The following is a 47,101-nucleotide window of genomic DNA, read 5'->3' as shown; positions in this document are numbered from 1 at the left end:
GCACGCCGCCAGCGTTCGTCCTGAGCCAGGATCAAACTCTCCAATAAAGATGTTACGCAGTAACATCGACCTCACCGGATTTGGGTTCCACTCAACTGAGTGAATCAAATTCAGTGAGTATATTGCAAAAGCGATTAAGCTCATTTGAATCTGACGAGATTTAATATCTCGATTTCGCTCCGCCATTTATTCTGTCAGAGACACGAACCAAATGGCTTTGCGGATCGGTTTTACGATGTAAAACCTACTCACTCGTTGTTCAGTTTTCAAAGATCAAACTTCGTAGCCTGTCGTTTTGTGACAGCTATAAGATCATAACATGTCAGCCAGTGAATTGCAAGAAGTTTTTTTGAGAAAATTAATCGAATCATTCTGCATTTCATTTTCGCCAACCGCTGTTTCAATGTCAGCCGTAATAATATATCACAGTAAGTTTATCTTAATCAAGCTTTTTTATAAATTAATTTATTGAAAATTGTGGAGCCCCGAATCTCTTCTATAATTCCACTGGCCTTAAACACCTTCCAGGCCGTCAGGCCAGTGCAGTTCTACTCCATGCTCTTGCAGCAGTTTTTGATATCGGTATAGATGCTCGGAGGACCCTTTGATCTCATACGGGTATTGATTGCTGCGTATTGCATAGGCCGCCAATAAAGCTGCCGACTCCCCGATATTCCATTCCGTCGGGTGAAGCCTGTAGCATCCGTTGGCAATTTGCGTCATACCGATATTTTTGCAGGCAGGGAGCAGATTTTTAATTCTAACCGGGATCAGTGAACCGAGCGGAATCTCATAAGGATAAGTTGGGATATAAAAAGAACGCTGCGTTACCGTCGTCGGGTGAAGATCCAGATGGTAGCTGCCTACACCAACACTGTCCTTATATCTTTTGATGCCTGCATTCCCACGCAGCTCCTTGCTAACATCATGCTCCGTAATAGTGTACAGTGCTTTGATCCGACGTGACTCGCGGATGTAAGGCGTTTTAGCCAAACCATGCTTCGTGCCAAGCGCCTCGCCCCACAATCTGATTCCAGGATAACCTGTACCGCCATCCATTCGTGGCGCCTCGGTTTGAAGCCAATAAATAAGCGCCAAAGTCAGGGATCGCGCACTCCGCAAATGGTGGGCCTTTTCTTCCGGAGACACTCCTATAACGGGACCCAGATAATAATCATTTTGCGGCCAGTTTAATAAAGTGATCTCTCCTTCATAAAGCGGTCTGCTCAGCTGTGAAGGGTCCACAATCCGCCGATAATCCCACAACGACACGATGCCATGAGCATTCGGAAACATGGTGAACTTTTTCATTTTGGTCATATCATTCGCATCAGAAGCATGCCAGCTCAAGATAGGAAATGGTGAAAAGTCGGGCTTATAGCTTTTCCAAAAAGAATAGTCATCCGGTCGGTCGATCACAAAATTACCGCCCTCGACATATTCCACTGCAGCAACATGAGTAATGGACTGCATATCAAGCGGATTGGCTTCCTTCATAGCATGCGGCTCTCCCGTATCGGCAGCAGACTCGGCTCCGGTTACAAATTCTGCTCCGGCCAGCGGCAGCAGATCCCCGCAATCCGTGGCATCAAGGTAGTAAGCCCCCCGGAGGAGGATGTCATCCCCTTTCCGGTTGCGAACAATTACAGAAGTAACCATATCTCCGCAAATTTCTGCTCTATGTATCTTGGTATGATAGAGAACCTTTAACCTGCCCGAATGTATATAAGGAGACAGCATCTCTTCAAGCACTTGCAAGGCTATTATCGGCTCATGGCAAAGACGGCTGACCCAACCGTTGCCCGGGTTGAGCACCGGATTTTGGCGCGCTTCCTCGGTTAAGGGATAATTTACACGGTAATAATCACGCACCCGGTTTCGAAATTCCCGGTAAGAAGCTGTGCAGCCAAAGCTTTCAATCCAGCGGTGCTCATCAGGCGGAACCGCCTGAGATGTGAGCTGTCCGCCGATCCAGTCCGTCTCCTCCGTCATGACCACCTTCATACCTGCTTTGGCTGCTGCAAGAGCAGCTGCGGTTCCACCGAGACTGCCTCCGACGATAACCATATCCGCTTCATACAACCGTTGTTCCATAGCCCCTAACAACTCCTTAAGGATGATAGCTAACCGCCAGCCCAACTTCAAAGGTACGGTTCCAGGGCATAAAACAGTCCGTAATCTCCACTCTGCCACCCTCTCCGTTAATCCGTTCCTCAATTGCCTGACTCAATTTGGTCCGGATCAGAGCTGCGGCTTGACCGCGCTGCCCATCCAGCATGAATTTACTCAGCCCCATCGACTCAACCACTCCGTTGTTCATCTCCGTGCGAACGAGTGAGCAGTAGCAGACATCCTCCGCATAACGCAGCGCCAGGAAGTTCAAATGGCCGGCAGTACGCCCGTAATGAAGAAACAGCATGGATTGCGCGAGGACAGTCCCCAGCGTGTTCGAGCTGGTATTCCAGCCGGCATAACCTGCCAGGGAGAACAGCATGTTTTTCTGGCGCAGCAGCCGAATCAGCTTCAGGTCCCCTCCGTTCGCATATCCGACATCCGCAACAGCCACCGGCTTACCCTCGTGGAAGAGCATGTATCCCCCAAATTCGGCAAGCTCGGCAATATTTCTGAGGACATCATATCCAGCCATGGGTTGCCTCTGCACAGCCGCCTCAGACATGGTGTCCCCCGGCATGTTCACAAGCAGCACCATATCCGCTTCGGCAGCAGACGGCACAATCAGCCCGCCCGAAGCCAACACCTGATACTTCAGGGACTCATAAAAATAACGATCCTCATACAATGGGGTAACAAAAGCTCCCTGCAGCGATGACAGCCGCGGATAGATCAGGGGTATCCGGCCTGTATCCGTATTTACCATTCTGGCAAACAGCGTACATCCCACTTCATCCGCACCCGGATACATATATGCGCGAAGCTCCAGCCCCAGCTCAGCAATCCGCCCCCTGATCTCCTCTTGATCCCTGGCGGTATATCCGTAAGGAGCCGAGTCATCCTGCGGTATAATTAAAAATTCGATGCCCCCTTCTGCGACGAGCTCCAGAGCCGCCCGGTTTATCGCCGCATTGATTGCCCGTCGTCCCAGATAATCGTCCAGCACGTCAGGAGGAAGCCTACGATCAATATCCTCCAGCTCGGCCAGTTCATCATCTGCTGCAAGTCCGAGCTCCTTGCGGTGGCTGATGAAGCCTTTGCGGAAAATTTCCCGGCCCCAGTCTTCATAATAATCCGGCTCTTCTTCGGCCGATGAATACTGCGGACACCGCATTATGAGCTGGAAAGCATAAATCCTGAGCCCAGGATGATCCGCCTTCAAGCCGCGCAGCCTGGTCAGGCGTTCAAGCACTTGCTCTTCATTCATCCCATGCAGCCGGGAAGGAACAATGCCTCCGTACAGCAGCGTATCCAGGGCCAGCACAGCTCCGTGCGCACCTTCTGCGGCCTGCTCCAGCCAGGCCCACAAACGATCGGTGTCGCCTGGTGTTTTCTTGCGGCCCATCATATCCAGCGGAGGACGCTCGGGCATATAATCCGTACCCTTAGCCAGCAAATAAGGAAACTCATAATTGCAGGGCCGCTCATCCAGCGGCATGAATAGAATGCGCTTACCGTTCTCCACCTTTACGCTTCCCACTCCTGATCCACCCTCCTCTCTGCGATTTAACATGCGCCCTTAACATTTAACCCTTAACCGCTCCTGCCAAACCTTCCATATAATACTTCTGGGTAAAAAGAAACACGAGAATAATCGGCAGCACCGAAATGATCGTACCGGCAGCAATCCAGCCGAAATTATAGGCAAATTGGCCGTTCAGATAGGTCAGGGCAGCCGCGAGCGGGTACAGCTCAGGATCATCCAAAATCACGATCGGCCATATAAAGCTGTTCCAGTAGCCCATCACCTCCAGCAGCACAATGACGGCGATGGCCGGTTTGACAAGCGGCAGCACAAGCTGCCACCAGATGCGGAATTCGGAAGCCCCGTCCATTTTCCCCGAATCTCTTACATCCACAGGAATATTCAAAAAGGTTTGCCGCATCAGAAAAATATTAAAGACAGACACAGCAGACGGAAGAACCACGCCCAAATAAGAATTGCCGAGATGTAATGCCTGAATGGTCAGATAATGGACAATGATGGCCGTCGAGGCCGGAATAATCATGGTGGCAATAAGCAGGCCAAAAACAAGATTCCTGCCCCGGAAGCGGAATACTGCCAACGGATAGCCCGTCATGCAGGCCAAAATGATATTTAAGGCGACCCCAAGGACAGTAATGACGACAGTGTTATATACATACTGCGGAAAATTCATGAACTGCCATACCTGCGCGTAATTAGCGAAATCGATAAAGGTCGGAAAAATGGCCGGTGGAGTGGAAAACACGTTGCGTCCCGGCATCAGCGATACACTCAACAGCCATAGAAAAGGCCCGGTCATGAACAAGGCGAGCAGGATCAGAAGGGCATACATGAGGAGCATATAAAAGGTTTTTCTGACCTGACGCCTCTTCTTATCAACAGTTCTGGAATAAGACGGCTCACGGGGACGAAATTTCGGGTTCGTAGTATCCATCAGTAGGGATTGACACCACCCTTCCTGTTCAGCCGGAACACAATGACGCTCAAAATGCCAAGAATCACACTGACGATCAGGCCGAGCGCCGAAGCATAGCCGAACTCGAACTGCTGCATTCCTTTTTGAAAAATATACAGGCTCGACGTTAAGGTGGAGGTGCCAGGCCCTCCATTTCCATTGGTCAGGATATACACCTCATCAAATACCCGCAAAGCAGACATTAACGAGATCAAGGTGCAGAACAGAATGTAAGGTCTGAGCAGCGGAATCGTAATCGCCAGGATCAGCCGCCATCTGCTGGCTCCGTCCACCCTGGCCGCTTCATACAAATCAGCCGGGATATTCTGCAAGCCCGCCAGATAGAGCATCATATAATAGCCAAGGCCCTTCCACATCGTGATGAACATCATGACATACAGCGCCGTGGAGCTGTTGGACAGCCAGTAAACTTGCTCGCTGATGATTCCCGCACGAATGAGCAAATAATTCACAACCCCATTGTTGCCGAGCAGCCAGCTCCAGATCAGCGCCACAGCCACCATCGATGTCACCACAGGGATATAATAAGCTGTCCTGAAAACTTTGATGCCGGGAATACGAGTATTGTTCACAAGCACAGCCATGAGGATGGAGAACACCTGAATAAACGGAACGATCAGGACATACACGAGCGAGTTCCACAACGAGATCAAGAAATTACGGTCTGCAAAAGCTTTGCGGAAATTATCCAGCCCGACATATTCCGTCTGCGAAATAACCGAATAATTCGTCAGTGACAGCGGAATCCCGTAAATAATCGGCCAAAATACAAACACAGCCAAAAGGATCAGACCTGGCGCCATAAACGCCCAGGCCGCAAAGGACTCGGTGCGCAGCCATTTATGCATAACGGTTCACCTCCCGCTTGGCGGATATCATAGACTCCTACTGCTGCAAAATCCCGTTCACTTCCTGCGCGACCTGACCCAGCGTCTTCTGTGCATCCTGACCGTTCAGCAAAATATTTTGCAGGCTACGCGCGATGGCCGAGTTCACGTCCTGCGCATTCGGCACACCCACCATGTAGTCCGTGGCCTTAGCAAGACTCTGTGCCGATACAACCTTCGCCTGGGCTTCAAGTGAACCGTCAGTCTCGCTGAAGAACGGATCCTGTGTGGATGCCTTGGTAGACGGAAGTGTATTGGCTGCCTTGGAGAAGGACGTCTGATTCTCAGCATTGGTCACAAATGCCGCAAATTCCACCGCCTCTTTCGGATGCTTCGACTTTACAGGCACCACCAGATCCATCGAATTGGAAAGACGCAGGTCACCCTGGCCTGTTGGAAGCGGGACTGCAATCGTATTTTTGTATACATCAGGAGCCGCTGTTTTGATGAAATTGATGAATGTCGGCCCGCCCAGCTGGAATGCGGTCTGCTCCCCGGAATAATACTGAATCTGTTTGGTGAAATTAGCATCCTCCTTAATAATTACCCCTTCATCCATCAGCTTCTTCATATTATTGATCATGGTCACCGCTTCAGGCGTATTAAAGGCAGCTGCCGTTTTATCCTCTGTCAGAATCGAAATCCCCTCGATCGGGAACAGCTTGGATACGAGCTGCTGGGCGTAGCCGGCCTTGCCCGTCTTGGCTTTCACCTGGCGCCCCCATTCCGCCAGCTCTTCCCGGGTCGTCGGAGGATTGGAGGGGTCCAGGCCAGCTTCCTTGGCGATTTTGGTATTGATAAACAGCACTTCGGTACCTGTGTACCACGGAAGAGCATACGCTTGGCCATCGATGACCGTGGAATTGAATATGCCTTCAAAATAAGCACCCTTCTGCTCATCGTTCAAATATTCGTTCATATCGACAACAGCCCCTTTGGAGCCCATTTGGCTGGCGAACTCTGTGTTAAGATTAACCACATCAGGGCTGCTGCCGCTGGCAATGCTGGTCAACAGCTTGTCGGTTATGGCATCATAAGGGTAATCCTTCCATTCAATTTTGACATTCGGATGACTCTTCTGATACTCAGCGATTAGAGCATTGAAGTAATCGTTAAAGGTCGGTTGGAGCGCAATCGTCCAAAACTCTAGCGTAATGTCTTCATTCCCCGCATCTTCCGGCGGCCCGGATTGTCCTCCTCCACCGCAGCCGACGGCCATAATGGACAGCAGCAGGATACAGCAAAACGTTAACAGCAGGCCTCGGTGTTTCTTTGGCACAGCGCAACCCCCTCAACTTGAATTTTGGATCACAAATTGTACAGGTAATAAAATGGTTAAAAAACCTCTTATGCCCAAAATTATAACATCATATTTTACAAAAAGAATCATTTTCTTTGATTTAGTAAAAAAAGTGCCCCGCGAGAGACACCTATAATAAGCACAGTATACTTTATAAAGCTCGCTTCATTTGGCTTTAGCCGTCGCTTTTCCCGCCTGACGGCGAGAGTACCATTGAATCCGAATTTCAGGGCACCAGCCACAACAAAGTAAATAAACAATACCCGAAAAAGCTGGTAGCCAGACACAAACAGCAGATCAGCCCCCACTTCATGCGCCATAATGCCCATCTGGTCCATACCTCCGGGTGCCATGCTAAGAAAAGCTGTAGCCGGGCTGACATGGTGAACGGCTTCCAGCCATACACAGGGCTGAACAACAAAAACGGCACGCAAAACGTAATCATAATGAGTCGCGTAACCTGCATAAAAGCAACAATCGTTACATCGATGCCCTTAACCTCGTCCGCCAGCACCACCATTTGCGTCAGCCCGCCAGGAATGCTGCCTGTCATCAAGGTCGGAAAATCAACATCTGTCAGCTTGTAGAACAAGTAGGCGACCAGCACGCAAAATAAGAGCAGCACAACCGTCATCAGCAGCATGGACGGCAGCTGATAGGCCGTCTGTACAAGCGTATCCACCGTCAGAGTCAGTCCGATAGCATACCCGATGATTCCGATTCCTGTATCCCTTACCGCAGGAGACCACCACAAGGGCAGCTTGAACACCTTAGCTCCGATCAGCGCCGCCGTCATCGGCCCAAGCAGCCAGGGTATCGGGGTATGCAGGATGGTAAACAGGGAGCCTCCAAGCAGTGAGACCGCACATGTCAGAAAAAAACGCCCCCATTGGGTCAGCCGGATTTCCTGCAGCCTCAATTTCGCATTCCTTCCGGCATTCCGTCCCAGTTCCGATTCATCCCCATATGATGCTCCTCCTTATTATGCGGCAGAATGTCCACTGCCCGTTTCTTCTCTCCGGCTTGTAGAGTTCGTTCTTAAATTATACATCACATATACAAGACGACGGCGTACCAGGCGGATTTTTCTTATGGTTGTCCCACGGCAAAGCAATCAAAAAGAGGCTACCCGCTTGGGCAACCTCTTTTGTGTTCAGGCATTTTCCGGGTACGCCCCCTTAATAATAGGGAGCCATAAAGAGATACACCAGCACCCCGGTGAAGCTGACGTACAGCCAGATCGGCATTGTCCAGCGCGCAATTTTGCGATGCTTCTGCACCTGCATGGTCCATCCCCACACGACGGAGAACAGTGCAAGCGGTACAATAACCGCAGCCAGCACACTATGCGTAATCAGGATGAAAAAGTAAATCGGGCGTACAATCCCTTCTCCACCAAACTTCGCGGTTTCCGGCGAAATGTAGTGAAAGGTCAGGTAAGTGACCAAAAACAGCAGTGTGGAGGCGAATGCCGCCAAAACGAGCGCTTTATGCACCTTTACATTTTTTCTAAGTATCGCAAACAAAGCTCCCAGCAGAAAAACAAAGGTAAAGCTGTTGAATATCGCATTCATTCTCGGCAGCAGGCTCAAATCGAAATGAACCTCCCCCTGATATCCGATCGGCGAGAAGAACAGCAGCAGAATAATAATATTCGCCACGATGGAAACCGTAACAATCAGCCCGGCAAAATTGCGCCTGCTGGTTGGGACATACTGCTCGTCCTTGGTCGCTTTGCTCATGTGGGTTTCTCCTTCTTCATTTATATTTGGCAAACCAGTTGGACCTGTTGTCCTATGATTCAATTATATTGAATACAATGATCCTCTGTGAAGTGACAACACTATGAACAATTTCACATCCCTCCGCTTTCTCTTATCAACCTTTGTAGCTACTGGGTTCTGAGGAATTCGAATCCAGCCGATCGTGGCAAGACATGTGATACTCCCTTTTCAGGAGCTTTGCACGATTATCCCGTTGGATCAGGTCAAGAAAAACAGAAAACCGGGAACCGAAAATATACTTTAGGCACGTTAAAGTAAATAACGGATCAAATGAGGCACAAAAATGCCTGCTGTTACGCTATTCAAGACCATCAAATGGGTCTATTATTTTTTGGATTGTACCTTATGGAGAAGCAGATCGGATCGGTCGAGGTCATGAGACGTTCTTCGGAGAAAGCAGAGCGTTAAGGTGATGTGAAACCGACCGAGAGAGAAGGAAGGAGCGGAGCAAGGCACCGAAAAGATAAAAAGGTCCTGGTCCTCGTTGCCGTTTGAACCTGAATTTTTCCGATGTCCCCGTTCATGCTGACCCACACCGTTCAAGCCACGCACCTCATGCTCACCTTTCCTCGTTCAAGCACTGCGATCAGGCTGCAGCCGCAGCCGCAAGAGGCTGAACCGTTTGGCGTGCGATCAGCCGACGGTAGGTAATCGCCGGAATCGCCACACCGATGTACAATAACTTCTGCCACATCGTTCCTTCCGCTCCGGACAGGCGCAGTCGGCGGCGGCCAGTGTACTCGTTGAGGTACGCCTGCAGATGCAATCCATAATCCACGAACACAAGTTCTTTGTTCCATTATACCAAACATACGTTCCCGTTCCAAAGCCAAACATCCCATTTGAGCTGCCTCTTTTTTCTTATCTTTTTTCTCTCGTTTCTCTTTATTCCTTCCCCTGGGCCCCCACCCTCAACCCCCGCATTCTGATCAAAAGGGATAATCGTGCAAAGCTGTATGGAAAGGCATTAGGCATCAGGCAACGAACACCACACACCACGCCCTATAGACACCCATCTCACTCTGGCTACTAGACTCTGAGAGGGGCGAATCCCCTTCTTGCAAGAAAGCTAGAAAAAAGCAGTCTGCTTTGATTCAGCGTCAATCCCAGCAGCAGATCTCCGTTTTACCCCGTTATATCAGGGCCTGTTTGCCGATTTCTTGCTACGAAAGTTGAGTTAAAGAAAATTACACTGCAGCGCAAATATTTTTCGTAATAATGTAAAATTATGGAGTTATACTCTTCATTTCTCTCCTGATTTTGTCGAAAAACATCATATGATCTGCAAAATCACCACATTTTTGCAAACAAAAAGGGGAGAAATGCCTAATGAATTGGTATAAGAATTTAAAGACTGCTACAAAAATTATTACAACCTTTTTATTGGTTTGTTTGATTCTAGGTGCTTACGGAGTGTATTCCGTCAGCAGCCTTAACAACATGAACAGCAATATGACGGAGATGTATAATAACAATTTGATTTCAGTACGAAATCTTTCAGCCGCCGACGGTTCGTTTCAGAGTATTCGCGTTATTGTCCGTGATATCAGCACCGCTCCGACCCAGACCGAAAAGCAGGAGTTATCTGCCAATCTCGACAAAACGCTTCAGACATTCAATGATAGAGTTGACGCCTACCGTTCGGTTTCGTTTACTCCGGAAGAAAAGGAGTTGCTTGCTCAACTCGATCAGCTTATGGCAGAATACATAAAGTATCTCGAGCAGGCCAAATTACTTGCTACGAACGGAGATACAGCTAGATTCAACGAATTTAAGGACGGAACTCTGAAAGTTTCAGGCGATCAGGTGATCAGTGCCCTGCAAAAGCTTATCGAAATTAATGTGAGCTACGCACAAGATACTAAAAACCAATCAGACCAGGCCTACCAATCCGCCTTGGTGCTTAGCATCATACTGATTGCAGGATCCATTTTGCTCAGCATTCTGCTCGGTTATCTGGTATCCCGTTCGATTTCCCGGCCGCTGGGCCACATGGTAAGTCTGCTGGAGAGGGTATCCCAAGGGGATCTGACAAGCAAGTCGCCTTTTCAGACCAAAGACGAAGTGGGACTGCTCTCCCAGTCCCTGAACCGGATGATTGAAAGCTATAACGTGCTGATTGGCAGCATAACCAACTCTGCGCAAAATGTCGGGGCTTCCTCCCAGCAAATTGCCGCCAGCAGCGAAGAAATCGCCAGCAGCAGTTCGAACCAGGCCGAATCGGCAGCCTCCATCACAGAACTGTTCAAGGAATTCAGCCAGGCCATCAACTCTGTGGCCAAAAGTGCGGAAGAAGCCGCCGAACTGTCGAATTCCACTGTCGCCACCGCGCAGCAAGGAGAACATGCTGTGCATAAATCTATGGCAGGTATGCAAGAGGTTAACAAAACCATGCATGATCTCGAGGAAAACTCCGTTAAAATCGGGGATATCATTGAAGTGATCGACGATATTGCCGCACAAACGAATCTGCTCGCCTTAAATGCCGCCATTGAAGCAGCAAGGGCCGGTGACCAGGGCAAAGGCTTTGCCGTTGTTGCAAACGAGGTACGCAAGCTGGCAGAGCGCAGCAGCCTCGCCACCAAAGAAATTAGCGACATCATTAAAACGATGCAGCAGAATACGAAAAAAAGCGCCGGCCTTGTTAACGAGACCGTTTCACAGTCCAATCATACAGAAGATGTTTTCCGACATATTATGGAGATGGTCAATCAATCTTCCCTGAAGGTCAATGAAATTGCCGCCGCTTGTGAAGAGCAGGCCGCGCAGGCTTCCGAGGTGATGTTCTCGGTCGAAACGATTGCGTCGGCAAGCGAGCAAGTGGCCGCTGCTTCACAGGAAACAGCCGCAACAAGCCAAACCCTGGCGCAACTGGCTGAAAACCTCAACGAATCGGTTGCCGTTTTCCAGACCTCGAAGGGGTAAATTTGACGCATAGTTATTCCTCTCATTCGCAAAAAGGCGCCTCAAGGGGCGCCTGTATCAATCAAGTATATTTTTCATAAGACCTTGGAAAGAAAGCTCTTCGTACGCTCGTGGGAGGGTTGTTCGAAAATCTGTTTGGGAGGGCCTTCCTCGACGACAACCCCGCCTTCCATAAACAGTACCCTGTCGCCCACTTCACGCGCGAACCCCATTTCATGCGTCACAATGACCATCGTCATCCCTTCTGCGGCCAGCTCCTTCATGACTCCCAGCACTTCACCTACCATCTCGGGATCAAGCGCCGAAGTCGGTTCGTCAAACAGCATCACCTTCGGTTCCATAGCTAAAGCCCGGGCAATCGCCACACGCTGCGACTGTCCCCCGGACAGGGAAGCCGGATAAGCATCCGCTTTTTCCGCCAGACCAACCTTGGCAAGCAGCTCCATGCCTTTGGCACGTGCCTTGTCGGCCGTCCATCCACGTACCCGGATCGGGGCAATCATAATATTGTCGATAACCTTCATATGCGGGAACAGGTTGAAGGACTGGAAGACCATGCCCATTTCCGCACGAATTTCCGTGATTTTCGTAGTCTTGTCCATCAGCGATTTGCCTTCAAACAGGATGTCCCCCTGATTGGGCTCTTCCAAAAGGTTCAGACAGCGCAAAAAGGTTGACTTGCCGGAACCGGACGGGCCGATCACGACCACCACCTCGCTGCGGCTGATCTCCGTGCTGATATCCTTCAGAACGACATGAGCGCCGTAGGCTTTTCCCAAGCCTCGGATCTGAATGACCGATTCCATATTATTTCATTCTCCTTTCCCAATACTGCAGCAGCTTGCTGAGCGAATATGTCAAAATCAGATAGATAAATGATGCCGTCAAATATGGCTCCCATACCCGCAAATACTGCCCTCTCATGTTGTTGCTGTAATACATCAGCTCTGGAGCAGCAATAAAAGCTACGAGGGATGAATCTTTGATAAGTACAATAAATTCATTGCCGAATGCCGGGATCATGCGTTTGATGGCCTGAGGAAGCACGATATGCCTCATCGCCTGAAGGCGTGTCATGCCGAGCGATAATGCCGCTTCGGTCTGTCCTTTTTCGATGGACTGGATGCCTGCTCTGTAGATTTCCGCCGTATAAGCTGCGGAGTTCAGCGTGAGTGCCAGAATAGCGGCAATAATAGGATCAGTGCGGCCGATTAAAAACGGGATTAACCCGAAGTGAACCATCAAAACCTGCACCAGCAACGGCGTGCCCCGGAAAAAGTTGATATATCCGGCCGCCGGATATCGAATCCAGGCATGCCTGGACATTCTGCCAAACCCGACTGCAAGCCCGAGAATCGCCCCCAGCAGAATTGCAGCCAGAGAAATGCCAATGGTCACGAGCGTTCCTTTTAACAGCAGGGGCAAGTAATATGCAATAATATCAAACCTGAAATCCATCACGGTCTTCCTTTCCCTAATCCAAAAGTGTTCAACTTCCGCCTTGATGTAAAGAAAGCATGCGACGGGTTCTCCATGCGCATGCTTTCTTTACAGGGCTCACCCGCCTTATGGAGACGGGTGAACTCACAGGCATTACTGCTTCGTCATCTCGGCTTTCAGATTTGTCAGGTCCGGTTCTTCGCCAAACCACTTTTTATAAATTTCCGCGTATGTTCCGTTATCAACGATGGCTTGAATCGCAGGATCAAGCTTCGCCTTGAGCTCGCTGTTCTTCGGATATGCAATACCGTAGTACTCGGAATCGAAATTTTCAGGATCCGTAATACCTGTCAGCTTGCTGTCCGGGTTGTTTTTGATATATTCGCGCACTATGGCAATATCGGCAACGACGGCATCAACGCCCCCGTTCGCCATTTCCTGCAGCGCCAGCGCGTTGCTGTCAAACTTCTTCAGGCTCGCACTGTTCTGTCCCATAATCTCGGACATCAGAATGTCGGCGGTGGTTCCGTTCTGAACGGCAACCGTTTTGTCCTTCAGGTCAAGCGCACTTTTGATGTCACTGCCCTCTTTAACCAAAATCATATTGGTGGATTCAAAATAAGGCAGGGAGAAATCATAAGTTTCCTTGCGTTCATCCGTAATGGATACGGAGGAAATGCCAGCCTGATATTCAGTCCCTTGCTTCACGCTCTCCAGCATGGTGTCCCAGCCGATATTGTTAACTTCATACTCCATCCCGGCTTCCTTCATCACCGCATCGACAAAGTCAATGTCAAAACCGGTTACTTTGTCCAAATCCATGAATTCCATAGGCGCATAGGAAGCGTCTGTCGCAAATTTCACCACACCGTTTGCCGCAGGCGCTTCAGAGCTCCCGGATGCTTCCGGAGCGGGATCTTTGGCAGGCGGAGCCCCGCAAGCGGCAAGCAGCACGATGACCAACGTCAGCAATGCTGACAAGTAGACCTTTTTCAATGTTAAAACCCCCATTTTTATTCACTTTAGATACTTGAAATTCTACCAAGAAGTTGCTTGAAGCTCAATAAATAAATTCAGATATGTTATAATTCTTCACACACTGTATGACAACTTCACGTAATTTGCGTTTCCACGTTACTATACTAAAAAAAATTATTAAATACCAGTGGTAAATTTATATTTTTAATATAATTTGTATAGATATGCACAATAAGAGCCATTTCATTGTCATGTCGTGTGACACATTTAGAGCGAATCAGAGATTTTTTTACAAAATAAGGGATGTATTATGAATGCAACATAGTAAAAAGCCGCATCCTATAACGTGTTTTCAGATCCTGTTCGTAAAGGACATAAGTTAAGGAGATACTCATGGAGCTGCAGCCGATTGTTCCCTTCGAACCGGTCCGGACAGAGCATATTCCTGACGGCCCGGAATGGATTGCCCAGGTGAAATGGGATGGAGTAAGAATGCTGGCCTACTGCAGCCAGGAACAGGTGCGCCTTGTCAACCGGAGGCTGAATGACAGAACACTGCAATACCCGGAGCTGCTGCAGCCTGCCATATATTGCGCCGCCTCCTCCTTCATTCTGGATGGGGAGCTGGTCGCTTTTGACGGAGGGAAGCCTTCTTTTCATGAGATTATGAAAAGGGATAGCCTGCGCAAACCACAGTCCATCAGGCAGGCGGTCAGCAGCATACCTGTCGTTTATATGGTGTTTGATGTGCTGATGGCCGAGGATCGCTGGGTAACCGCGCTTCCTCTTGCACAGCGTCAGGATTTGCTGCAGGACATCATCAAGCCGGAGCAGCGGCTGGTGCAGATCGTGCAGAGCTTTCCGGATGGAAACGCGCTGTTCAGGGCGGTAGCGGGGCAGGGGCTTGAAGGCGTTGTACTGAAACGGACGGACAGCACCTATCTCATTGACGGCAAAGACAAACGATGGCAGAAGCGGAAAATCAGCCGCGATTTATACGCCGTGATCGGCGGGGTAACTTTCCGGGACAAGGTAGTCAACTCTCTGTTGCTGGGGCTGTATACGCCGGAAGGCCAGCTGATGTATATCGGCCATGCCGGCACAGGGCAGTTGACCGTCGCAGACTGGGGCAGCCTGACCGAAAGAGTCAAGCCGCTGGCGCTTGGCACGCTTCCTTTTAACGCCAAGCCTCCCTTACTGAGGGAAACGACCTGGATCAGGCCACAGCTGGTGGTTAAAGTGGCTTTCCTGGAATGGACACCGGGCGGAACTATGCGTCACCCGAGCATCGAAAGCATTGTAGAGCACATCTCGCCTGAGGAATGCACAACAGAGCAATTGAAATAGCCGGACCTGATGCCCTGTTCCTGCAGGAAGTTTGCTTCTTCGTTGACAAATTTGCGACAGTGGGTTATGGTAGAAGCACAATTTTTATCATGCTGTGCGGGTGAAGCACCCCGCAGGACAGGCCATTGCGCCTTTCTTGCGGGGTGCTTTTTTTGCGTTCAGCCTGTTGCGCAGCGCAATTTAAACAAAGGAGAGGAAAATCATTGGTGAACAGAGGGAGCTTGAAAGACTGGAACAGGATGCTGATATTGCTGCTGGTTGCAGCATTATGGTGGGGAAGCGCCGTCCCCGCTCAGGCCGGCGGCTGGGAAGCTGCACTGGACGGGCTCGATGCCGTCTATGATGATGTTACGGAGCTTGAGACGCTGATTCAGCTGGAGAGCAAACAGATCCAGACCCTGCGGCAGAAGAATAATGAACGTCTGAAGGCGCTGAACAAGAATATTCAGGCTATCGATGCGGCATTGCTGTCCAGGCTGACTGCAGAAGTCAAGCAGATCGAGCAGAAGCATGCAGCTCTGCTGAGCCGATACTCTTCCCTCACCAAGCAGGCAGCTGCGGCAAGAAAGCAGAAGAACACCAAGACTGCCGCCCTTCTTGATTTGCAGCGCAACAAGCTCAAGCCTTCCTACACCCAGGCCAAGGCGGAGATCAAAGCGAAGAAGGAAGCGCTGAGCACGGCCAAAAAGCAGGCTGCCGCCAAGAAGAAAGCAGTCAAGGATGCCCTCAGTCCCGTTACAGCGCTGAAAAAGCAAATTACCGCAGAAAATAAAACGATAGCCGCTGCCCGCAAAAGCAAAACCGCCGCCAACAAGAAGTACCGCAGTGCTATTAAAGCAGGCGATGCGGTTACAGCTCTGGCCCAAATGATGGTCGTGTATGACCAGTTGGCCCGCATTCATGCCTCCCTGCAGAAAACTAACAGCTGGGAGAACAAGATCACGCAGGGACTGCAGTCCGCAGAGGCGAAGCTCCCGTAAAACAGCATCGATTTCAAATGAAACGAAAATATATGGAACATCCGGCGGGCATCCTCTAAAATAGCAGTACATATGTCCGAGACTGCTGCGAAGAAAGGAACAAACCGTGTGAACAAAACAGACCGCATGCTGGCTATCTTGCTTGAGCTGCAGCGCAGAAGCGTAGTACGAGCCGGAGACTTGGCGGACATGTTTGAAACAAGCATCCGCACGATTTACCGAGATATTCAGGCCCTGAGCGAAGCAGGAGTGCCGATAGCCGGGGCTCCCGGTACGGGATATTCGTTGATGGAGGGATACTTTCTGCCTCCCGTGAGCTTTACCATGGAGGAGGCGGTAACCCTGCTGATCGGAACACACTTTGTCGAACAAAAGTTTGAAGTCTCGTATGTCAGGAGTGCGCAGTCATCCCGGGCCAAGATCGAAGCTATTCTGCCTGAAGATATCCGTAAGGATGCAGCCCGGGTGCAAATGTCCACAAAACTGGTCAATCCAAGCAACTTGTCAGTTAACGAATTTGAACTGAAATGGATTGAACTGCTCAGACAGGCTGTTATGGAGCAAAAAAAGGTAAGGTTCCTGTATAACAAAAAAGTCCCCTATGCTGACGGCACCCGCCAAAGCAGCCGGACGGCCTCACCTTATGGTCTCGTGCTTATCAATGGTTCATGGACATTACTTGCCCATTGCGATTTGCGACAGGAACTGCGGCATTTCCGTTTATCCCGCATAAGCGAGCTTACCGTTCTGGAGGAATCATTTGTACGCCCGGAGCACTTCAATCTTCAGGAATATCGGCCGCCGGATGACCGAAATGTTCATGTCCGTATTTTTGTCCAGTCCCGTATAGCAGACAGAGTAAGAGAAACAGGCAGTTTTTATTTAGAGGAGTTTCTTGAGCAAAGGGATGGCTACATTGCCCATTTACGTGTCAGGCAACCCGAGGAAATCCTGCAGTGGGTGCTCGGCTGGGGGGCAGATGTCGTTGTTCTGGAGCCCGAATCGCTCAGGCAGCGTGTCCGTGAAGAAGCCAAACGAATGTTGGATATCTACTGACATTGCTGTCAGCAGCGCTATGTATACTAGAAATCTCAAAAAAGCCCTCGTCCGACAGGACAAGGGCTTGCTCTTTAATACCTTTTCTGCTGAAACCCACTTACTCGCTTACTTGGCGTTAAACGTATCGGTCAGCACCGGTACGATCTGCGATTTGCGGGAAACCACGCCTTCGAGTACCGCTTTGTTGGCGTCAAGCTTCACATTGTAGGCTGTTTCCACTGCCTGCGCCTGGCTGCCCAGGGCAATGCCTACGGAGTTGCTGTTAACGATGTCTGTAACCACAAACAGGAACAGGTCCAGGTTTTTATCAGCAATGGTCTTGTTCAAAGCGGCTTCCAGCTCGGACTGGCGGGACAGCACGTCATTGACATCAACCGCGTTAACCTGCGCGATCTCCACCTTGCGGCCGTTCATATCAAATTCCTTGGCATCCAGACTAATCAGCTGCTCAATCGTATGCTTGCTCAGGTCGGCACCCGCTTTCAGCATATCGAAGCCGTAGCTATCCGCATCTACACCGGCAATTTCAGCCAGCTCGCGTGCTGCGGCAACGTCCTGTTCCGTGCAGGTCGGAGACTTGAACAGCAGGGAATCCGAAATAATGGCAGACAGCATCAGCCCCGCGATATCCTTCGGAACCGCAACACCGTTCTCTTTATAAAGCTTGTTCAAAATAGTAGCAGTGCAGCCGACAGGCTCAGCGCGGAAATACAGCGGATGGGCTGTCTCAAAATTCGCGATACGGTGGTGATCGATCACCTCGGTAACACGGACTTTATCGATATCATTGGCGCTCTGCTGGCGCTCGTTATGGTCAACCAAAATTACTTCCTGCGCTTCTTCAGCCACGTTCTCCACAAGGCGAGGAGCGCTTACTTTGAAGTAGTCCAGAGCGTATTGCGTCTCTCCGTTCACTTCCCCCAACCGCACAGCCTCAACGTCGGCTCCCAGCTGTGTCTTTAATGCAGCATAAGCGATCGCTGAAGTAATCGTATCTGTGTCCGGATTTTTGTGCCCGAAAATGAGTGTTTTTGCCATACCAATCGACTCCTTATTTAAGAGAGTATATTTCAAAGTCAACAATTCCAATGCAGATTATATCATTAATGCTTGCAGCTTTGCCATCCGAAAGCGCATTTTCCTCAAAATATTTCTCTCATCTTCATACCAGGGAGTTCACCGCAAATCTCTATTTCATCCCAAATCTATTAAAAAAATGATAGTAAACCGCCATTCGATATGGTAACATATGGCTCAAAACTACATATCCACCCAGTCACCATGGCTTAAATTCTCAAATGAAAGGAGGCCAAGCAAAACCCGGCAGACGCTCCAGCTCGATGCAGTTCAAAGAATTATATTTTGAATGAAAAGAGGGGAATCGTTGTTGAAAAAGTATTCTTTCCCACGAAAATTACCAGCCGTTTCGCTCGCATTTATTCTTGCTGCCGGACTTTCTCTTCCATCCACCGGCCTGGCTGCTCCAGTTGACCCTGCACAGACCGGGCTTGAGCTGGATGCTGCGCGTTCAGAGCTGCAGGCCGCTCCGGAACCTGCCTATATTTCACCGGAGCTAGACACCTCATCTTCCAGGAACGTAAATGTTATCGTACAGCTCAGCAGCGAACCAGTCGCTGTCAAAAGATTCGCCACCCGGGGATTAGGGACCTTCTCCGCCCGTTCCGCCGAATCCTCCATCTCCAAGGAACAGACCTCATTGGTCGAGTTCGCCAAACAGCAGGGCATTCCGCTAACCGTCAACTATAAGTACAATACGGTGTTTAACGGTATGGAAGTAACGGTCCCTGCCGCTAAAATCCCCGCCCTGGCCAAGCTGCCGGGAGTGAAATCAGTCCATGAGAACAAAACGTATTTCTCCATCCCGGTGGAAGAGCCGGCTACTCTCACAGCGGAAGCGGCTACTTATGATGTCCTCTTTGATGAAGCGCCGCTGAAGCAGATCGGTGTACCGGAGGCCTGGGCACTGGGACTGACGGGCGAAGGCATCAAGGTTGGCGTCATTGATACCGGCATCGATTACAACCATCCCGATCTGAAGGATGCCTACAAAGGCGGCTATGATTCCTTCTATCAGGACAATGACCCCTATGAGGAACCGCCCCTTACGGTGAGTGAAGACCCTTATGGTGCCGGCTTCACGGGAACCTCGCACGGCACGCACGTGGCGGGTACAATTGCCGGACAGGCCAAAAATACTATGTCCGACATTGTGCAAAAGGGCATCGCCTACAACGTTGACCTGTATGCTTACAAGGTGCTTGGCCGCAACGGGTCCTCATCCCGGGCTTCCGGCTCCTCGGCCCAGGTCATCGACGGCATTGAGCGGGCCGTCAAGGACGGAATGGACGTGATCAACCTGTCGCTCGGGTCCGATCAGGAGAAGGACCCCAACTCGCCGGATTCCATCGCCATCAACAACGCGGTGCTGTCCGGCGTGGTAGCGGTCATTGCGAACGGTAACGCGGGGGATGCGCCAAACGGCTCCTATTTCTATTCCATGGGATCACCCGCTTCCTCACAGCTGGGGATTTCTGTAGGGGCAGCAACCTCGCCGGGTTATACCTTCACCGCGTCGGCGTCCGTAACGGCGGATACCTACAGCTCGGTCACTGATTCCACCTATCATGATCATGAGTTCCAGATGATGGGCTGGAGAACAAGGGATGAGGATTTTGCCAGTATTCTTGGCACCGGCCCGCTGGATCTTGTGTATGTGGATCTGGGTCAAGTCGAGGACTATGAAGGCCTTGACGTGGAAGGCAAAGTGGTGCTCATCTCCCGCGGCAATCTGGCCTTCGTGGATAAAATCGCTATTGCCCAGGAGCATGGCGCCAAAGCAGCCATTATCTTCAATGGCAGTACGAGCGGCACTAGCACCGATGAGGCCGACCTGTCCGAGAATGTCCCGAACCGGAATGATTACAGCAATGTGAGCGTCGGGGACAGCCTGGGCTTCGTTCCGACGTTCGATATGAAAGGCAAGGAAGGCCGCGCCCTGGCGCGCAGCATTCTGGCCAGCGGAGGACAGTTCGCATCCATTACGTTTGGTAACGATTATCCACGGTACGAAGTCACCGGGGACACCATTGCTTCATTCAGCTCCCGTGGACCCAACAGCGACGGGCTGCTCGGAATCAAGCCGGACGTGGTTGCTCCGGGTGTGAATATTATGTCTACTTACCCGGAATGGAGCAAATATATTGAAGATGCTTCCTATGAGGAGGCCTACGAACGCAGCAGCGGAACGAGTATGGCTTCCCCGCATGTAGCCGGTTTGGCGGCTCTGCTCGTGCAGGAGCATCCGGATTGGACTCCGTTTGATGTGCGCGCAGCCCTGGCCAATACATCCGATGCCCTGCATGACGGGAACGGCACGCTTTATGATGTCTACTCGCAGGGTGCAGGACGTGTCAATATCGCCAAGGCGATCGAAACCCCTGCCCTGCTGCAGACGGTTGAGCAAATTTCCATACTGAACAAGGATCTGAATTACCAAAATGTTACCAACTATGGCTCCTCTGCAAGCTTCGGCGTCATGCCGGCTGGCAGCCCAGCCAAGCAAATCCAGCTTCAGTTGAAAAACGTGTCCTCAGACAGCGTAAAGTACAACGCCTCCGTTGTAATGCATCCTGACGTAACTTTGGATCTTCGTGATAATAATGCTGTACCGACACCGGATGTGAACAACATCAAGGCCGAGCTGCAGGGAATCGACGGAGGATCGGTCTCAGCGGCGGCTGGCAGCACAGAGCCCTTCGTTCTTTCCGTACTGCCAACGGCAGGAGCTGCCGACGGGGTGTATGAAGGCGAAGTCATTTTGGAAAGCGCAGGTCTTCCTACCCTGCATCTGCCATTCTCTGTCCATGTCGGAGACGAACAGCCTGCTACCGGCTTTGGCCTGCAGGAGATGACCCTGTCGAATCCGGTCATTACTCCTAACGGTGATGGCAAGCAGGATACAACCGACATTTCCTTCCGCCTGACTGCGGGCAATACCGACTACATCGAACTACAGATTTACGGTGTGGATGATCAATTGGTCGGGGTAGTGGACGCAATATCCAGCGATTCGGGCTTTCTGCAGCAGGGGGACTACCAGTTTAAAGACTTCGACGGTTCCTATGTAGGGCTCGATGTGTACGGAAATCTGGAAACAGACGGGAACGGAAACCCGATATACCGTCACCTGGCCGATGGAGTCTATAAAATAACACTGCTTGCGCCAAAGCTGGACAAAAACGGAAACTACACCTTCTTTGAAGGCGCTCTGGACGCATACTACGCATCCAAAGCGCTGCGTGTCGATAACACGCCAGCTAACCCCAGCAACCCCGGTAACGGCGGCGGGGGTGGCGGACGTGACGATGACGACGATGATGACAAAGGGTCCGCTGGCAGCGGCGGTTCTGGCGGGGGCGGCGGGGGCTCTACAACTCCAGGCCCGACACCGGTACCAGCTCAACCTGCTCCAGTGAGCGCCGGCAGCATTCAGACGGTTGTACAGCAAGGACAAACCACCCAGGCTGTAGCAGCCTCCGCGATTGTCAGCGGCAATGCGCAGGCATTGACCGTAACCGACGCGGACCTGCAAGCTGCCTTGACCGCAGCTGGCCAGTCACCGACAGCCATCGTCATCTCAGCCAACAATCAAGGCACGGCTACAACGAAGCTGACGCTCACTGCCGCACAGATTGCAATTCTGTCGGGCGCAGCCGCAGACAGCAGCCTGATTTTGAACAGCAACGGAGCTTCGCTGGCTCTTCCATTATCCCTGTTAAGCTCCGTGATTTCCGGCGCCAGCCTGGAGCTGATCGTCAGCAGCGAAGCGCAGGCGGCAACTGACTTCACGAACGGCTTTGCCGGGGCTTCGCTCGTCGGAACGCCGACAGCCTTTGAAGTCAATGTCCTGTCCAGTTCGACCAGCGAGCCTATTACCGTACCGGCTGGAGTCCGGATTGTCCGCGCCTTCACCGTGCCGGGCGAGCTCAAAGCCAATACGGCCGGCGTATTGTATACCAATAACGGCAAGGTGTATCCTGCCCCTTCCGTCTTCAGCATTCAGGCAGACGGAACGACCGTCGTGAAAATAAGCCGCCCAGGCTTCTCGACCTACGCGGCGGCTTCCAGAGCAGTGAATTTCAATGATATTTCATCTTCGTATGCTCAATCCGAAATTCAATCCTTGGCACGCAAGCTGCTGGTCAACGGCACCTCGGAAACAGCGTTCTCGCCAAAGAAAAACGTTACGCGCGCCGAGTTTGCAGCCATGCTGACACGTGCGCTCGGGCTGCAGCCAGCAGCAAGCACGCCGTTCTCGGACGTAAGCTCAAGCAACTGGTATGCCAGTGATGTCGGGGCAGCCTACCAGGCCGGATTGATTAGCGGACGGCCGAACGGCACGTTCGATCCGGGCGCCAACATCAGCCGTCAGGAAATGTCGGTTATGCTGGCCAAGACGATCGATCTGCTGAAAATCACTCCTGATGCCCAGGGCTCAGCGCGTACTCCATACGCCGATGCTTCCTCAGCCGCAGAGTATGCAAAGAGCAGCATTGAGAAAGTAACGGCAGCCGGACTGATGAACGGCGAAACAGCAGGGGGCTCTTCCTTCTTCAGACCGCAGGCGCCAACCACGCGTGAGGCAGCGGCCAAAGTGCTTTACCTGCTGTTGCAGGAAGGCGAGCTGATCAACTGACAACCAGACAGGCAAAAAAAGCTGCAGCGGAGGTTCGCCTCCGGCTGCAGCTTTTTCATTTTCAGCGGGCTGAACAATCCTATAATCGCAAGAAAACTTCCGCTTAGCTCGGCTTAGCTTCTTTGAAGGTACGGCAACATACGTTTTTCTTGCGACTGGGCTACATCAATTCTCCTCTTGTCCGGGATGTTGTCCGCGCAATGGCAGCTTCATGCGAAAGACGCTGCCTTTGCCGGGCTCACTGTCCGCCTCAATCACACCGCCGTGCGCCTCCACAATGGATTGGGAAATGGCCAGTCCAAGCCCGGCACCGCCGGAGCTGCGTGTGCGGGACGAGTCCCCGCGGAAGAACCGTTCGAAGATGCGCCCCAACTGCTGCTTGTTCATCCCGGCTCCGTTATCACGCACCGACAGCTCGGCTGTGCTGGAATCTGCTGAAAGTGTGACGGCAATGACACCATGCTCGGCGTCCGTGTGCTGAACCGCATTATGAAAAAGATTCAGAATTACCTGCTTGAGAGCGTCAGTATCTGCCAGCACATGAACCGCCCCCGTAAGATTAAAGGTTACTTCCCGGTCACCCGCGAGCATTCGGAGCTGGGGCTTCATGGTGAGCAACAGGCGGTCTAGGGAAGTGTCCTTCAGCTCCATCTGCGGCTTCCGGTCCATTTTCGCCAGCAGCAGCAGATCCTCCACCAGCTTGTTGATTCGCCTGGATTCCCCATGCATGCTCTCCAGCGCAGCCTGCAGCTGGGCCGGGTTGGACGCGGCCCCACGCAGCAGCACCTCCAGAAAGCCATGGATCGACGTCAAGGGCGTCCGCAATTCATGTGAGGCATCGGCAATAAAGCGCCTCATCTGCTGCTGTGCTTCCCTTTCGGCAGCAAAGGCCGCTTCCAGACGGCTAAGCATCCCGTTAAAGGACACCGCCAACCGGTCAATTTCATACTGCCCCTGATTGGCTTCGAATCGCTCGGTTAAATTTCCCGCATCCACCCTCTTCACCGCCCTGACCATCTCGGAGAGAGGAACGAGCGTACGCCGCAGCACAGGCAGCATCAAAGCAAGCCCGCCGGCCAGAGCCAGTAAAGCCAATGAGATAAAGATCAGGAGCTGCCTCAGCAGCAGGTCACGCAAGGGGCCGATGCGGTAACCCATCTGCACCAGATCACCGCCGCCCGCGCGCGGGCCTCTGCCTGTCCGTACAATCACCAGCTGCTCGTTCCCCTGCGCATCCTCTACAAGCCAGTAATCTCTCTTCCTGTGTGGGTTGTCAGTATTATGGCGTGCTTCTTCGTACACTTCCGCCGACAGCTGTGGAGACGAAAGACCGTTTTCAGCAGACAGATCCGTAAAAGCGCTATCCTTTCCGATCACGGCAACGGAGGTATCTGGCATAAACAGAAACCGCGGCCGCTCCTGCTGCGGCTTCTGGCCGTCCTTGCTCCTCGCCCCAGGAGCAGCATTCTCCACGGGCGCCCGCCATTTAGCGAACAACTCCACCGGCATCGTACGCAGATGGGCTTCCATCGTGTCCACACGGCTACGGTACAGGAAATCCTTCATCAATACATATTGGAGAAAGCCGATCAACGCCAGCAGCACAGCCACAATAAGGATCGTTCTCGCCAGTAGCTGTGAGCGCAGGGAACGAAGCGACAGGACGTCCCGCCACTCTTTTGTACCCCGTATCATGGCAAATCCATCCGGTAGCCGACACCGCGCAGTGTCCGGATCAGCTTATGCTCCTTGTCCTGCAGCTTATCGCGCAGAGAGCGGACATAGACCTCGACAATGTTGTCTTCCCCGCCAAAATCATAGCCCCATACCCGGTCCAATATCCGGGCTTTGCTCAGCACCAGTCCATGATTCAGCACCAGCAGCTTGAGCAGCTCATATTCGGTCGGAGACAGCCCCAGCACACGGTCGGCATATTTGATTTCCCTGCGCCGGTCATCGATACAAAACGGTCCATAGGCCACCTCGCCCAGCAGATCGGGAAACTGGTTGCGCAGCCGCGCTTCGATGCGAGCCAACAGCTCTTCAAAATTAAACGGCTTGACCAAATAATCGTCAGCGCCCAGCTTGAGCCCTTTGACCCGGTCATCGACCTCATCCTTGGCCGTCAGCATGATTACAGCAATATTGTCTCCCGTCTCCTTCAGGCTGCGGCAGACCTCAAAGCCGTTCATTTCCGGCATCATGACGTCCAGCACCGCTACATGAGGCCTGAATTCCCTCGCAGCCTCCAGCGCTTCCTCGCCGTTCGAGACCTTTCTGATCTCAAATCCCTCATTCACCAGCCCAAACTCCAAAAATTGCAATATATGCGGTTCATCATCCGCAATTAATATTTTCACGCCGTTTAGCGTACTCATCCCATTGCCATCCTTTCAAGTCAGACATTTAACATACCACTATTATGCTACCGTCACCTGAAATTTGGCTGAAAATGACGGCAGAGAAAAGATGACTTTTTGAACTATCTCTTTCAGTGAACATTCAGCCAGGCTTCATAGCTGCTTCAGGTAGCGGGGCCATGATGGAGTTACCCAATAAGCTAACAAGCACAAGGAGTGATTGATGCATATGAACAAAACATGGCGAAGCCGGGTGGACATCCCGCTGGTGCTCATTATGGTTTTTTCCGCATTTCTGGGCGGATATAACATCTGGCAGGATCAATACGCCAATACCTACTACACGACGGCCGTGGCGGCCATGCTGGAAAATTGGCACAACTTTTTCTTTGCCTCCCTGGACTCGGCAGGCTCGGTGTCCATTGATAAACCCCCTGTCACCTTTTGGATTCAGGCACTGAGCGCCTACATTTTCGGGCTGCATGGCTGGAGCGTCATTTTACCGCAGGCGCTTGCCCAGACAGGCTCGGTGCTGCTGATCTACCTGCTCGTTAAGCCAACCTTCGGTCTTGCGGCCGCACGCCTCTCGGCATTTGCCATGGCGTGTACGCCGGTGGCGGTGGCCGTGGCGAGAACAAACAACATTGACAGCATGCTCGTTTTCACCCTGCTGCTTGCGGCGTGGTTTTTGTTCCACGGTATCCGAAAGGGCAAAATCGCAAGTGTCATCGCGGCATTCGCCATTATAGGCGTCGGCTTTAATATGAAGATGCTTCAGGCCTATATGGTTCTGCCGGCATTTATTCTCTTTTATGTATTGTCAGGCAAAGTGAACTGGAAACGTAAAACAGCCGTACTGACCGGATCAGCGGCGGCGCTGCTGCTGGTATCCCTGTCATGGCCGCTGATCGTGGATTCAACTCCAGCGGATGAGCGGCCCTATGTCGGAAGCAGCGGCACCAACTCTGTCATGAATCTGGCATTCGGATACAACGGCGTGTCCCGCCTGACGGGAGACCGCAGCACAGGCCAGACAGGTGGCGGTTCGGACGGTTCAGGAGGCTCGAACGATTCGAGCGGCCAAATGCAGATGCCTCCAGGCGGCTTTGACGATAATGCTGGCAGTGGTCCGGGTGACACAAGCGCAGACAGCGATGGTGGAATGAACGGAGGCCCCGGAGGCGGCACGGGTGGAGGCCCCGGAGGCGGCATGGGTGGGGGCCCAGGCGGCGGAAGCGGAGGCGGCATGTTCGGTACCGGTGATCCCGGCCCGTTGCGCTTGTTCCAGAAGGAGCTTTCCGGCCAGGCCAGCTGGCTGCTGCCGGTAGCCGCTCTAGCCAGCATAGCGTTGCTTGCAAGCTTCAGATGGCACAGCTTCACCATGAAGCATAAGGAAACCCTTTTCTGGCTGGCATGGCTGCTGCCGGTAGCCGCATTTTTCAGTATTGCAGGCTTCTTCCATCATTATTACCTGATTATGCTAGCTCCTCCGATCGCCGCTCTGTTCGGCGCGGGCTCGCTGGAATTGTGGAAGCTTTACCGCGACCGCGAGCAGCGCCTCGGCTGGCTGCTGCCAGCGGCGGTGCTCGTCACTTCCATCTTCGCATGGTACATCATGCAGGCATATAACGATACGATCGGCAGCTACTGGTCTGTCGGCACGCTGGTCCTGGGCATCACTGGTGCTGTTCTGCTTGTGGTATTCCGCAACGGCGCTCCTGCCAAAGTAAAAACGTCTCTTGTCATCAGCCTGCTCGCCGTTTTCATTGGCCCGGTGTATTGGGCTTCCACCCCCATTGTATACGGCGGGAACAGCATGATTCCCCAGGCCGGACCAAGCCAGAGCGGCTTTGTAATGGGCGGAGGCCCCGGCAGTGGCGGTATGACAATGCGGGAAGGCCGTGGCTTCAGAGAAAACGGTGCCTCTAATACAGAAGCTGCGGCAGATTCCGGGAACGATGTGGCAGAGGCTCCAGCGAGTAATAACCGGACGGATCGCGGAAGTGGCTTCCAGGGTGGTTCCATGAGGGGCGGCGGTTCAGGCGGCTCGGAGAACGTGAACGAACAGCTGCTCGAGTATCTGCGTGACCATAACACTGGTGAAGAATATTTATTTGCAACGATGAATTATGGCACTGCGGCTCCTTATATGATCGATGAACGCGAAAAAGTCGTGATTTTGAACGGGTTCGTCGCATCAGACCCCGTCTATGACACTGCAAAGCTTGAGGCTCTCGTGAAGAGCGGAAAGGTGAAATATTTCCTGATTTCCGAAGGTGGCCAAGGTGGCCCGAGTGGCGGCAATTCCGAGCTGACTCAGTGGATTCAGGAGAACGGAACTGAAATTCCGGCCTCGGAATGGCAGTCATCATCAGATCGCACGGACTCTAACGCCTCTCAAGGCGGACGAAGCGGGAGCCTGACTCTGTACGAAGTGACACTTCAGTGAATAACAAAGGAGGAATCACCATGACGGATCAACGGAACACAAAGCAGGTGCGCTACTCCGTAATCATACCGATGTATAACGAGGAAGCGGTCATTACCGAGACCTACCGGCGCTTGAAGCAGGTTATGAACGGGATGGGCGGATCCTATGAGCTGATTTTTGTAAATGACGGCAGCAAGGACAGAAGCGCAGCGATGATCCGGGAATTCGGCAGAAGTGACGACACGGTCATGCTGCTTGATCTCTCCCGCAACTTTGGCCATCAGCTGGCGATCACGGCCGGTATGGATTACGCCTCTGGGGATGCGGTCATCGTCATTGACGCCGACCTCCAGGATCCTCCGGAGCTTATTGCGGATATGGCGGCCAAGTGGCAGCAAGGTTTTGATGTGGTTTACGCCAAGCGGATCAAACGCAACGGGGAGACCCTATTCAAAAAATGGTCAGCCAGCCTGTTCTACCGCGTACTGCGTGCATCCACCGAAATTTCCATCCCGGTGGATACCGGGGACTTCCGCCTGATGGACCGCAGAGTGGTCGAGGAACTGAAACGGCTGCCGGAAAACAACAGGTTCGTACGCGGATTGGTAAGCTGGGTCGGCTTCCGCCAGACAGCCATCGAATACGAGCGTGACGAACGCCTGGCAGGCGTGACGAAATATCCGCTCAAGCGGATGATCAAGCTCTGCCTAGACGGAATTGCCTCATTCTCCTACAAGCCTCTGAAGCTTGCAGGCTATCTGGGCGCCCTGCTCTCGCTCGCCGGTTTTCTGTTTCTCATCTACGCGATTGGCGTGAAGCTGTTCACAGATACGGTGGCCAAAGGCTGGACCTCCATGATCAGTCTGCAGCTCATCTTCAATGGCGTCATTCTGATCATGCTGGGCATTATTGGCGAATACGTGGGACGAATCTACGACGAGACCAAAGCGCGTCCGCTGTACATCGTCCGTGAATGTGTGATCGGCGGCGGCCTGGAAGATCCGCAAGACCCGTCCTATGCGCCAGAGAATACAGGCACATCCACAGGGCGGGGACACCTGGAAGCGGCGCCTGCCAGCAGAATATCACGGGCAAGCGGCAGCGCTTATGCAGGCCGCAGCTCCGGCAAGGGCGCGTGATGGCAATGAGAGCCTTCATCGGTCAGTTTCTTCGCTTCGGCACAGTCGGAGCGCTGAATACCGGCATCGATTATATCGTATTCATTGCGCTGACCTGGGAAGGCATGCTGCCTCTGCCTGCACAGATCGTTTCTTATCTGTGCGGCGCCGCCAACAGCTACCTGCTGAACCGCGGCTGGACCTTCCGCGGCAACAGCAGCCAGTCCCCGCAATCCAGGCAGCTGATCTCTTTTATCATTGTAAATTTGATTACACTGGCCTGTACGTCAGTGGTGTTGGAAGGGCTCCTGCATGGAACCTCCTGGTCCCTTCTCGCCTGCAAGCTGATTGCAACACTCGCCGGACTGACCATCAACTATACAGGCAGCCGATTCTGGGTGTTCGGCTCCAGACAAGGAAAGGAACGTGATGCATCATGAAAACAAAAAATCATTTTAAGACATACTCGCCGTAAGTAGTTCATGTAGAAGCTCGGGATAGTCCGTAATAATCCCGTTCACGCCTGCCGCAATGAGCGCCTTCATGTCCTCCGCTTCATTGACCGTGAACGGATTGTACTTAACACCCGCCTCCGCAGCGGCGGCAACCCATTCAGGGGTGACAACCTCTTTATACGGATGGAGGGCTGTAGCGCCGAACGTACGCGCATATTCCCACGGCTGATACAATCCTTCTATATACAGAACACCAGTCTGGATTTCGGGGGCGATTTTGTTGTACTCTGCCAGCGAGTAATGATTAAAGCTCGAAATGAGAACCTGCTCCTCCAAACCAGGAGCCCGCATCCAGCTCACGGATTTCCTCTGCCGTAACTTCCTCAACCAGCCGTTCATCTCCAGTCGTGCGCAATAGATATTCGTCATGGATCAGCACAAGCCGTCCGTCACGTGTCCGTTGCACATCCGTCTCTATCCCTGTCGCTCCCAGTTCCAGCGCACGCCGGAAAGCGGCCATTGTATTTTCGGGACACGTCCCTGAAGCCCCGCGATGGGCAAAATTGATCACTGTTTTGGTCACTGCAAGCCCTCCCTCATTACTGTTTCCTGGAATCATTGTACCCCGGCTGTGTATGGAGGATGTTAAAAACTCAACTTTCGCAGAGCCCAAATCCACTTCAACCTTTGTAGCTGATGGGTTCTGAGGAATTCGAATCCCCTTCTAGTGCTTGACAGTCAAGCCGCCCGTCGATCGTGGCAAGACATGTGATACTCGCTTTTCAGGGGCTTTGCACGATTATCCCGTTGGATCAGGTCAAGAAAACAGAAAACCGGGAACCGAAAATATACTTTAGTCACGTTAAAGAAAATAACGGATCAAATGAGGCACGAAAATGCCCGTTGTTACGCTATTTAGGACCATTGAATAGGTCTATTATTTTTTGGATCGTGCCTTATGGAGAAGCAGATCGGTTCGAGGTCATGAGACGTTCTTTGGAGAAAGCAGAGCGTTTAGGTGATGTGAAACCGACCGAGAGAGAAGGAGGGAGAAGGAAGGAGCGGAGCAAGACACCGAAAACATAAAAAGACCCTGGTCCTCGTTGCCGCTTGAACCTGAATTTTTTCGATTTCCTCGTTCATAGTAGCCCACACTAGCCCACATTAGCCCACACCGATCAAGCGATGCACCTTATGCTCACCTTTCCTCGTTCAAGTACTGCAATTAGGCCGCTGCTGCAAGAGGCTGAACCGGTTGGCGTGCGATCAGTCGGCGGTAAGGGATCGCCAGAATCGCCACGCCCATGTACAGTAACTTCTGCCACATCGTTTCTTCCCCTTCGGACAGGCGCAGTCGGCGAATTCATAATCCACGAACGTAAGTTCTTTTCTCATAATACCAAACATGCGTTCTTATTTAAAACCAAAAATCCCACTTGAGCTGCTTCTTTTTTCTTTTCTCTCGTTTCTCTTTATTCCTTCCCCTAGGCCCCCAACCCCCGCATTCTGATCAAAAGGGATAATCGTGCAAAGCTGTATGGAAAGGCATTAGGCACCAGGCAACGGCGATTCATCAAACTAAAATGATTGACGTGGATCTACAGATAATCCGCTGAAAGCCCGCAACTCATGGAGTAGCGGGCTTTCGCAGTCCCATACATTTCACTCTAATATTTGTGCCAAAATTACTGCGCTTTACGCAAGCGGATCACATTCCAGGACGCTTTACCCAGATGGGCGGTTACGATGCCGCCATCCAGCTTGGCGCTTCCGCCGCTGCGGGGAGCTACCTTTTCCTCGCCCGGGCCGTTCACTGCTTTGAGATCCTCATGCTCCATCACAATATGCTCCACGATGCTGTATCCCTCGAAGCTGCGCACGTCGCATGTCAGGTCCAAAGCCTCGGTCAGATGACGATTCACCGCGAAGAGGGTCAGCGCCTCTTCCGCCTCATCATATACAACAGCGCTATCCAGATAAGGAACATCGGTGAAATCCTTGGCGTCATATTTCGGGGAATCCACTACAGGCATCAAGGACACACCCCGCCCGAATTGGGAAGCATGCATATAAGGATAGAAAATCGTCTGCTTCCAGGCACGGCCGTTGTTCTCCGTCATAATCGGAGCGATCACGTTGACGAGCTGCGCAAGGCAGGCCATTTTCACGCGGTCCGCGTGGCGAAGGAACGTAATCAGCATGCTGCCAACCAGCAGCGCATCCTCAAAATTATAAATATCCTCCAGTTGCGGAGGAGCGATCGTCCACGGTTCAATTTTGCTGTCCGCTTCATTGGAATGATACCAGACGTTCCACTCGTCAAAGCTGAGCATCATTTTTTTCTTGCTGCGCTTCTTCGCCTTAATGTAATCACATGTGGAAATGACCGTATGAATAAAATGGTCCATATCCATAGAACGCGCAAGATAGTTGGGGGTATCGTTGTCTCTGTTGCCGTAGTACTGGTGCAGGGATATGTAATCAACTGCATCATACGTATGATCGAGGGTCGTTGCCTCCCATTCCGGGAAGGTAGGCATAGCGGAGCTTGAGCTGCCGCAGGATACCAGTTCAATATCAGGGTCGATCAGCCTCATGGCTTTCGCTGATTCCAGCGCCAATCTGCCGTATTCCTCCGCCGTCTTGTGCCCGATCTGCCACGGCCCGTCCATTTCATTGCCGAGACACCATGTTTTAATCCGGTGCGGCTGCTCTACCCCATGACTGCGGCGCAGGTCGCTGTACCTGGAGCCTCCCGGATGGTTGCAGTATTCCACCAGATTGCGGGCAGCGTCAATGCCACGTGTGCCGAGATTGACGGCCATCATGACCTCCGAACCGGCTTCTTTGGCCCATTTTATAAATTCGTTCGTGCCTACTTCATTCGGCTCCACCGTTCTCCAGGCCAGCTCCAGCCGCTGCGGCCGGGATTCAACAGGACCGACGCCATCCTCCCAATTGTAGCCTGAGACAAAGTTCCCGCCAGGGTAACGGATAATCGGCACATCCAGTTGCTTGACCAGTTCCTTTACATCTTTACGGAAACCGCTTTCATCAGCGGACGGATGAGACGGCTCGTAAATCCCCCCATACACCGCGCGGCCCAAATGCTCAATAAAGGAGCCATAAATGCGTTTATCCACCTCGGCAATCCGGAAAGATTTATCAACGATCATTTTGGCTTTCAGACCTGTTGTTGCCATGGATACCATCCTCTCTCGATAAGAAAAATTCGGCATTTGCAAACCTGATCATTACCTTTTTATGCACAATGAATATAGCATACGGCCGCTTTATCTTCAACATAAATATTAATAGTTAATAATTTTGTTTTCATTTAAAATCCTGCTCAATCCGTATGGCAATCGCCTGGGCGAAGCACAATGGCCCGGGGTACAGCCAGCTGCCCTATAGGATAGCTGGTTCCCCCGGGTTTAAACGTTGCTATCGAATGAAGATGGATGCCAATCAGAGGGGATTGTTCCCGATTGGCATCTCTCCAGGTTTCAAGCTTTAGCTTCAAATGGTATCCATCGAGCCAACGGGCTCATATTTTGGAAGCACACAGCGCCTTCTGCAATTTGTTGCTCAGTATCCAATCTTTCTTTGTGGTTTCTTTAATGGTTTTACGAATACTGTCATTTACTGCTAATAAAACATCGAGAGTTACATTTGGTGGTGGTATTGTGTCAGACAGGGTACCCAGTACATATTGCAACTTCTCGCCTTCAGCGTTCAAAATGTGGCTTAATCCCAGCTCCTCCATCGCGATGGATACAATGAGCAGCGTAATCGCATCTTCTCTTGTGATCGTGATCGTTGGTGTAATATTCGGTATATTAGCCTGAGACAATTCAATCACCCCTTCCGTTAGGATCAATTCAGTTTATTCATCTGCGTACTTGGAGGTATGGGACAATAACGGAGTTTAAAAAAAGGAATGAACATCTGGGCCTTGGTTAGTACCGAGACAAGGCTCTTGCTAGCTTTCACGTTGAGATAGAAGTCGAGAACATGGCTGGAATAAAAAAAGGCTTAGACTCGTATGCATAAAGCAGGCAAACTCACTCATACTCAGGTTCTTCAGCCAGCCTGCTTACAGTGTCTGTACTGTCTTCCTCGAAGTCAGGAAATAAACGAGGGCCATTGGGCATATTGAAACAGCCAGTAAAGCTAATAATGGGAGCAAGGAAAACCAAACCAGGTAAGACAAGATCACACCGGTCTTCTTTGCTCCCTTGTTTTTGTATCAGAGGCCTGATACCTGAGTTAGCGGCCAAAGAGTCGTTTTCCCTAATTAGGCCCAAATGCGGTTGGATCTTGCCCATACTCGAGCAGGAATCTGTCCCTGTAACGGTAATAGACATCATCCGTATACATGACTCCACAAGCATGAAGTACCCACGGTTCAGCCTGAGGCAGAATGCCCACTGTATAGCCTTTCCTTTTGAACTCACAGGATTGGGATACATCGTAAAAATGCCAGCCGTCAAAAATGTCTTCCCGCCATGGAATGTCATACTGAGTCGCTATCAACAAACCATCAACTGCAGCTGCGCTTTGATACGGGCCCCCTGCATCGGTGAATTTTAAATAATTATACGTGCTGCGGTACTCAAGTACTTTTCCAAACAGCTCACCAGATTCCCACCAGACAGCATTCGTTGGCAGACTTCCTGAACCAACGAGTCCGGCCAGGCCCAACTGCGGATACTTTTTAAACAAACCAAGCAGATCGTAAAGAAAGTTGCGGTTCAATATATACGCATCCTGGTGCAAATAGACCTTGTACTTCGCGTGTGAATTGCGCATGGCCTGATTATATCCGGACGCGAGGTTGGCCGCCCCCCTGACGGCGACGCATTCAACATGAACGCCTGGCGGCACAAACAGAGACTGAATGTGCTGCAGGCATAATGTGTACATTTCTTCATCATTCACACAGGTCACGAAGCAAACGGAGTAGTTCTCTTCTGCCATCGTCTTCCCTCTCATTTCCTTATAATATCTAAAAAAGTTATGAACTGGAGTTGTGAAGTAACTGCTTTGATGTTTTCAAGATTTTTGTACAGTATATGTGCGGACTACTGGTCATGTGTATCAGGAAATAATTTTATTCCGCTACAGAACCGGATGAACCAATGAGTGATTGGACACATATAATGCTTTAAAAAAAAGGGCCATCCATTGACGCCGATCGAAAAGAGGTGCAACGATTTGAAAATGAGAGTTGCGGATTATATAACACATTCTTTGTATAAAGCAGGCGGTGAAACCGTGTTCCTCGTCACAGGAGGAATGATTATGCATTTGACCGATGCTTTATACCAGCATGAACAGCAGACTTATATTTGCTGTCACCACGAGCAGGCGGCGACGATGGCCGCAGAGGCATACGGCCGTTTGACAGGCACGCTGGGCGTCGCTTACGTCACTGCAGGCCCGGGGGCTCTGAATACGATAACTGGCGCAGCGGGAGCCTTTGTTGACTCCTCCCCGATGGTGATTGTCGCCGGCAACTCTAAGGTTTCATTAGCCAGGGTAAAAGGCCCCAGGCAATTTGCCTTGCAGGGGTTCGATTCATTGTCTATATTCAAGCAGATCACGAAATACGCGGTGAGACTGGAGGATATAAGTCAGGTAAGGTATGAGGTGGAGAAATGTATTTTTCTCGCCAGAAATGGACGCGTGGGCCCGGTTTATTTGGAGGTGCCAGTTGATTTGCAGGGGGCTGCCTTTGATCCTGATTCATTCACCGGTTATGTGTCAGAGGTGGAGGAAGTCCCGGAAATTACGACACAGCAGATTCAGCAGGTAACAACGGCTCTGAAGAACAGCAGCCGGCCGTGTGTATTGGTGGGAGCAGGTGTCCGAACTGCCGCCGCAATTGAAGCCTTCCGTAACTTTACGGAAAAAGCGCAGATTCCCATACTCACCTCGCGGCTCGGGATGGATCTGATCGATCACGATCATCCTCTCTTCGTCGGCCGGCCGGGTACATATGGTGACCGGGCAGCGAATTTTGCGGTACAAAATTGCGACCTATTGATTACCGTCGGCTGCAGATTAGGAATAGGTCTTGTCGGTTATGACTATGACGAGTTTGCCAAGAAGGCAACCATGGTACATGTGGATATCGATAAGCAAGAGCTTGATAAACCCTCAGTGATTCCGGATATCCCCATCCACGGAGACGCCGCTGCATTTTTTGCCAGGATGGCTTTAGCGTGGGACTCTGCGCAACTCTATCCTGCCTGGGTCGCACAAACCCAGCATTGGAAGCGACGTTATCCCGTCGATTTACCGGAGTACGACGATGACACCCACGGAATCAATTCCTATCGGTTTATGACCAGATTCTCCGAACAGGCGCCCAAGGAAGCACTGTTTGTTGTGGATACAGGCTCCTGTTTCCACGTACATGCACAGGCTTTCAAGGTCAAAGAAGGACAAAGGCATATTATCACCGGTGGCCTATCCACTATGGGGTATACTCCCGCAGCAGTAGGCGCATCGGTGGCGGCCGGTCGCCGGGAGGTGTATTGCATTACGGGAGACGGGTCGTTCCAGATGAATCTGCAGGAGCTGCAGACGATTCGCCATCATAAGCTTCCGGTCAAGTTTATCCTGTTCAATAATAACGGCTATTTGCTGATACGGCACACACAAAACAACTTTATGGAGGGGCGTTTCATTGGAGAAGGTCCCGCATCCGGCTTGAGCTTCGTTCCGTTCGACAGGATTGCCGATACGTTTGGCCTGGGGTATTTGAAGATTTCAAGACTTCACGAATTGGATCGTAAAATCGAAGATTTGATCCGGTGTGAGGGCCCCATGATCTGCGAAGTTATGACACCACCTGATCAATTGCTCATCCCCAGAGTGGCGTCCCGGAAACTGGACGATGGTACGATGGTTTCCGCGCCTTATGCCGATATGTTCCCATTTCTCTCCAAAGAAGAATACGAATCCAACTGTCTGGAATGAAGGTTTGCTCAAGAGGAAGGAGATGAATGATACGGAATGGACCACGATGTACTCGAGCAAGACCTTAAAACGATTATCGGGTTCGACTTGCCATGGGAGAAGTTCTCCGGTAGCACGGTTCTCATTACAGGAGCCAGCGGCCTGATCCCTTCTTACATGGTGGATACGCTGATGTATTTGAACCAACGGCAGCTTATTGATAAGCCTGTGCATATTCTGGCCCTGGTCAGGAATGAGGAGTATGCCAGGGAGCGGTTCTCGGCCTATCGGGATGATGCCCGTTTGGAACTGCTTGTTCAGGATGTATGCGAGCCTGTTAACGTGAATGGAAATGTAGACTTCATTATTCACGCAGCCAGTCAAGCAAGCCCCAAGTATTACGGCGTTGATCCTGTCGGCACTTTATCCGCCAATATTATGGGAACCGCCAATATGCTTAGGCTTGCTAGAGAGAAAAAAACGCAATCCTTCCTGTTCATAAGCGCCGGGGAGATTTATGGAGAAGTTTCCGAGGCATGTATCCCCACCAGAGAGAGCGACTACGGCTATTTGAATCCGATGAGCGTGCGGTCCTGTTATGCGGAGAGCAAGCGAATGGCTGAGACCATGTGCATATGCTGGCATCATCAATATGGAATTCCGGTTAAAGTCGCACGGACTTATCATACTTACGGCCCTGGAATGAAACTGAACGATGGAAGAGTGTTCGCCGATTTCGTCAGCAATATCGTGAGGCGCAAGGATATTGTCATGACCAGCGAAGGCAAGCATATCAGATCCTTTTGTTACTTGACCGATGCAACGGCAGGCTTCTTCACTCTTCTTCTGAAGGGGAAAGATGCGGAGGCTTATAATATCGGCAATCCCGATGCGGCAGTAAGTATCGTCGAATTGGCCGAAACCTTGGTCAGCCTGTTCCCGGAGCTAGGGTTAAAAGTAGTGCGAGCCGAACACTCCGCACATTATATGCAGAGTACGATCAAGAAAACTGTTCCGAGCATAACCAAGGCTATGGAGCTCGGCTGGCGTCCATTGATTGGAATAGCCGAAGGATTTCAGAGAACGATTAACAGTTATTCCAATACATTATAGAAGGGAAGGAATCGTGTTGACGACTCCATTATTTTCTGAAAGAAATGAGCATATGAACGGAACCCTGCTCAAGCCAGACTATATCGCAACCATGCATGAAAAATATCATCAGCTCTTGTTCGCCTACAGCAGCTATTTGCAGGATACGAATATTGCCAAGATTGAAATTATGGACGGCAAAGTCCTCATGACCACGAGAGAGCATGGATTCCAATTTCTATGCAATCCGAATGATCAGCGGACGGTTCCCATTGAAATGCTTAATTTTGGGGACTATGAGCAAAACGAACTGAAAGGTATATTTAACATGCTTTCTACAAGCTCCACCATTCTGGATATTGGAGCAAATTGCGGCTTCTACTCACTACAATTGGCAAGGCAGTATCCGGATAGCCAGGTATATGCTTTTGAACCGATCCCTGCGACATTCGAATATCTGCAGCAAAACCTTGCGCTGAATCATGTGACTAATGTTACCGCTTATAATGTCGGTCTTTCCAATCAGGAAGGTACATTTCCTGTTTATTTCTATAAGGGAGGTTCCGGAAACAGTTCATTAAAAAACTTGTCCGGTCATGAAAAGGTTGAACTGGTGGAATGTCAGTTTCGCCGACTGAATTCCTATATAGACGAAATACCTGGGCCGATTGATTTTATTAAATGTGATGTCGAGGGAGCGGAGCTTCTGGTCGTGGAGAGCGGGTTGGAGGTCATCCAGCGGCATAAACCGATTTTGTTTCTGGAATTGCTGCGCAAGTGGGCTGCAAAGTTTAATTACCATCCCAATGATGTCCTGCACATCCTTGGAAACCTCGGATACCGGTGCTTTGTTTTTACAGCGGGGAAAATGGTTCCCATTGAAGAAATTAATGATCAAACGGTGGAGACCAATTTTATCTTTCTCCACAGTGAGAACCATGCCTCGTTGGCAGGAATCCCGTGACACAGGTCAAATCAAACCGATTGGATTCGGTTCTTCGTTTCAAAGCGATCATAAGTGATTAAGGGGTTGCATTACTTATGCCATTACATGAGATAGTCCCTTTCATCACGGAGGGGCCGATAATGATGGCTCATAAAATGAAAGTGGCCATTATCGGGAGTGGAAATATAGGAACAGACCTGCTGATTAAGATCATGCGCTCCAGGCAGTTGGAATGCGTACTATTCGCAGGAAGAAACCTTCAATCGCCCGGCATGCAAAAAGCGAAAGACTTGAAGGTGCACACATCGGACCGCGGCATCAATGCATTGATTGATGCCGCTGATCGTTTCGAGCTTGTATTCGATGCCACATCGGCTCAGGATCATCATGTTCATGCCCCGCTCCTCAAGCAATTAAACAAGGTTGTCATTGACATGACACCTTCGAATATCGGTGGAATGTGCGTCCCTGCCGTAAATATGGAGCATTGTCTCACACTGCAGAATGTGAACATGGTCACCTGCGGAGGGCAGGCTTCGATTCCGCTCGCCTACGCGATCGGTCAAACCCAGCGGGACGTCGAGTATATTGAAGTAGTCTCCAGCATATCGTCCAAAAGCGCGGGGCCTGCGACCCGCCATAATCTGGATGAGTATATCGAGACGACCGAAAGGGGAATTACTCAGTTCTCGGGCTGCGGCAGGGCGAAGGCGATCCTGAATTTAAATCCCGCCGATCCCTGTATCCATATGCAATCTACTGTCTTTGCATTAGTGCAGAATCCCGATATGGAGAGCCTGAGACGCCGCACAAATGAAATGGTGTGTATTTTACAGAAATATGTGCCGGGCTATCAATTGATTGTTCCCCCAACGCTTGAGAACGGCAGGATTGTCATCATGGTCAGGGTGGAAGGACTGGGTGATTATCTTCCTCCCTACGCCGGAAATCTGGATATTATTAATTGTGCCGCGATTGCAATGGCTGAAGAATATGCCAGAAAACGTTCGTATATGGAGGAAGCGTAAATGAAGCGTGTTCTCATCAGTGACCCAACGCTCAGAGACGGTTCACATGCGATTCAACATCAATTGAACACTCAACAATTAACTTTGTATGCAGAGCTTGCTGAAGAGGCGGGAATCCCGATCATCGAAGTCGGGCATGGCAACGGACTTGGCGCTTCGTCGCTTCAATTGGGCGAAAGCTCCCTTTCGGACACACAGATGCTGGAAACCTGCCGTAATATCTTAAATAAAACCAGGCTGGGCATTCATGTCATTCCCGGGTTCGCAACCATCAATAAAGATCTGAAGAACGCGCTGGATATCGGAGTTGATGTCATTCGGGTGGCATCACACTGTACGGAAGCGGACATCACAAAGCGTCATATTGAATATTGCCGCAATCGGGAGCGGGAGGTGCACGGCGTGCTCATGATGTCGCATATGGCGCCACCCTCCGAATTGGCGGCGGAAGCCTGCAAGATGCAGGGTTATGGGGCTCAGGGCATTATTATTATGGATTCTGCCGGAGCCTACCTTCCCGATACCGTGAAGAGCAGAATCAGTGTTCTTGTTGCCGCGCTGGATATCCCCGTCGGTTTTCACGCCCACAACAATCTGGGAATGGCCATTGCCAATTCCATGACCGCGCTCGAAGCGGGAGCGACCATCCTGGACGGGACCATGAGAGGCTTCGGAGCAGGGGCCGGCAATGCGCAGTTGGAGATTCTAATTGCTGTTATGGAGAAAATGGGCTATGAGACAGGAATCGACTTATTCAAGCTGCTGGATGCCGCGGATACGGCCGAGGACAGTTTCCTGAAAGTGCCGTACGTCAATTCAACAAGTATTGTCAGCGGACTTACGGGCGTATTCTCCGGCTTCGCAAAGCCTGTTGACCGGATTGCCAAGAAGTACAATGTCGATCCCAAAGACATATTTTACGAACTGGGAAAAAGAAAGGTCGTTGCCGGTCAGGAAGATATCATTCTTGAAGTTGCCGTCAGCTTGTCGCAATCGAGGCAACCCATGATTTAACTCTGCCACTTCCGCTTACACCACCTCAATCTGGGCACGCCCCACACCCCGCAAAAAAGGAAGCAGCTAGTGCGCTGCTTCCTTTTCATTATCTCTTTTGGATTCGCTTGCTTGCGAGCCTAGCTGCCAGAGCCGAGTTCGTGCATATTTCCAGCTACAAAAAATTTGGAGTACGATCCGAAGCATATATTATTTTTAGGCGAATATGATGTAGCAGAGCGGACAGGCAAAGAGAGAGTAACAATCAAGCGTTATGGACACGCCAAGGCGGGAGTTGGTTCATGACGGCCAAGCTGTGGAACAAACATGCATAATAAAATCTAAAATTCGGTGAATATCCCGACCATTTCAGCTTCCGGGATCTACACCTTTAAATATAGATAACATCCATCGGATGAGTGAGTGCATCGCTTCCAGATAGACCCGCACAGAGGCAAGCGGAAGTCGCGAATCCGTTTGCCGTCCAGCGTGCAAGGTTATCTGGCTTAAACTGCAACCGTGCCATTCCATCTCCTTAAGAGAGCTGAGGATTCTCCTTCACACGGGGAATCCTGCCACAACACTGGAGCACCGGCTGGAAAGCTTTGTCCGCTGCTCATTGTTGCCCATGCAGCTCTTGTTATGGCCTGTCGTTCCTCCTTTAGCTTCGCTGAAAATCTATATCATTGTTTGGTCTTTAGCAAAACGGAATTGTAGCTCCTGCCCCTGGTCCGCCACGGATTCTGTACCTGCCGACCATGAGCTACATTTCCTGTGCTTCTGCTGCTTATATACACCGCCATTTTTTCTGAACTTTTTCTATACAACGGCTGTTTCTATTTTTTACTGTGGTATAGAAATAAAGCATATAACACTGCCCAAATTTTGTTTTTTGTATGTATTATTCATAGACCATAACTGCTGCTTATACTAATTCTTCTTATAAAATCCGCATGAGCTTTAATACGATCCTCATGGCCATTACTTCCAATTTAAAGGGATCATGTGATTTCACAAAAAAAGAGGGTTCTTCAATGCGACTGAAGAAACCCTCCATATGTCCGCGTCATTTCACACTTTGGAATGCCAGTGTATCTGGGTAATAAGGCTCATCCTTATAGCATTCCATAAAGATCTCCACAACGTCCGCCGTGTACTCCGGCGCAAAATGACGGAGATTCCACTCATACTGCGGCATTAGGTAAGCGTGCAGGAGCCAATGCTTATCGCGTTTGAACGCTTCCTCACTCAGGCCCCTGCCGACAAAATGGCCCAAGATGTTCAGGTAGTTCCGGATAAAGACCTTCCCCATGGTGTGTTCTCTTGGCTCATTGGACTTGGGCGGACTGGCAAACATGACGGAATTGAAAATGGCAAACTTCGGATTGGTACTGCACAGAAGGTTGAGTACAAAATAAAACTGAATAATCCAGCTACCAGTGAAACGTGTCTTGTCTTCAATCTTGTGCCAGTCCGCCCGCCGCAGAATCAAAGATGGAAGGTAGGTGGCTGCAAAGCTAATCTGTCCCAAGTACGATTCAGCACCTTCTCCGCGAATAACATTGCCGTCTCCATTCAGCACATTAATATGGATAAGTCCGCAATCGGCGTTCCGGCGGGTGAGGGACAGCAGCGGCCAGATGCTGTTCTCCACAAAATAATTATCGTCTCCATGCAGCTTGATGAATAACCCGCGCGCCTCATCCAGCAACTTTAATATATTGGGGTCCGGCCCCAGGTTCTCATCATTGCGGGAATAACGCAAATTGGAGTACGTCTCCATATACCGCCGGACGACCTCAGGCGTCTCATCGGTTGAGGCGTTATCGGACACATCTACTTCGATCAGCGGGGTATCCCCAATTTGTGAGAATATCGACTGCAATCATTGATCCAGACAGGCGGCACGGTTATAGGTAGGAATACAGATCGATAAGAAGGGCTGGCTCCGGCGCTGCTCCAGCAGCATGTCAGCCTCCTCCCTGCTAGCGACGGCAACCCATTCCCCCGGATACGGCATGTAAACCCGGGTGATCCTGGCCGGATTGCCGGATGCTTCACAATAGTCGGGAATATCCTGCAGCACCACACTGTTCGAACGGATAATACAGCCTCTGCCGATACGCAAGCTGCCTTCCACCACCACGCCGCCATCCAGGACCGTGCCTGAGCCGATGGTCAGCTCACCCGCCGGGCGGTCTTCATATCGCATGAGAAACGGATCATCCCGCAACTGAGCCGGAATTTTATCCGTGATATACACGTTAGGACCAATCATGACGTTGCACTCCAGCTTGACGGAACGGGAAGCGTCCATGACCAGGCCGGAACTGATTGTACATCCGTCCCCCATCGAAAGCAGCGGCGGAGAAGCCTCGTTGTGATCCGAACCGACTCGTGCAGTCAACCAATAAGGAGCCTGCACTGACACTTGACGGCCCATTGTTATATGCTCCGCCCCGTCCACCACACCGCCGGGCTGCACTTGCGTGCCTTCCCCAACCGCCTTGAATGCCGGCGGCGGACTCATCGCAGCCTCTTCTTCCTCTGCATCCTTTGAGGTTGGCTGGCTCGAATGCTTCACTTCCATCTGCAAACCTGCAAGCTCGTAAAAATTCCGTTCCACGTTCTTGGACACAAAGTCTTCAGTTGTGTCCACAAATGTGACCGCTCCGTTACAGCGCCGGTTGTCGAGGTACTGGGGAATCCCGGCTTTTCTCAACCCATCGCTGAAAATCACATAATCATAGCGGCCGCTTTCATCGTCATAGCGCACATATCGTAAAAATTCGTTGCGGATGAAGTACGTGCAATTAATGACATTCACTTGAACCAATCCCTTGAGCGCCCCGTAAAGGATTTCATAGTATTGGGTGGACGCTTTCATATAACCCCTCTCATCGACCTGATGATGAAAGTTGGCGTAATGGCTTTGCGGTCTCTCAGCTACTTTTAATAAGGGTCCGATCACCGGCATTTCCGTATTCAGCAACCGTTCAATCGTATCCGGTGCAATGAAATTGTCGCAATCCGCCACAAAATAGTGGGTGCCCCGATCCATCGCCCACTGTATGGATTCTTGCCGGATCCTGCCCAACACTTTAAGCTTGAGGGGATTCCACTCACGGGGTCCGTAGTTCTGTACAGGCTCTTCCACATCACAATCGTCGAAATAGACTTCATGATAGGCATCTTTCACCCGATCGAGCCATGTTTTCAACATCTCTGTGGTGCCATCGTTATTGTTATTGGTCCGGATATAGAGATTTATTTGAGAGGAGGGATACGTTTGCTGTTCAATCATATCCAAATACAAAGGCAAAACATGCGCTTTGTCCTTAGCCAATATGGCTACAGTTACGAATTCCTGAGACATGTAGCAATCTCTCCTTATTTAAGGTACGATTCCCGCTTATCCCACGCTGCGGAACCATGCCAGGACTTCTTGATAATAAGGCTCATCCTGATAGTATTCCGTGAAAATCTCCTCGAAGCCAGCCGTGAATTCCGGGGCAAAACGGCGGCGATTCGACGGATACGACGGCATCAGAAAGCTTCGCAGCGTCCGCTCTTTATCACGTTTGATGCCTTCCTCGGTTAATCCTTTACCAGAGAAAAAACCTAATATATCCATATAATTTCTGACAAAAACCTCGCCCATGTTGTATCCCTTCGGTTCATTGCCCGCATAGGTGAACATGCAAGAGTTCATCATAGCAAATTTCGGATTGACGCCGGACAACACCGCGAATTGAAAATAGAACTGGGTCAGCGAGGAGCCGATGAAGCGTGTTTTATCTTCAACCTGCTGCCAGTCTGCCTGCCGCAGAATGATCGAAGTCATGAAGGTGGCGTTGTAGCTGAGGTGTCCAAGGAAGCAGTCCGCTCCCTCATCACGGATCACGTTGCCGTCCCCGTTCAGAACATTAATAAAAATGAGTCCGCAATCAGAGTTCTGCTGGATGACAGACAGTAACGGCCAAATGGTGTTCTCTACAAAAAAATCATCGTCTCCCTGCAGCTTGATGAATGCTCCGCGTGCTTCATCCGTGATCTTCAAAATATTGCGGTCCGCCCCCAGGTTCTCATCATTGCGGGAATAACGCAAATTGGAGTACGTCTCCATATACCGCCGGACGACCTCGGGCGTCTCATCGGTCGAGGCGTTATCGGACACATCCACTTCAATCAGCGGGGTGTCCCCAATCTGCGAGAAAATCGACTGCAGACATTGGTTCAGACAGGCTGCCCGGTTATAGGTAGGAATGCAGATCGACAAGAAGGGCTGGCTCCGGCGCTGCTCCAGCAGCATGTCAGCCTCCTCCCTGCTGGCAACCGCAACCCATTCCCCCGGATGCGGCATGTAAATCCGGGTGATCCTGGCCGGATTGCCGGACACTTCACAATAATCGGGAATATCCTGAACCACCACACTGTTCGGACGGATGAGGCAGCCTCTGCCGATCCGCAGACTGCCTTCCACCACCACGCCGCTGTCGATGAGTGTGTCCGCGCCAATGGTCAGCTCGCCTGCCGGGCGGTTTTCATATCCCATGAAAAACGGATCATTCCCCAACTGAAACGGAATTTTATCGGTTATCAACACGTTGGGGCCAATCATGACATTGCACTCCAGCTTGACGGAATAGGAAGCGTCAATGACCAGGCCGGAACTGGTTGTGCACCTGTCCCCGATCGAGAGCAGCGGTGGTGAAGTCTCATTCCAGTCCGCGCTGGTCTGTGCAGTCAACCGATAAGGAGCATGCACAGAGATCTGACGGCCAAGCGTTATCTTTTCCGCGCCTTCCACAACTCCGCCGGGTGCCAGTTGAGTGCCTTCCCCAAACACCTTGAACGTTGGCAAACTCATCGCTTTCGCTTCTCCTTTACATCACTTGAGCCCTGAGGGCACGGATTTCTTGCAGAACCTGTTCGTAATAGGGTTGGTGATTGTAGCATGCCGCTGGTTCTTGCGCCGGGCAAGCGCTGCCTCCGCTTCCTGTGGGGTGCCCACATCCTCCCATGAGCATGTGGCTGGATCATAAACAGCGGTCACAACCGCCGGATTACCGGCTACTCTGCATGCCTCAGGCACATCTGAGACGACAACGCTGCCCGGCTGGATGACCGAGCATCTGCCAATGTGAATGCTGCCGGATACCGTTGCCCGCGCTCCGATGCGCACGCGTTCTCCAATCCGCAGCAGGCTCTGAGCGGAAGGGGCCGGCTTCCCTGGTACAGAGATCTGTAACACTTCGTCAAGAGCGGCCGCATCACTCAGTGAGACATAGGGGCCGATCTCGACATTATCCTCCATTTCCATGCGATTTGAAACGGAAATGACCAATCCCGGTCCACTGCGGCATCCATTTCCAATCCTGATTCTGTCCTCGTGCTCCGGTTGTGTGAGTGGAGCTAACATATTAACGCCTCCGTGTAAAAATTATGTTATATCGTTTGCTGACCCCATTTCCTGTAAGCCTGCAAGCTCGTAAAAATTCGGCTCAACGTTCTTCTCCACGAAGTCTTGTGCTGTGTCCACAAACGTTAGCGCCCCGTACACCCGCCGATTGTCGATATACTGGGGAATCCCGGCTTTTCTCAACCCGTCACTGAAGATCACATATTCAAAGCGATAACTATCATCATCATATTGTGCATATTGCAGATATTCCTTGCGGATTAAATAACTACAATGAACGACATCCACCTGAATCAGGCCCTTGACCGTTCCAAACAGAATTTCATGGTGCTGGGTGGACGATTTTAAATAACCGTTATCATCGGTCAGATGATGATAATTGGAGTAGAAGGCTCCCGGTGACTCAGCTATCTTTAATAACGGCCCGATCACCGGCATTTTGGTATTCAGCAAGGTTTCAATCGTGTCCGGAGCAACGAAATTATCGCAATCCGCCACAAAATAGTGAGTGCCTCGATCCATCGCCCACTGTACGGATTCTTGTCGGATCTTTCCCAACGCTTTGAGCTTGAGCGCGTTCCAGTCGTGGGGAGCGTAATCCTGTACCCGCTCCTCGATATCGCTGTCGTTGAAGTACACCTCATGATAAGCGTCCCTCACCCGATCCGCCCAGTTTCTCAGAACCTCTGCCGTGTGATCGTTGTTGTTGTTCGTCCGGATATAGAGATTAATCCGGGAGGAGGGATAAGTTTGCCGTTCAATCATATTCAAATACAGAGGTAAAGCATGCGCCTTATCCTTGGCCAGTATAGCTATGGTTAACAGATCCTCAGACATTCGCTGTTCTCTCCTTGTTTTAAGATGGGATAACCGGTCGATCTTGTCAGATGCCTTAGGAGTTCGTTATCACCCCTAATATATGCCCAGGATAAGGAGAAGGTTCCCTGCTTTTGTATGGCATTTTGAACCTCCCATGGCGAAAGCCACGAGATTCTTGGGTAGTCCGTTCTACTGAACAGAATTCGTACATGATGTACTACCAAGCTATCCCCGCAGTTCCTGCGGTTACTGCGACTAGTCAGACAGGAGTCTTTTGCCTTCGGCAAGAATATTTTTACTTGCATTGAGAGCTTGATCATGGTGATGCTGGCATTCCGGGCATACCCACTCCCACAGACGAAAATCTTCGACCTCATGATTGTGATATCCACAACATGAGCAAAGCTGAGCAGAGGCAAAG

General features: G+C 51.1%; 36 protein-coding genes and 2 pseudogenes (1 of these 38 running past the window's edge). 13 read left to right on the top strand and 25 right to left on the bottom strand.

From position 1 onward, the window contains the following. Nucleotides 1-513 precede the first annotated feature (513 nt). The 9 genes and pseudogenes from ACE5LO_RS19835 to ACE5LO_RS19795 form a co-directional block, all read right to left on the bottom strand. A complete protein-coding gene (locus ACE5LO_RS19835) occupies nucleotides 514-2,094 on the bottom strand; it encodes an FAD-dependent oxidoreductase (protein ID WP_375521732.1) in 1,581 nt (526 codons plus the stop codon). 16 nt (nucleotides 2,095-2,110) lie between these two features. Continuing rightward, nucleotides 2,111-3,610: a DUF4127 family protein gene (locus tag ACE5LO_RS19830; protein ID WP_375521737.1), complete on the bottom strand. Its 1,500-nt coding sequence runs from the start codon at nucleotides 3,608-3,610 to the stop codon at nucleotides 2,111-2,113. An 88-nt stretch (nucleotides 3,611-3,698) separates the two neighbouring features. Then, entirely contained in the window at nucleotides 3,699-4,499 is an 801-nt protein-coding gene (locus ACE5LO_RS19825; protein WP_375521736.1) for a carbohydrate ABC transporter permease, read from the bottom strand. Nucleotides 4,500-4,591: 92 nt separating this feature from the next. Beyond that, nucleotides 4,592-5,482, bottom strand: a complete 891-nt coding sequence (locus ACE5LO_RS19820; protein WP_375521731.1) for a carbohydrate ABC transporter permease — start codon at nucleotides 5,480-5,482, stop codon at nucleotides 4,592-4,594. 37 nt (nucleotides 5,483-5,519) lie between these two features. After that, on the bottom strand, nucleotides 5,520-6,800 hold the full coding sequence (locus tag ACE5LO_RS19815; protein ID WP_375521730.1) for an ABC transporter substrate-binding protein: 1,281 nt from the start codon (nucleotides 6,798-6,800) through the stop codon (nucleotides 5,520-5,522). A gap of 107 nt (nucleotides 6,801-6,907) precedes the next feature. Beyond that, nucleotides 6,908-7,174, bottom strand: a complete 267-nt coding sequence (locus tag ACE5LO_RS19810; RefSeq protein ID WP_375521729.1) for an AbrB family transcriptional regulator — start codon at nucleotides 7,172-7,174, stop codon at nucleotides 6,908-6,910. Between the two features lie 114 nt (nucleotides 7,175-7,288). Then, nucleotides 7,289-7,740: pseudogene (locus ACE5LO_RS19805) on the bottom strand (AbrB family transcriptional regulator); the annotation flags it as partial. Between the two features lie 259 nt (nucleotides 7,741-7,999). Then, nucleotides 8,000-8,563, bottom strand: coding sequence for a DUF420 domain-containing protein (locus tag ACE5LO_RS19800; RefSeq protein ID WP_375521728.1), 564 nt, complete (start codon nucleotides 8,561-8,563; stop codon nucleotides 8,000-8,002). Nucleotides 8,564-9,191: 628 nt separating this feature from the next. Beyond that, nucleotides 9,192-9,383, bottom strand: a complete 192-nt coding sequence (locus tag ACE5LO_RS19795) for a hypothetical protein (protein WP_375521727.1) — start codon at nucleotides 9,381-9,383, stop codon at nucleotides 9,192-9,194. Nucleotides 9,384-9,934: 551 nt separating this feature from the next. On the opposite strand from ACE5LO_RS19795, the gene ACE5LO_RS19790 reads away from it, so the two are divergent. Then, the gene (locus ACE5LO_RS19790; protein ID WP_375521726.1) at nucleotides 9,935-11,530 is read left to right on the top strand and encodes a methyl-accepting chemotaxis protein; all 1,596 of its coding nucleotides are present in this window, start codon (nucleotides 9,935-9,937) and stop codon (nucleotides 11,528-11,530) included. Nucleotides 11,531-11,604: 74 nt separating this feature from the next. Here ACE5LO_RS19790 and ACE5LO_RS19785 read toward each other — a convergent pair whose 3' ends face one another. From ACE5LO_RS19785 to ACE5LO_RS19775, 3 genes are all read right to left on the bottom strand, one after another. Further along, nucleotides 11,605-12,336 carry an amino acid ABC transporter ATP-binding protein gene (locus tag ACE5LO_RS19785; protein WP_375521725.1) on the bottom strand — a complete coding sequence of 244 codons (732 nt, stop codon included), beginning with the start codon at nucleotides 12,334-12,336 and terminating at the stop codon, nucleotides 11,605-11,607. Between the two features lies 1 nt (nucleotide 12,337). Continuing rightward, entirely contained in the window at nucleotides 12,338-12,988 is a 651-nt protein-coding gene (locus tag ACE5LO_RS19780) for an amino acid ABC transporter permease (protein WP_375357331.1), read from the bottom strand. Between the two features lie 135 nt (nucleotides 12,989-13,123). Then, nucleotides 13,124-13,981 (bottom strand): basic amino acid ABC transporter substrate-binding protein, encoded by an 858-nt coding sequence (locus ACE5LO_RS19775; RefSeq protein ID WP_375521724.1) that lies wholly within the window; start codon nucleotides 13,979-13,981, stop codon nucleotides 13,124-13,126. 360 nt (nucleotides 13,982-14,341) lie between these two features. Here ACE5LO_RS19775 and ACE5LO_RS19770 point away from each other — a divergent pair, with 360 nt between their 5' ends. The 3 genes from ACE5LO_RS19770 to ACE5LO_RS19760 all read left to right on the top strand — a co-directional run bounded on the left by ACE5LO_RS19770 (nucleotide 14,342) and on the right by ACE5LO_RS19760 (nucleotide 17,331). Continuing rightward, the gene (locus ACE5LO_RS19770) at nucleotides 14,342-15,295 is read left to right on the top strand and encodes an ATP-dependent DNA ligase (RefSeq protein WP_375521723.1); all 954 of its coding nucleotides are present in this window, start codon (nucleotides 14,342-14,344) and stop codon (nucleotides 15,293-15,295) included. 206 nt (nucleotides 15,296-15,501) lie between these two features. Next, the gene (locus ACE5LO_RS19765) at nucleotides 15,502-16,275 is read left to right on the top strand and encodes a hypothetical protein (protein WP_375521735.1); all 774 of its coding nucleotides are present in this window, start codon (nucleotides 15,502-15,504) and stop codon (nucleotides 16,273-16,275) included. A gap of 108 nt (nucleotides 16,276-16,383) precedes the next feature. Continuing rightward, nucleotides 16,384-17,331, top strand: a complete 948-nt coding sequence (locus tag ACE5LO_RS19760) for a helix-turn-helix transcriptional regulator (protein WP_375521722.1) — start codon at nucleotides 16,384-16,386, stop codon at nucleotides 17,329-17,331. A gap of 108 nt (nucleotides 17,332-17,439) precedes the next feature. Here the strand turns inward: ACE5LO_RS19760 and ACE5LO_RS19755 are convergent, their stop codons facing one another. Continuing rightward, nucleotides 17,440-18,372 carry a manganese-dependent inorganic pyrophosphatase gene (locus ACE5LO_RS19755; protein ID WP_375521721.1) on the bottom strand — a complete coding sequence of 311 codons (933 nt, stop codon included), beginning with the start codon at nucleotides 18,370-18,372 and terminating at the stop codon, nucleotides 17,440-17,442. A gap of 349 nt (nucleotides 18,373-18,721) precedes the next feature. On the opposite strand from ACE5LO_RS19755, the gene ACE5LO_RS19750 reads away from it, so the two are divergent. Continuing rightward, nucleotides 18,722-23,050: a S8 family serine peptidase gene (locus tag ACE5LO_RS19750; RefSeq protein ID WP_375521720.1), complete on the top strand. Its 4,329-nt coding sequence runs from the start codon at nucleotides 18,722-18,724 to the stop codon at nucleotides 23,048-23,050. 165 nt (nucleotides 23,051-23,215) lie between these two features. Here ACE5LO_RS19750 and ACE5LO_RS19745 read toward each other — a convergent pair whose 3' ends face one another. Together ACE5LO_RS19745 and ACE5LO_RS19740 are read right to left on the bottom strand one after the other, a co-directional pair. Further along, complete coding sequence (locus ACE5LO_RS19745; protein WP_375521719.1) at nucleotides 23,216-24,745, bottom strand: sensor histidine kinase; 1,530 nt, start codon at nucleotides 24,743-24,745, stop codon at nucleotides 23,216-23,218. After that, complete coding sequence (locus ACE5LO_RS19740) at nucleotides 24,742-25,428, bottom strand: response regulator transcription factor (RefSeq protein WP_375521718.1); 687 nt, start codon at nucleotides 25,426-25,428, stop codon at nucleotides 24,742-24,744. The genes ACE5LO_RS19745 and ACE5LO_RS19740 overlap by 4 nt, the downstream gene beginning before the upstream one ends. 211 nt (nucleotides 25,429-25,639) lie before the next feature. Between ACE5LO_RS19740 and ACE5LO_RS19735 the strand changes: the two genes are divergently transcribed. The 3 genes from ACE5LO_RS19735 to ACE5LO_RS19725 are packed head-to-tail and all read left to right on the top strand — an operon-like array spanning nucleotide 25,640 to nucleotide 29,399. Next, nucleotides 25,640-27,859, top strand: a complete 2,220-nt coding sequence (locus tag ACE5LO_RS19735) for a glycosyltransferase family 39 protein (protein ID WP_375521717.1) — start codon at nucleotides 25,640-25,642, stop codon at nucleotides 27,857-27,859. A gap of 20 nt (nucleotides 27,860-27,879) precedes the next feature. Beyond that, nucleotides 27,880-28,980 (top strand): glycosyltransferase family 2 protein, encoded by a 1,101-nt coding sequence (locus ACE5LO_RS19730; protein ID WP_375521716.1) that lies wholly within the window; start codon nucleotides 27,880-27,882, stop codon nucleotides 28,978-28,980. Next, entirely contained in the window at nucleotides 28,980-29,399 is a 420-nt protein-coding gene (locus ACE5LO_RS19725; RefSeq protein ID WP_375521715.1) for a GtrA family protein, read from the top strand. The genes ACE5LO_RS19730 and ACE5LO_RS19725 overlap by 1 nt, the downstream gene beginning before the upstream one ends. Before the next feature lie 15 nt (nucleotides 29,400-29,414). Here ACE5LO_RS19725 and ACE5LO_RS19720 read toward each other — a convergent pair. The 4 genes and pseudogenes from ACE5LO_RS19720 to ACE5LO_RS19705 form a co-directional block, all read right to left on the bottom strand. After that, nucleotides 29,415-30,033 (bottom strand): annotated as a pseudogene (locus ACE5LO_RS19720) (glycerophosphodiester phosphodiesterase). A gap of 1,066 nt (nucleotides 30,034-31,099) precedes the next feature. Further along, the gene (gene arfA / locus ACE5LO_RS19715) at nucleotides 31,100-32,617 is read right to left on the bottom strand and encodes an arabinosylfuranosidase ArfA (protein WP_375521714.1); all 1,518 of its coding nucleotides are present in this window, start codon (nucleotides 32,615-32,617) and stop codon (nucleotides 31,100-31,102) included. 344 nt (nucleotides 32,618-32,961) lie between these two features. Continuing rightward, nucleotides 32,962-33,267: an alpha-helical endospore appendage domain-containing protein gene (locus ACE5LO_RS19710; protein ID WP_375521713.1), complete on the bottom strand. Its 306-nt coding sequence runs from the start codon at nucleotides 33,265-33,267 to the stop codon at nucleotides 32,962-32,964. Between the two features lie 440 nt (nucleotides 33,268-33,707). Continuing rightward, nucleotides 33,708-34,394: a glycosyltransferase family protein gene (locus ACE5LO_RS19705; protein ID WP_375521712.1), complete on the bottom strand. Its 687-nt coding sequence runs from the start codon at nucleotides 34,392-34,394 to the stop codon at nucleotides 33,708-33,710. 243 nt (nucleotides 34,395-34,637) lie between these two features. Between ACE5LO_RS19705 and ACE5LO_RS19700 the strand changes: the two genes are divergently transcribed. The 5 genes from ACE5LO_RS19700 to dmpG all read left to right on the top strand — a co-directional run bounded on the left by ACE5LO_RS19700 (nucleotide 34,638) and on the right by dmpG (nucleotide 40,460). Beyond that, nucleotides 34,638-36,401, top strand: a complete 1,764-nt coding sequence (locus ACE5LO_RS19700) for a thiamine pyrophosphate-binding protein (RefSeq protein ID WP_375521734.1) — start codon at nucleotides 34,638-34,640, stop codon at nucleotides 36,399-36,401. A gap of 36 nt (nucleotides 36,402-36,437) precedes the next feature. After that, nucleotides 36,438-37,493 carry an NAD-dependent epimerase/dehydratase family protein gene (locus ACE5LO_RS19695; protein ID WP_375521711.1) on the top strand — a complete coding sequence of 352 codons (1,056 nt, stop codon included), beginning with the start codon at nucleotides 36,438-36,440 and terminating at the stop codon, nucleotides 37,491-37,493. Nucleotides 37,494-37,506: 13 nt separating this feature from the next. Beyond that, nucleotides 37,507-38,436 (top strand): FkbM family methyltransferase, encoded by a 930-nt coding sequence (locus ACE5LO_RS19690; RefSeq protein WP_375521710.1) that lies wholly within the window; start codon nucleotides 37,507-37,509, stop codon nucleotides 38,434-38,436. A gap of 122 nt (nucleotides 38,437-38,558) precedes the next feature. Continuing rightward, entirely contained in the window at nucleotides 38,559-39,446 is an 888-nt protein-coding gene (locus ACE5LO_RS19685; protein ID WP_375521709.1) for an acetaldehyde dehydrogenase (acetylating), read from the top strand. Continuing rightward, the gene (gene dmpG, locus ACE5LO_RS19680; RefSeq protein WP_375521708.1) at nucleotides 39,447-40,460 is read left to right on the top strand and encodes a 4-hydroxy-2-oxovalerate aldolase; all 1,014 of its coding nucleotides are present in this window, start codon (nucleotides 39,447-39,449) and stop codon (nucleotides 40,458-40,460) included. It begins immediately after the preceding gene. A 1,045-nt stretch (nucleotides 40,461-41,505) separates the two neighbouring features. On the opposite strand, the gene ACE5LO_RS19675 is transcribed toward dmpG, so the two are convergent. From ACE5LO_RS19675 to tnpB, 6 genes are all read right to left on the bottom strand, one after another. Next, nucleotides 41,506-42,324, bottom strand: a complete 819-nt coding sequence (locus tag ACE5LO_RS19675) for a glycosyltransferase (RefSeq protein WP_375521707.1) — start codon at nucleotides 42,322-42,324, stop codon at nucleotides 41,506-41,508. Then, complete coding sequence (locus ACE5LO_RS19670; protein WP_375521706.1) at nucleotides 42,325-43,815, bottom strand: acyltransferase; 1,491 nt, start codon at nucleotides 43,813-43,815, stop codon at nucleotides 42,325-42,327. It abuts the gene before it with no gap. A gap of 36 nt (nucleotides 43,816-43,851) precedes the next feature. Beyond that, nucleotides 43,852-45,309, bottom strand: coding sequence for a glycosyltransferase (locus tag ACE5LO_RS19665; protein ID WP_375521705.1), 1,458 nt, complete (start codon nucleotides 45,307-45,309; stop codon nucleotides 43,852-43,854). A 21-nt stretch (nucleotides 45,310-45,330) separates the two neighbouring features. Continuing rightward, nucleotides 45,331-45,861: an acyltransferase gene (locus ACE5LO_RS19660; RefSeq protein WP_375521704.1), complete on the bottom strand. Its 531-nt coding sequence runs from the start codon at nucleotides 45,859-45,861 to the stop codon at nucleotides 45,331-45,333. 21 nt (nucleotides 45,862-45,882) lie between these two features. Further along, nucleotides 45,883-46,698, bottom strand: a complete 816-nt coding sequence (locus ACE5LO_RS19655; RefSeq protein ID WP_375521703.1) for a glycosyltransferase family 2 protein — start codon at nucleotides 46,696-46,698, stop codon at nucleotides 45,883-45,885. Between the two features lie 237 nt (nucleotides 46,699-46,935). Beyond that, nucleotides 46,936-47,101, bottom strand: the end of a protein-coding gene (tnpB, locus tag ACE5LO_RS19650; protein WP_375521702.1) for an IS200/IS605 family element RNA-guided endonuclease TnpB. It continues 938 nt past the right edge of the window; the window shows 166 of its 1,104 coding nt (coding positions 939-1,104); its start codon lies off the right edge, out of view; the stop codon is at nucleotides 46,936-46,938.

Source organism: Paenibacillus medicaginis (assembly GCF_042138635.1).
Taxonomy (GTDB): Bacteria; Bacillota; Bacilli; order Paenibacillales; family Paenibacillaceae; genus Paenibacillus; species Paenibacillus medicaginis.
The sequence above is the reverse complement of the archived record's forward strand: the minus strand, read 5'-3'. Positions and strand labels throughout refer to the sequence as shown.

Excerpts from the sequence above, each read along its gene's own strand:
- ACE5LO_RS19825 (WP_375521736.1), bottom strand. The coding sequence starts at position 4,499 with ATGCTCCTCATGTATGCCCTTCTGATCCTGCTCGCCTTGTTCATGACC.
- ACE5LO_RS19670 (WP_375521706.1), bottom strand. The coding sequence starts at position 43,815 with ATGTCTCAGGAATTCGTAACTGTAGCCATATTGGCTAAGGACAAAGCG.
- ACE5LO_RS19820 (WP_375521731.1), bottom strand. The coding sequence starts at position 5,482 with ATGCATAAATGGCTGCGCACCGAGTCCTTTGCGGCCTGGGCGTTTATG.
- ACE5LO_RS19745 (WP_375521719.1), bottom strand. The coding sequence starts at position 24,745 with ATGATACGGGGTACAAAAGAGTGGCGGGACGTCCTGTCGCTTCGTTCC.
- ACE5LO_RS19660 (WP_375521704.1), bottom strand. The coding sequence starts at position 45,861 with ATGTTAGCTCCACTCACACAACCGGAGCACGAGGACAGAATCAGGATT.
- ACE5LO_RS19685 (WP_375521709.1), top strand. The coding sequence starts at position 38,559 with ATGATGGCTCATAAAATGAAAGTGGCCATTATCGGGAGTGGAAATATA.
- ACE5LO_RS19835 (WP_375521732.1), bottom strand. The coding sequence starts at position 2,094 with ATGGAACAACGGTTGTATGAAGCGGATATGGTTATCGTCGGAGGCAGT.
- ACE5LO_RS19830 (WP_375521737.1), bottom strand. The coding sequence starts at position 3,610 with ATGCCGCTGGATGAGCGGCCCTGCAATTATGAGTTTCCTTATTTGCTG.
- ACE5LO_RS19790 (WP_375521726.1), top strand. The coding sequence starts at position 9,935 with ATGAATTGGTATAAGAATTTAAAGACTGCTACAAAAATTATTACAACC.
- ACE5LO_RS19780 (WP_375357331.1), bottom strand. The coding sequence starts at position 12,988 with ATGGATTTCAGGTTTGATATTATTGCATATTACTTGCCCCTGCTGTTA.
- ACE5LO_RS19665 (WP_375521705.1), bottom strand. The coding sequence starts at position 45,309 with ATGAGTTTGCCAACGTTCAAGGTGTTTGGGGAAGGCACTCAACTGGCA.
- ACE5LO_RS19730 (WP_375521716.1), top strand. The coding sequence starts at position 27,880 with ATGACGGATCAACGGAACACAAAGCAGGTGCGCTACTCCGTAATCATA.
- ACE5LO_RS19695 (WP_375521711.1), top strand. The coding sequence starts at position 36,438 with ATGGACCACGATGTACTCGAGCAAGACCTTAAAACGATTATCGGGTTC.
- ACE5LO_RS19775 (WP_375521724.1), bottom strand. The coding sequence starts at position 13,981 with ATGGGGGTTTTAACATTGAAAAAGGTCTACTTGTCAGCATTGCTGACG.
- ACE5LO_RS19755 (WP_375521721.1), bottom strand. The coding sequence starts at position 18,372 with ATGGCAAAAACACTCATTTTCGGGCACAAAAATCCGGACACAGATACG.
- dmpG (WP_375521708.1), top strand. The coding sequence starts at position 39,447 with ATGAAGCGTGTTCTCATCAGTGACCCAACGCTCAGAGACGGTTCACAT.
- ACE5LO_RS19705 (WP_375521712.1), bottom strand. The coding sequence starts at position 34,394 with ATGGCAGAAGAGAACTACTCCGTTTGCTTCGTGACCTGTGTGAATGAT.
- ACE5LO_RS19725 (WP_375521715.1), top strand. The coding sequence starts at position 28,980 with ATGGCAATGAGAGCCTTCATCGGTCAGTTTCTTCGCTTCGGCACAGTC.
- ACE5LO_RS19770 (WP_375521723.1), top strand. The coding sequence starts at position 14,342 with ATGGAGCTGCAGCCGATTGTTCCCTTCGAACCGGTCCGGACAGAGCAT.
- ACE5LO_RS19785 (WP_375521725.1), bottom strand. The coding sequence starts at position 12,336 with ATGGAATCGGTCATTCAGATCCGAGGCTTGGGAAAAGCCTACGGCGCT.
- ACE5LO_RS19655 (WP_375521703.1), bottom strand. The coding sequence starts at position 46,698 with ATGTCTGAGGATCTGTTAACCATAGCTATACTGGCCAAGGATAAGGCG.
- ACE5LO_RS19800 (WP_375521728.1), bottom strand. The coding sequence starts at position 8,563 with ATGAGCAAAGCGACCAAGGACGAGCAGTATGTCCCAACCAGCAGGCGC.
- ACE5LO_RS19735 (WP_375521717.1), top strand. The coding sequence starts at position 25,640 with ATGAACAAAACATGGCGAAGCCGGGTGGACATCCCGCTGGTGCTCATT.
- ACE5LO_RS19810 (WP_375521729.1), bottom strand. The coding sequence starts at position 7,174 with ATGGCACCCGGAGGTATGGACCAGATGGGCATTATGGCGCATGAAGTG.
- arfA (WP_375521714.1), bottom strand. The coding sequence starts at position 32,617 with ATGGCAACAACAGGTCTGAAAGCCAAAATGATCGTTGATAAATCTTTC.
- ACE5LO_RS19700 (WP_375521734.1), top strand. The coding sequence starts at position 34,638 with ATGAGAGTTGCGGATTATATAACACATTCTTTGTATAAAGCAGGCGGT.
- ACE5LO_RS19740 (WP_375521718.1), bottom strand. The coding sequence starts at position 25,428 with ATGAGTACGCTAAACGGCGTGAAAATATTAATTGCGGATGATGAACCG.